We start from the raw sequence: 57671 nt of genomic DNA, 5'->3' as shown, positions 1-57671 counted from the left end.
CCTCGGCAGCCGAAACGGCACGCGGGTCACAGGCTTCCGCGTGGAAGGCGCCTACCTCGGCCCGGGCGCGGTGCTCGGCATCGGCAAATCGACGCTGCGCTTCGATCCGCTGCCGGACGAGATCGTCGAGCCGCTCGCCGACGAGGAGCGTTATGGCCGGATCCTCGGCCAGAGCATGGCGATGCGCAGGCTTTTTGCGGCGCTGCCGCGGATCGCCGCCTCGGATTCGACGGTGCTCATCGAGGGCGAGACCGGCACGGGCAAGGGGCTGCTCGCCGAGGTGATCCATCAAAAGAGCCCACGCGCGCAGGGGCCCTTCGTCGTGATCGATTGCAGCTCGATCCCGCCGACGTTGATCGAGGCCGAGCTCTTCGGCTACATGCGCGGGGCGTTCACGACGGCGCTGCAATCGCGCGCGGGCGCGTTCGAGGCGGCCGCGGGCGGGACGGTGTTTCTGGACGAGCTCGGCGAGCTGCCGATCGACATGCAGCCGAAGCTGCTCCGGGCCCTCGAAGAGCGGGTCGTGCGGCGGATCGGGAGCCTCGACCCGGTCAAGCTCGACGTGCGGGTGATCGCCGCGACGAACCGCGACCTTCGGCAGGAGGTGAACCGCGGGACGTTCCGCTCGGATCTCTACTATCGGTTGAACATCGTGCGGATTCGATTGCCGCCGCTGCGGGAGCGGCGCGAGGACATTCCGCCGCTCGTCGCACATTTCTACGAGCAATTCGCGCGGTCGGGCGATCCGCTGCCGCCGGCCGAGCTCGTGGCGGCATTCACGAAGCAGGATTGGCCGGGGAACGTGCGGGAATTGCGTGCAGCGGTGGAGCGGGCGATCCTGATGGAGGACGAGGCGCTCTGGTTCGAGGCGACGCTCGGCGCGGCGCCCGGATCGGAGCCCAAGACGGCGGCGCCGCCTTCGGCCGATTACGATGAAGATCTCGCGCTCGGCTCGTTCCGGGCAGCGAAGGAGCGGGCCGTCGCGCGGTGGGAGCGCGGGTACATCGAGACGCTGGTGCGGCAGAGCGGGGGCAATCTGTCCCGCGCGGCGCGCTCGGCGCACATGGATCGGAACCACCTGCGGGAGCTCTTGCGGCGGCACGGGATATCGGCCACGGAGGAGTGACGCCGCGCCGGGAAGAATGCAAGACAGAGAGGAGGATGCGGCATGGGGATCAACGTCAACAACGTGCGCGCCACCCCGACGCGGGTGGGGGGATTTAATGGATCCGCGTTCGTGCCCGTGATCAACGGGCAGCATCGGCGGTTCACGTGGGGCACTTGCCGGGTGAACCTGGCCCCGGCCGTGGCGAACGGCGTGAACTGCCTGAGCCCCGCGGGCGCGGCCCTGGGTGACACGATTTTCCTCCCCTACTTGCAGGACGGGATCTGCTCGGTGCGGCTGCCGGACGCGGGCAACGCGACGGCGAACGGGGTCAACTCGTTCCTCACGGCCGATATGTCGGGATGCAAGGTCTTCATCGACCGCGTCACCGGAAGCAACGATCTCATCGTGTATCACGCGAACAACGTGTCGAACTCGCCGCCCGGCAATGCGGGCGCGCTGAACCCCGTCCTGCAGCTCCCGGCCTGCACGATGACCCTGGCGCAACTCCACGCCACGGCCGCGGGCCATTATCCGGCATTAGCCGCACCCCACACCGCGGTCCCCGTGGTGGCGACGGAGATCTCGAAGCCGATCTACAACATCGGCGCGGCGGCCGAGGTACAACGCAAGACGACGCAGGGGCGCACGAACGTGGAGTTTCTCGGGGGGACCGTCGTGTTCGGCGTGGTGGCCGGCGCGAGCTGGGAGTTTTATTACCAGACCTGGGGAAGCACGAGTTACACGCGCCCGAGGACTGCGCCGCTGCGCCTGTTCTCGGGAGCCCAGCACGATCCGATGAACTCCCATAACTGGAAGGTGCTGGGGTTCGCCAGATTTTTCTGAGCGTTATCGTTCCAGAAACAAAAACCGCGGATCGTTCGGGAAAGGCGAGCGCGGGAGATCCTGGCCTTCGAGCGCTTGTTTCGTGGCGACGACGCCTCGCACCGGGCCGGGTGACCACGCGGGGACATCGAGGAGGCCGCCCGGGAGGATCGTGCCGGCCTCGCTCGTGTGGAGGGCGCCGACGTGCGCGACGATGCCGAGGTCGGCAGGTTGTGCAGACAAGGGGCCCGTGAGGACCCGGCGATAGGCCCGGACACACGCTTCGAGCACGCGCCGGGCGAGCGGCGGATCGGGCGGGGTGGGCGAGACGGCGAGCAGGTTTGTCGCGGTCTCCCGGGAGAGCACGAGGCCGGCCGCGGTGAGCTCGGCGGAGACGAGGGGCAGGCTCGTTTCGAGGGCGGTGAGAAGGGCCTCGTCGCCGTCCGCGAGCGCAGCCGGATCGGCGCGGAGCGAGACGGAGACGGCCATGGAGGGGCGGACGGAGGCGGCGTGGGGCGTCGGGGGTTGCGGGCTCGTCGCGGCGCCGCGCGCGGTCCGGAGTGCCCGGACGAACTCCGGTGCGGAGGCGTAGCGGCCCGCGGGATCGCGGCAAAGCGCGCGGAGGAGAGGTTCGTCGAGCGCGGGATCGACGGGCGCACGTTCGCTCGGACGGGGCGGGCGCGCGTGGAGGTGAATCTGCCGGACGACGGCGGTGGCCTGATCGCCGAAGGGCGGTTTTCCCGTGAGCATGGCGAATGCGAGCGCGCCGAGGGCATAGACGTCCGCCCGGGTGTCGAGGGGTTGTCCGAGCACCTGCTCCGGCGCCATGAACGGGAGGGTGCCGAGCGTCGCGCGCGAGGCGGTGAGCGAGGGGCCGGCGCTGTCGAGGAGCTTGGCGACGCCGAAATCGAGGAGGACGACGCGGCCCTCGGCGCGGTCTTCGGCGAGGAAGACGTTCGAGGGCTTGATGTCGCGGTGGACGATGCCACGCGCGTGCGCGGCGGCGAGCGCGTCTGCGAGGGGTTCGAGGATGCCGAGGACCTCGTCGATCGGGAGCCTGCCGGCCGCGGCGAGGCGCGCGTCGAGGCTCTGGCCGGTGAGGAGTTCCATGGCGAAATAGGGGCGCCCGTCGGCGAGGCGACCGAATTCGTGGACACGGACGACGTTCGGGTGCGGGAGCTCGAAGATGATCGCCGCCTCGCGCTCGAAGCGCGGGATCGCCGTGGGATCGGCGAAGAGCTCGGCGTGCATGACCTTCACCGCGGCGGCGCGGCCCGTGGGCGCGTGCGTCGCGCGGGCGACGAACCCGAAGCCGCCGCGGGCGATCACCGATTCGAGCCGATACGGGCCGGCATGAAGCTCGCTGCCAAGATCCGTCGAATCCAATCTACTTCGCACGGTACATCCTAGATCCCGTTCGGGCCTTCGTCGGGCACGGCGACATCGAGGTGCTCCATCGAGACGCCAAGCGATTCGGCCTTTTTCGCCTCGCTCTTCCGCTTCGCCTCGAAGAGCCGGAGGCCCTTTTCGGTCACCATGCCGACGGGCGGCGCGTCCGGCGGGCGCATGTCCTCGGAGGACGCGCGAGGTTTTTCCTCGCCCGACCCACGCGCGGCGGCAAGCCTCACCTCGAAATCCTTTTTCCACGCGGGCAGGTTGCGCAGCGGATAACTCGGGTCGCTCGGGTCGGTGATGATCGTCTCGACGACGGCGTCCATGGAGACGAAGACGGGCGAGAGCTCTTCCGGGTCGTAGGCCGCGCCGCGGTCGAAGAGGCCGCCGCAGATCGGGCGGAGCGTGCAATGGGCGCAGGCCGGCGCGTAGATGTGCTCCCAATCGGTCTGGCGGACGGTCTGCTTGTTGTCGAGGAAATGCACGATGCGCTCCTCGCCCTTGACGATTTTGCGGGTCTCGGTGCTCGCCCAGGCAAACTCGGTCATGTAGCAGAGCGGGACCTTCTCCACGCGGAACGTGCGGCCTGAGGCGTGGAGCTTGCGCATCGCGCGCTGGAGGGAGACCTCGAAATCGGCGAGGCGCGGCGTGAACTGCGCCTGGTTCACCTCGGCCCGACCCATCGATGGGTCGAGGTTGTTCCACACGAAATGGCGCACGTACGGGTGATGCTCGATCCAGTGATCGATGCTCTCGTCGAGGTGATCGGCGTTCAGCTTGTTGATGACGCAGTTGATGTTGATCTCGATCCCATGGTCATGCGCGTTGCGCACGGCCGCGAACGCTTTCTCCAGCGTACCGTCCGTGCCGCGGAGGATCGCCTCCACGTCCGGGCGCACCGAATACACCGAGACGTGCACGAGCCGGACGCCCGCCTCGGCCAGGCTCCGCGCGAATTCAGGGTCCGCGAGGCGCGAGCCGTTCGTGATCATCCGCACGTGGAGGCCTTGCGCGGAGGCATACGCCGCGATGCGCGGCAGCTCCGGGTGCAGCGTGGGCTCGCCGCCCGTGAGGATGACCCCGAAATACCCGCGCTTCACCAGATCGTCGACGAGCACCTTCATCGTGTCGAAGGTGTGCACGTAGGGCGTCGTGGGGTTCGAACAGAACCCGCAAAAATGGTTGCAATGCCGGACGACCTGGATGTAGCCGATGTTCGCCAAGCGAGATCTCCCGGCTGTCGGGATGTAGAAGTTGGCAGGAGCCGGCGCGCCGCGAGGACGAGGGCCGCTCTGCATCGTACGGGAGGCGCTCGGGGGCGGCAACGGAGGGGAGAAGCGACGAGCCTCCGGTCTGCTACGTTCTCCGCCGTGGAGCACGACGTCCCGGTTGCCTTGCTCGCCCAGCTCCGTTCCACCTGGGAAGCCGAGATCCGTCCCTCCGCGCGCCGCGCGCTGGTCGCGCTCGCCGCAGCCCTGTTGATCGGGCTCGCGCACCTCGCCCGCCGAGGGACCCCCGCCGTACGAGCGACCGTGGCCGCGCTGCTCGCCGCGTTCTGCGTGTTCCTCGTGGTCCGCGCGATCGTGCTGCACCGGCGCCGGCAAGATCCGAGGCGCACGATCCAGGAGACGATCGGCCCGACGGACCCGGAGCTCGCCGCGGCGACGGTGCGAGGTCTCGGGCTCGTGGAGCAGACGGCGAAGGACGCGACGCGCGGGTCGGCGTCGCTCGCGCGCTTGCACCTCGCGCGTCTGCTCAGCCGCGCGTCGACGGAGCGCATCGCGGAGCGCGCGTCGGTCGCGGCGCGGAGGTGGTCCGTCGCGGGGCTCGTGTTCGCGCTCGTGGCCGTGTTCGGCGCGGCGATCGAGCAACGCGTGGTCGAAGGGCTCGACGTGCTCGTGGCGCGAAACGGCGAGGCGCCGCTGCCGCTCGCGTACCTCGAGAACGTGGACATCGTCGCGAAGCCGCCCGAGTACCTGCATCAGCACGGCCGGGTGATCGACACGTTCGAGGCGACGTCGTTGCCGCGCGGGACGATGCTCACCGTGCACGGGCATCCGACGTACCCGAGCCGCACGCTCGTGCTGACGGACGGCAAGGTCGAGGTGCCGTTCGCGTTCGACGGCGGGGGCGGCGTGGTGGCGCGGTGGGAGCTCGGCGAGTCGGCGACGCTGCGGATCGCGGCGCGCTTCGGCGACGTGCGCATCGCGCAGGCCGACGAGCAAGAGGTGACGTCGATTCCGGACCTTGCGCCGAAGGTGCTGGTCGAGGAGGCGCCGCGCACGGTGCGGATGCTCGACGAGCCGGAGATCGTCGTGTCGTACGAGGCGACGGACGATCACGGCCTGCGCGAGGTGGATCTCGTGTACCGCTCGGGCGGGCGCGAGGCGCGGCGCGTGCTGTCGCGGCCGCAGGGCGATCCGAAGTCGGATCGAGGTTCGCACCGGATCGTCTTCGGCGGCGACGCGTTCTTCAAGCGCAACTTCCTGCCCGTGGAGATCACGGTCGAGGCGCGCGACAACGATCCGATCGTCGGGCCGAAGTGGGGCAAGAGCGCGGCGATCGTGGTGATCCCGCCGCAGGTCGGCGAGCCGGAGGCGATCCGGTACGAGGCGCTCGTGCGGGCGCGCGACGCGCTGACGGACCTCGTCGCGATGCGGCTTGTGGAGGACACGCCGAAGGGTAAGCAGAACGCCGAGCACGTGAAGAAGGAGCGCGAGGCGCAAGAGAAGGCGCTCGGCGTGGTCGAGGAGGCGCTCTCCGGGACGTACGGCGGTCTGCGGTTCCCGCGCCGCGCGCTCGCGCTCGCGCGGGGGCAGCTCCGCAGGCTTTCGGTCGCGCTCGCGGAGGAGCAGAAGCAGCCGTCGGCCGCGACGCACCAGAAGCTCGTCGAGGAGAGCGAGGAGGTGCTGCTCGCGATCGACGCGGCCGCACGTTCGCTCGGGACGTCGGATACACGCCGCGTGGCGAAGCGGCTCGCGACGGTCGCGGACGAGGCCGCGGAGGCGACGGCTGTCGCCGCAGGGCAACGCGGGAGCGAAGCGGCGAACGGCGTGGCGCGGCTCGACGCGGCGGTGACGGTGCTCGACGGGGGAGGGAAGCAACTGCTGCGGCTCGGGCAGCTCGGGCTGGATCTCGGCGAGATCGTGGCGAACGGGCTGCGGCGGATCGATCGGGCGCGGAAGGCGAACGATCTGTTCCACGCGGAGCTCGCAGCACGCGACCTCGCGGCGCGGCTGCGAAACCCCGATCCATCGTTCGCAGGCGGAGGCGGAAGCGGAAGCGGGAGCGGGAGCGGCACGGAGTCGGCCGCGGGTGGGGGCGGGACGGGGGATGGGGATCCTTCGAGCGCGGACGACGCGGCGGAGGCCGGCGAGCAGGAGCTCGAGGACCTGATCCGCGAGCACTCGAATGAGCTCGAAGACGTGGAGCAGGCGCTCGAACGCGCGTTCTCGCAGGACGAGCTCGACGAGCTGAAGGACGAGGCGAAGAAGCACGCCGAGGCGATCCGCGAGGCGATCAAGAATCTTCCAAGGCGCGCGGGCGAGCCGGGCTCGGCGACGGCCGCGGGCAAACAGGCGCGTGACCTCGCCGAGTCGATGGCCGACGCGCTGGAGCAAGGGCGGCCGCGCGACGCGGTGCAGAGCGGCAAGGAGGCGCTGCGCGCGCTCGAAGACGCGAAGAAGCGCGGGCAAGACGCCGATCAATGGGACATGGGCGAGCAGAGCGCCGGTCGCGAGGCAGAGCGAGCGCGGCCGGGCCTCGGGGAAGAACTCGCGTGGGCAGAACAGGCGCTCGAAAAGCTGCGCAAATCGGCTGCGGAGCGCGCGAAGGGTGATCTGGAGAAGAGCGGCAAGCGCGAGGCGCAGATGGCCGAACGCGCGCGCAAGCTCGGGGAGAAGGGCGCGTCGGGTGACGGTAGCCTGCCCGAGGAGACGCTCGATTTGCTCGACCGCGCCGAGAAGAGCATGCGCGACGCCGAGCGCGCGCTCGCCGAGGGCGACGGCGATGCGGGGCTCGAACATCAGCAGAACGCGCAGCGGCTCCTGGAGATGGCGCGCGGCGAGCGGAACAACGAGGAGAACGAGAGCAACCAGGAGCGGCCCGAGTCGAGCGACGGGCGGTCGATGGCGAAGAAGGCGGACATCCCGGGCAAAGAAGGCCACAAGGGCCCCGACGCGTTCCGCAAGCGCGTGCTCGAAGGGCTCGGCGGCTCGTCGGATCCGCTGTTGAAGGAAGCCGTGAAGCGCTACGCGGAGGGGCTCCTGCGATGAGGTCGGTCGCGATGCGGAAGGTTTTCATGGGCGCGCTCGCGGTCGTGACGTCGATGAGCGTCGCGGTGTCGAGCGAGGCGTACGTGCCGCTGCTCGGTGATCTCGATCGGGCGCGGCGCGCGCGGGAAGCGACGCTGGAGCTCGACGTGGCGGCGGCGCGCAAGATCCTGGACGGCGCGGACACGTCGGACACGGCGCTCGCGCTCGAAACCGCGCGCCTTCGGCTCTACGAGGGCGATTGCGACGGGGCCGTGGCCGTGCTCTCGCGGCCGGACCTGACGAACCGGCCGGAGGCGATGGACCTCGGCGACGTGTCGCGTGGATGCGCGCGCGCGACGGCGGGGACGTTGACGGTGCGCGACGATGAGCGCGGCGTCGTCGTGCGGCTGCAGGACGACGAGGATCGCGCGCTCGTGCCGCTGATCGTCGACGTGGCGCTGCGGGCGCGCGAGAACCTGGCGAAGGACCTCGGCGTGGAGCTGCCCTTGCCGATGCGGATCGATCTCGTGCGAGATCAGTTCACGCTCGCGGCGATGACGGGTTTGCCCGAGGAGGCGGCGCAGACGACGGGCACGGTGGCCGTGGCGAAGTGGGGGCGCGTGACGATGCTCTCGCCGCGCGCCATGTCGAACGGCTACGCGTGGCTCGACACGCTGGCGCACGAGCTGACGCACCTTGCGCTCACGCGCGGCACGCGCGACAAGGCGCCGCTCTGGCTGCAGGAGGGCGTGGCGAAGCGGCAAGAGGTGCGGTGGCGCGAGAAGGAGCCGCTCGACGATTTCCCGCCGGTCGACGTGGTCGCGCGCGTGGGCCTCGACAAGGGGCTCGGCGTGGAGCTCGACAAGATCGGGCCGTCCATCGCGATGCTGCCGTCGGCGGAGCAGGCGCAGGTGGCGTTCGCCGAAGTGGCGAGCTTCGTGCGGTACTGGGCCCGCGAAGCAGGAGACGAGGCGCTGCCGCAGCTCGTGGTGCGGCTCAAGGCGGCCGAGAGCTCGAAGGACTTCGAGCAGGCGATCGCCGAGGTGAGCGCCGCAGACTTCCAGACGTGGGTGAAGCGCTGGCGCGCGCACATCACGGGCCTGCCGAAGGACCTGCCGCAGGAGCTCGAGCCCGGCGCGATGCCGGCGAACGTGAAGGAGATCGCGCGGCGCATTCGTCTCGGCGAGCTTTTGCAGGGGCGCGGGCACGCGCGCGCGGCGTCGATCGAGCGAGCGCGCGCGCACGCGCTCATCCCGCACGAGGCCTCCGTGCGATGCCACCTCGCGGAGTCGCTGCTCGCGATGGGCGACACGCAGAACGCAGCGCCGCTCGTGGAGCGCATCGACGACGTGTTCAACCGCTTCGGGCGGTGGCACTCGCTGAACGGGCTCCTGCACCCGGACACGAGTGATCTCGATCGCCCGTTCCGCTTCGGCATCGCGCTCGATCCGCTCGAGCCTGCGGTGGCGTGCGAAGAGAAGGCCGCGCCGGAGCTCCCGAAGGACGCGATCCGCGCGGCGATCTGCGAGGCCGCGCGCCGCATGCCTCGCTAGGAACGTCCGTCAGTCGTCGTCGCCGCGGCTCTGCGAGCCGCCGAGGAGCGAGTCCGGCCCGCGCGAGGACGGGCCTCCGCCGTGGCGGCGCGAGAGGGCGCGCGCGATCGTGTTTCGACCGACGCCGAGCCTGCGCGCGGCCTCGGTCTTGTTGCCGTCACACGCGGCCACGACCGAGCCGACGTACCGCTCGATCGCGTCGTCGAGCGAGAGGTGGAGCGGCAGGCGGACCTCCTCCTCGCGTCCGTCGGAGATCGTCGTCGGGCGCCTGCGCTGGGGCAGGTGCGAAGGCGTGATGCGTCCGTCGGGCGCGAGGGCGATCGCGCTCTCGATCCAGTGCTCGAGCTCGCGCACGTTGCCCGGCCAGGTGTGGCTGCCGATGGCCAGGAGCGCGGCCGGATCAAACGTGGGGCTCGGCCGACCGTAGCGCTGCGCGTAGACGTCGGCGAAGTGCCGCGTGAGCGCCTCGATCTCCTCACGCCCGCGCGTTCGAAGCGGCGGCAGCTCGATCTCCACGACACGCACGCGGTAGTAGAGGTCCTCGCGGAAGCGGCCCTCGGCGACGGCGGTCTCCAGGTCGCGGTGCGTCGCGCACACGACGCGCACGTCGCCGCGCATCGTGTTCCGCCCGCCGACCCGCTCGAAGGTACGATCTTGAAGGAATCGGAGGAGCTTGCCCTGGATGTCGAGCGGCAGGTCGCCGAGCTCGTCGAGGAACAAGGTGCCGCCTTCGGCGAGCTCGACCTTGCCCGGGACACGCCGATCGGCGCCGGTGAACGCGCCACGCTCGTGGCCGAAGAGCTCGCTCTCGACGAGCTGCGCGGGCAGGGTCGTGCAGTCGACCGTGACGAACGGGCGCGCCTGGCGCCGCGAGTTCACATGGATGGCGCGGGCGAACAGGCCCTTGCCGGTGCCCGTCTCGCCACGCAAGAGCACCGTCGCGTCGGTCTGCGCGGCGAGCTGGATCTTCTCGTAGACGGCCGTGATCGGTGCGCTGCGGCCGACGATGCGGTTGAAGGGCCCTTGCAGCACGAGGCCGGGGTTTCCCCCGTCGGCCGCGCGCAGCGTGGTCATCGTGAACGCGCGGGCGAGCTGGCTCGCGAGCGCGACGAGGTAGCGCTCCTCCTCCTCGTCGAAGCTGCCGCCGCCCTGCTTGTTGAGGAGCTGCACCACGCCGCGCACCGGCGCGCGTGCCTCCTCGCGGATCGGCGCGACCAGCATCGAGCGCGTCGTGTAGCCCGTGGCCCGGTCCGCCGTCGGATCGAAGCGCGCGTCGGTCGAGGCGTCGTCGACGCGCACGACTTCACCCGTGCGGGCCACGTACCCCGCGATGCCGCGGCCGAGCGGGAGCCTCAACGCGGGCAGCTCGGGCAGGAGCGCCACGCGCGTCACGAGGTCGCCTTGCTCGGCGTCGACGAGCCAGATCGTCGCGCGGTCGGCGAACATCGCCTGCGCGAGGCGTTCGCACGCGGTGCCGAGGAGCGCGTCGAGGTCGACCTCGCGCGCGAGGAGCGATGCGAGGTCGACGAGGAGAGAGAGGCGCGACATGGAGCCTGGGGCGAGCTCGAGCATAAGGTGCCACGCCGCCGCCGTCACCATCGATGGCTCGTCCCGGACACGGAGCGCGGGAAGGCCCATCAGGCTGCCCTGGCGACGGAGTCGAGGCCGATGACCATGCCCTCGCGCGCGGCGACGGCGTTCGGGAAGAGCTCGCGCGTCTTCTCTTCGAGGTCCGCGACCCCCGCGTCCGAGCGGCGCGGGTCGTGGTGGAAGAGCACGTACTGCCCGACGCCCGCGGCCTTCGCGAGCTCCACGCCGGCCACGTATGTCGAGTGGCCCCAGCCGACCTTCGAGTTGCCCGGCGCCGTGCCGCGGTACTCGTCGGGCGAGTACTGCGAGTCGTAGATCAGGACGTCGGCGCCCCGCGCGAGCGCGTAGAGCTCGGGGTCGATACACGCGAAGTGCTCGGTGTCCGTCGCGTACACGACGCTCCGGCCGTTCCAGTCGAGGCGGTAGGCGAACGAGCCGCCCGGGTGGTTCTGCCGCGCCACGCGCACGACGACGTCGTTGATCTGGAAGCGCTCGCCGCTGCGGACCTCGCGCCAGTCGATCTTCGCGCCGAGCTGGTCGAGCCGCACGGGGAACACCGGCGCCGTCATCTGGTAGGCGAGCGCGTCGCGCAGCGACATCACGCCGTTCGCGCTGCCGATCACCTGGATCTGCGAGGACGGCACGTATGCCGGGACGAAGAAGGGGATGCCCTGGATGTGGTCCCAGTGGACGTGCGAGAGGAGCAGCGACGCCTCGACCGACCCCTCGCGCAGGAGCTTGTCGCCGAGCGCGCGGATGCCCGTGCCCGCGTCGAGGATGATCTTCGTCGAGCCGCAGCGGACCTCGACGCAGCTCGTGTTGCCGCCGACGCCGATCGTGTCCGGACCCGGAGAAGCAATGCTGCCGCGAACACCCCAGAACGTGATCTCCATGTGATGCCTCCTCGTCGTTGCCTTCGACGCTTCCCCTTTGCGAGAGGCGTGCCGACCCGAAATCCCGCTCTTTTCCAGCGGATCACGAGGAGAGGCCTCCGGCACTGCACCAAGACCGAGCGGCGCCGCGCCAAAACGGATCGCCCCCGCCCGCGGCGCCCATCGACGGGCGCCCGTCCACGTTGACGAGGCGGAGACAGCCCGTCATGTTGGTCCAAACACACGTACGCCTCACGAACCAGACGTCCGAGCGTGCCCAGCCGTGCGTAGGGCAGCAGGGTCGTACGAGTGAAACCCCGTGAAAACCGGTTCGGCGGTCGCGCTCCGCCGTTGACCCTAATCCCGCCCGGTGCCTAAGCTCCGCCAGGCCGACTTTTTCCGATCTCTACGATGATCGCTACGTACGCTGCCGCTCAGATCCTGCGTGTGCTCCCGCGCGAGCGCATTACCAAGGCCGTAGGCCGGCTCTGCGACCTCCCGATGCCCCAAGCGGTCACGTCCGCTGTGGTCGGGATCTACGCCCGCGCCTATCGCGTCGACATGGCCGAAGCCGTGACCCCCGACGGGGGCTTCACGTCCTTCGATGCCTTCTTCACGCGCCCGCTCCGCGATGGCGCGCGTCCCCTCTGCCCCGACGAGGGCGCCCTCGTCAGCCCCGCCGACGGGCGCATCGACTCGTTCGGGCCCGTCGAACGAGACGGCGTCTTCCGGGTGAAGGGCAAGGACTACTCCGCCCTCGACCTCGTCGGCGACGCCGAGGACGCGCGCCGCTACGAGGGCGGCCAGTTCGCGATCGTCTACCTGAGCCCACGCGACTACCACCGCGTGCACGCTCCTGCGGGCGGCACGATCTCGCTCGTGCGCTCGTTCCCCGGCGAGTACTTCCCGGTGAACTCGGTCGGCGAGATGCACGTGCCGAAGCTCTTCTCGGTGAACCGCCGCGTCTCGATCTGCATCGACACGGAGGCGCACGGGCGCGTCACCGTGGTGATGGTCGCCGCGATGATCGTCGGTCGTATCACGGTGAGCGGGATCGAGGCGCGCGACGTTCCGTTCGGCGAGCACCGGCTCGAGCCGGGGTACGCCGTCAAGCGCGGGGACGAGATCGGCATGTTCCATCTCGGCTCGACCGCCGTCATCTTCGTCGAGCAGGGCAAGGCCCGTCCCTGGGGGATCCAGGGCGGCCCGATCCGGATGGGCGAGTCGCTGCACGGAGCAGACAGCCGATGAACGACACACCTCCCCGCGGGATTGAAGATTCCACGGCGACGCAAACCTCGAACGGGATCGACGGGCCCCCTCCCGGCGTCTCGGGCGTCGCCGGTGCCGCGGGGAGCGTGGACGGGGCCTCGCCGCGCCCCCTTCCGCCCCGCCCGGGTGGCAGTGTCCCGGCGCCGCCGCGCCCCTCGCGCGTGCCCGTGAGCGGCTCGTCTCCGCCGCCGCGCCCGAACACCAACGTCCCGCCGCCCCGCGCGTCGAACCCGCCCGCCGCGTCCGCCGTGCCTCCCGCGCCTGCCGTTCCTCAGATCGAGACGCCCACGGAGGCGCCGGCCGCCGCCGCGGAGCCGGAGCGCGCGGCGCCTCCGCCGCTGCCGCGCCGTCGCTCGCGCCGCGCGGTGAAGATCGAGGACGACACGATGCCCGCGTCCGAGGGGCAATTCGCGCTGCCGGACGACACGGCGACGCCGGCGCCGGAGCCCGTGGCCGAAGCCGCGGCGCCCGAGCCGCTCCCTGCGCCGGGGGCGAGCGAAGCGGGCGTCATCCAGCCGATGCGGATCCTCTCGGTCGGCGACGATCTGCCGCCCGTCAAGGTGTATTCGGAGCCGCCGCCCGCGATGCCCGCGGCGGAGGCGACATCGAAGCCGCGGGGCTCGTGGGTCCCGCCGGCCAAGCTCCCGGGGGAGGAGCTCGTCGAGGAGGGCTGGACGCCGCGCCCGCCCGAGGTCGCGGCCATCACCGCGCAGTTCGCGTCCGAGCAGGCGCAGACCGTGGCGTTCGCGCCGCCGCCCGCCGCTCCGCCTCGCCCCGCGATGGATACGCCGGTCACGCCGATCGAGTCGCTCGAAGCGGCCCCGCGGAAAAGGCCGCACGAATCGGCGCCGGAGCTCGTGGTCGAGGTCGCCGAGGAAGAGGCAGACGACGACGTCGTCTCCGCCGTCGCCGAGGAGGCCAGGGCGGACGAGGTCGATGCGTTCGAGGAGATCGAGCCCGAGCGTGTCTCCGAGGCGAAGGGGTCTGTCGCTGCCGCCGACGCACAGCAGGCGTCCGCGCCCAAGAAGCCGCCGCCGCCGCCGCCGCCGCCGAGGCGTCAAGCGGCGACGGTCCCCGACGTCGTGCCGGCCGCCGCGGCGACCTCGCTCCCGCCGCCGAAGGGCCCGCCCCCTCCGCCGGCCGCCGCGCAGGCGACCCCGCCGCCTGCGGCTTCGGCGCCTTCCAAGCCGGTCAGCCTGCCCGAGCCGAGCCGCCGCCGTCAGCGCCCGTGGTGGGAGGACCTCTTCGACGACGACATGATCCGCACGATGGATCGCACCGAGGCCAAGGTGATCCGTCGCGAGGCCGATTTCATCGAATCGTGCCTCGGCCTGGAGAAGGGCGCGACGATCCTCGACCTCGCTTGCGGCACGGGCCAGCACGCCGTGGAGCTTGCGAGCCGTGGGTATGGCGTCGTCGGCTACGACCTCTCGCTCAACATGCTCGCGCTCGCGGCCGACGAGGCGCAGGGCCGCGCCCAGAAGCTCAATTTCCTGCAGGGCGACATGCGGGAGATGGCGTTCGACCAGGTCTTCGACGGCCTGTATTGCTGGTCGACGAGCTTTGGGTATTTCGACGACGAGAAGAACCTCGACGTCCTCCGCCGCATGCACCGCGCCTTGCGCATCGGCGGCATCCTCGTCCTCGACATCATCAACCGTGATTACGTGGCCCCTCGCCAGCCGAGCCTCGTCTGGTTCGAGGGCGACGGCTGCGTGTGCATGGATGAGATGCAGGTCGACTTCTTCACGAGCCGCCTCAAGGTCAAGCGCACGGCCATGTTCGACGACGGCCGCGCGCGTGAAATCGAGTATTCGATCCGCCTCTACGCCTTGCACGAGATCGGCAAGATGATGCACGACGCCGATTTCAAGGTCGTCGAGGTCACGGGCCACCCCGCGCATCCGGGCGTCTTTTTCGGCTCGGAGTCGCCGCGGCTCGTCATCGTGGCCGAGCGCAAGTGAACCTCGAAGCGGCGCTCGGTCAGGCCCTACCGAACCTCACGGTCTCGGCCTCGCCGGTCGATCGCATCGCCTATGCGCGTGACCTCTGGCCGCGCCACCACCTCGCCGTCTCCGAGGGCCGCATCGCCGACCACCGGCCCGGCGTGGTCGTCTGGCCAAACACCACGGAGGACGTCGCCTCCGTCGTCCGTTTCTGCGCCAAGGAGGGCATTCCGCTCGTCCCGTTCGGCGCGGGCTCGGGCGTGTGCGGCGGCGTTTTGCCGGACGAACGCACGGTCGTCCTCGATCTGAAGCGCCTCGATCGCGTCCGGCGGCTCGACGCCGAGGCGGGCGTGCTCGACGTGGAGGCTGGCGCGCTGGGGATCCGGCTGGAAGAGGATCTCAACGCGGCGGGCCATACGCTCGGCCATTTCCCCTCGTCGATCCTCTGCTCGACGGTCGGCGGCTGGGTTGCCGCCCGCAGCGCAGGGCAATGCTCCGGGCTTTACGGCAAGATCGAGGACATGGTCGCCTCGCTCGAATGTGTCGTCGGCGAAGGCGAGATCGTTCGCTTCGATCGCCGCCTCCACGGCCCCGACGCGACGCCGCTCCTCATTGGCAGCGAAGGCGTGCTCGGCGTGATCACCTCTGCGCGGCTCCGGCTGCACGCTGCCCCCGCGGCGCGCGCGTTCGGCGCGTTTTCGTTTCCCTCGGTCGAGGCCGGCTGGGAGGCGATGCGGCAGATGTTCCAGAGCGGGATCCGCCCCGCGGTCGCGCGCCTCTACGACGTGTTCGATTCGTTCATCGCCCGGCTCGGGTCGGTGCGCCGGCGCAAACACGCCGGACCGAAAAAGACGCTTGAAGAGCGGGGCGAAGGCGCCGGGTTTGGCGCGGCCGTCCTGCGGCGGATCCTTCGCCGCCCGGGCGTGCTCAATCGGATCGTCGACGCGGCGCCGTCGGACTGGCTCGGTGGCGCCACGTTGATCCTCGTCTTCGAGGGGCAAGCCGCGCAGAGCGAGGCGGATTTTGCCCGGGCGAAGCAAATCGCGCTCGCGAGCGGCGCGCGTGACCTCGGCGAGGGTCCTGCGCGGCATTGGCTCTCGCATCGGTACAGCGTGAGTTATCGGCAATCGCCGGTCTTCATGGCCGGCGCCTTCAGCGACACGATGGAGGTCGCGGCCCCGTGGTCGCGCCTCGGCGAGCTTTACCGCGCGGTGCGCGAGGCGCTCGGCAAAAACGTGTTCGTCATGGCGCACCTCTCGCACGCCTATCCGGACGGCTGTAGCATCTATTTCACGTTCGCCGGCAGCGCGCCCACGCCCGCGGCGATGCAATCCGTCTACGATTGGACCTGGCGCACCGCGCTCGACGCGGCGATCGGCGCGGGCGGCACGCTCTCGCATCACCACGGCGTCGGGCGCAGCAAGGCGCCGCGCCTCGGGGCCGAGCTCGGCCGCGGCATTGACGTCGTCCACGCCCTGCGGCACGTCCTCGACCCGCGCGGCATCATGAACCCCGGCAACCTCCTGCCGCGGGATCCGCCCGAGCGCCGCCCCGTCCCGCCGCCGCCCCCGAGCCCCACGCTCGACCGCGCTTCGCTCCTCGTCCACGCGAGCGGCGAGGCCACGCTCGCCGATGTGGAGACGCTCCTCGCGCGGTCGGGGCTCACGCTCGGGCTCGGCAAAGGCGCGCCCGACCTCGCCGCGACGACCGTGGATGCATGGCTCTCGCGTGGCGCCCCCGGCGCGCCCGATCCGTGGCTCGATCCGGCCGATCACCTCGTCGCAGGCTTCACCGCGCGCCTGCGCTCCGGCGTCGAGTTCGAGGTGCGCCCCTCTCCGCGCCGCGCCGTCGGCCCCGACCTCTTCGCGCTCTTCTTTGGCATGAACGGCCGCGCCGGCGTGATCCGCTCGGCGCATTTGCGCGCGCATTCCCGCGATCCGCTCACCCGCCCGCGTCCGCTCGACGCGCGCCTCGAACGCAATCCGCCGCTCGGCCAGGCCGAGGCGGCCTGGATCGATCGAATGGCCGAGGCCGCCTCGCGCGTTGATTGACGGGGACGTCCCTCAATACGGGACGATCACGTGGTACACGAAATCGTATTCGACCTTCGGCGGCGGCACGTCCCGGAAGCCGAGGTACATCTCGCCGCTCGCTTGCACGTAGGCGCCCGTGCCGCCCGTGATGGCGAGCTCCGACTCCTCCGTATCGAAGAACGGCCCGGCGACCGTGATCTGGCCGTCGGCGAGGAACATCGTCCATTCGCACTCCCAGGACTTCCCGACCTCGGTGCGGATGCAATACCCCTGGTCCGTGGCGACCTGCTTCGCGTTCGCCTTGTCGAAGACCGGGTTCGCGAACGTGAGGATGTCGCCGACCGAATCCACCTTCTCCGCGTCGGTGTGCGTGACCGTCTCGTTTTCGACGTGCTCGACGAGCTCGATGACCTTCCGGACGTAGTCGGGGGCCGGCTGGCCGTTGCTCTCGTCCCCGCAGCCCACGAGCGTGGTCGACGCGGCCAGGCAAACCATGAAGAATGCTCTACGCATCGTGTTCCTCGCCTCGATCAGCCCGGCGGCCACGCGAGCAGCCGTCCTCCGAGCACGTGCACGTGCACGTGATGCACGGTCTGCCCCGCGTGCTGGCCGTGATTGATGACCACGCGGAACCCCGATTGCAAAAGCCCCGCATCCTCGGCGACGCGACGCGCCGCGACGAGCAGCTTGCCGAGCACCAGCGCGTGCTCGGCGGACACGTCGCCGATCCCCGTGATGTGCTGCTTGGGAATCACGAGGACGTGGATCGGCGCCACGGGGTTGATGTCGTGGAACGCGACGAGGTCATCATCCTCGAGCACGATCTTCGCCGGGATCTCTTTCTTCGCGACCTTGCAGAAGATGCACATCTCGTCCTCCCCGGATGCACGAAGCGTGCGTTATCGCTCGGTCGCTCCCTCGGGTAAAGCAGAAAGACCGGAAGGCGCGCCGGACGCCGAGGTCTCGTCTCGTTCGTCCGGATCACCCGGTTCGTCGAGGTCGTCGGGTTCGTCCGCGGCGAGCGGGCCGCTCGACGTGAGCGCGGCGAGATCGGGCGCGAGCTTGCGCAGCGTGTCCTCGATGCGCGCGCGCACCGGATCGTCCTCGCCGAGCGGCGCGAACGCCTTCTCGTCGGGCGGCGTCGCGGGCGCGATCGAGCCCGCACGGCACGCGAGGGCGTAGCGCACGATCGCGAGTTCGAGCTCGGAGAGCGTCGTCGTGCGGCGCAGGTTCAGCGAGGGGACGACGTACGTGAACGTCGCGCCGCCGTCGTCGCGTTCGTCGATCGCGACGATGTGCCCGCGACGCGCGGGATCGCTCTGCGTGACCTCGGCGATGACGCTGCGGAGGAGCTTCGCGCGGCGGCGGACGCGGGCCGCCTCGGGGTCGGTGTAGAGCGCGAAGAAGCGGTTGCGCGAGTAGGTCCCCGGGACGAGCACGAGCGCGACGAGCAGCGCCTCGAGGTCGGGCCGCGTGATCATTCGAACTCGGCGGGGCGAGCCTCCGCGCCGCCCTGCTTCAAAAGCTCGGCCTGGCGATGCGTGCGCAGCGCGGCGATGAGCTCGTCGATGTCACCGTCCATGATGCGATCGAGCTTGTGCATCGTGAGGCCGATGCGGTGATCGGTGACGCGGTTCTGCGGGTAGTTGTAGGTGCGGATCTTCTGCGATCGCTCGGCCGAGCCGACCATCGTGCGCCGCTCGGCGCTGAGCGCCTCTTCCTGCCGCTTGCGCTCGATGTCGAGCAGCCGGCTCTTCAGCACCTTGAGCGCCTTCGCCTTGTTCTTGAGCTGCGAGCGCTCGTCCTGGCACTTCACGATGATCCCCGTCGGGATGTGGCGGATCTGCACGGCGCTGTTCGTCGTGTTCACGCCCTGACCGCCGGGGCCGCCGGAGGCCGCGATCGAGATGTCGAGGTCCTTGTCGTCGATCTGCACGTCGACGTCGTCGGCCTCGGGGAGCACCGCGACCGTCGCGGTCGACGTGTGGATCCGGCCCTGCGCCTCGGTTGCGGGCACACGCTGCACGCGGTGCACGCCGCCCTCGTACCGCAGGTTCGAATAGACGTCCTGGCCCGTGACGAGCGCGATCACCTCTTTGTACCCGCCGGCCGAGGCCTCGCTCACGCTGAGGATCTCGACCTTCCAGCGCTTCGTCTCGGCGTACCGGACGATCATGCGGAAGACGTCGGCCGCGAAGAGCGCCGCCTCCTCGCCGCCCTCGCCGCTGCGGATCTCGACGATCGTGTTCTTCGCGTCGTTCGGATCCTTCGGCAAGAGGAGCAATTCGAGCTCGTTCGCGATCGTCTCGCGCTCGGCTTCGAGCTCGGGCAGCTCCGCCCGCGCGAGCTCGCCGAGCTCGGGATCGCCGAGCACCTCGCGGTCCTCTGTGATGCGACGCTCGACGTCGTTCAGGCGCGCGAACTGCGCCACGACGGGCTCGAGGTCCGTGCGCTCCTTGTTGAGCTTTTGCAGCTTCGCGTGATCGGCGAGCACCTCGGGCGAGCAGAGCAGGTGCTCGAGCTCCCGGAAGCGCCGCGCCACGGCTTCGAGCTTCACGATCGGCAACATGGGTAGGTTCCGGACTCAGACGCGCGCGCCGACGTAGCCCGGGTCCGCGAGGAGTCGGCCGTAATCGGGGAAGACGCGATCGGGCACCTCGGCCGGCGCGCCCTGGGTCGCGGCTTCGCGCCAGAGCGTCGCGCGGAGCGAGGCGAGCGCCACCTCGAGCTGCGCGGGCTCGGGCTCCGCGGTCGTGATCTTCTGGACGAGGAAGCCCGGCCAGAGCAGCACTTGCAGCGGGCCCACCGTGCAGAAGCGCGCGAAGAAGCGCTGCAGCTCGTAGGTGATGGCCGCGATGAACGGCAGGAAGGGCAGCTTCATGAAGAAGAAGCCCACGCTCTGCGCGAGCCGTCCGCCGGGGATCGTCGGGAGGAACGCGCCGATCGCCGAGAAGACGAGGATCGACACGAGCGCGACCATCACGAGGAACGTGGTGCCGCAACGCGCGTGGAGCGTGGTCTTCTTGGCCGCGTTCTCGACCGTCAGCTCCTCGTGGGCCTCGTAGGTCGAAATCGCCTTGTGTTCGGCGCCGTGGTACTGGAACACGCGGCGGATCTCGGCGACCTGCCGGATGAGCAGCATGTAGCCGACGACGATGAGGAGCTTCGCCGCGCCCGTGAGCGCTTGGAAGCCCGGCGAGCCGATGGGGAGGCCGAGGTCCAGGAGCTTGTTGATGCCCTCGGCGCCGGCCTGTGGTGCCGCGACGAACAGGCCCACGGCGAACAGGATCGAGATGAACCCGAACCCGCCCGCGCCCTTGCTCCCCGTGGACGGGGCCGCCTCTCCGCTCGAGGTGACGAGTGAGAGGATCGGGAGCGAGAGCGCCGTGAGGACGTTGCTCGCCGACGGCGGCGTCTTTTTCGACTTCGGCTTGTCGTCGTCGTCCAGGTCCTGCTCGTAGAGATCGGCCGACCAGCGCAAGGCTTGCGAGCCGAGCTTGAGGGATTCGACGACGGTGACGATGCCGCGTACGAGCGGCCAGGTGCGCGGGCCCTGGGCAAGCGTAGGCGCGGCCCTTTCACGGACCACGAGCTCGCCCGAGCGCCTTCGGCACACGATGGAAAGCGAGCGAGGGGATCTCATCATGACCCCCTCGATCACGGCTTGCCCGCCGATGTACGGGCGCGCGACTTCCTGGCTCATCGGGAAGACTCTAGCGCGGGAAGTACCCGAGTGGGAGGCGCCCCCCCGCAGAGCGGGCGCCCCACGGGGGGAGATACGCGGAATACGAGATTCCGCGTGAAATCAGGTCGCCTTTTGCGTCTGCGCGTACTTCTTGCGGAAGCGGTCGACGCGGCCGGCGACGTCCATGACCTTCGCCTTGCCCGTGTAGAACGGGTGGCACGCGGAGCAGATGTCGGTGGTGAAGCTGCCGCGGGTCGAACGGGTAACGACGACCGAGCCGCAGGCGCAGTTGATCGTCGACATGACGTAGTTGGGATGAATGCCTTGCTTCATGGCGACAGGACCTTCCTCCGAAAAGGGCCGAGCCTCTTAGCACGCACCTCCTGGAGATCGCAAGGGACGGTCATCGAACCGGGCAGGTTCTTCCGGGGCGTCCCGACCCAGGCATGGATTTTTCCGGGTTCTGCCAGCGCTTCCGTTGACGCGCAGGGGGGTGTGGTTACTTTCGACGCCAAAGCGACCCGCGAAGCCGGAGCGACTCGAGAAACAGGAAGAATTTCAGAGGTTTCCGGCTCATTTACGCAGCGTTTCCCGGGCAGGCTCTCCCCGGCCGCTCTGCCTCGCACGCGCCGAATACCGTGCGCGACCGTCTCGGAGGAAAAGGTTTCCATGGGCAAGATCATCGGCATCGATCTCGGCACGACGAACAGCGTTGTCGCGGTGATGGAGGGCAAGGAGCCCAAGGTCATCGTCAACGAGGAGGGCTCACGGATCACTCCGTCGGTCGTCGCGTTCGACGACAAGGGCGAGGTGCTCGTCGGGCAGATCGCCAAGCGCCAGGCCGTCACGAACCCGCTGAACACGATCTACTCGGCGAAGCGCTTCGTGGGCCGCCGCTTCGAGGAGGTGACCGAAGAGGCCAAGCGCGTCCCGTACAAGGTCGTGAAGGGCAAGAACGGCGACGCCATCCTCGAGATCCGCGGCAAGCAGAACTCGCCGCCGGAGGTCTCGGCGAAGGTCCTGCAGAAGCTGAAGAAGGCGGCGGAGGACTACCTCGGCGAGAAGGTGACCGAGGCGGTCATCACGGTCCCCGCGTACTTCAACGACTCGCAGCGCCAGGCGACGAAGGACGCGGGCCGCATCGCGGGCCTCGAGGTCAAGCGCATCGTCAACGAGCCGACCGCGGCCGCGCTCGCGTACGGCCTCGACAAGAAGAACGACGAGGTCATCGCGGTCTACGACTTCGGCGGCGGCACGTTCGACATCTCGATCCTCGAGGTCGGCGACAACGTCGTGCAGGTCATCTCGACGAACGGCGACACGCACCTCGGCGGCGACGACGTCGACCACCTCGTGATGGATTGGCTCATCGCCGAGTTCAAGAAGGACACGGGCATCGACGTCGCGGCCGACAAGATGGTCGTGCAGCGCCTGAAGGACGCGGCCGAGCAGGCGAAGATCGAGCTCTCGAACGTGCAGGAGACGACGATCAACCTGCCCTTCCTCACGGCCGACGCGTCGGGCCCGAAGCACCTGCAGAAGCAGCTCAGCCGCGCGAAGCTCGAGCAGATGATCCGGCCGCTCATCGAGCGGACGATGGAGCCCGTGCGCAAGGCGCTCTCGGACGCGAAGAAGACGCCGCAGCAGATCGACGAGGTCGTGCTCGTCGGCGGCTCGACCCGCATCCCGCTCGTGCAGGAGACGGTGAAGAAGTTCTTCGGCAAAGAGCCGCACAAGGGCGTCAACCCGGACGAGGTCGTGGCCGTCGGCGCCGCGGTGCAGGCGGGCGTGCTCTCCGGCGACGTGAAGGACCTCGTGCTGCTCGACGTCACGCCGCTCTCGCTCGGCGTCGAGACGCTCGGCGGCGTGATGACCCCGATGATCTCGCGCAACACGACGATCCCGACGCAGAAGAAGGAGACGTTCTCGACCGCGACCGACAGCCAGCCCTCCGTCGAGGTGCACGTGCTGCAAGGCGAGCGCACCGAGGCGCGGTACAACCGCACGCTCGGCCGCTTCCACCTGGAAGGCATCATGCCGGCGCCGCGCGGCGTGCCGAAGATCGAGGTGACGTTCGACATCGACGCGAACGGCATCCTGAGCGTGCACGCGAAGGACATGGCGACGGGCAAGGATCAGCGCATCACGATCACGGCCTCCGGTGGTCTCAAGGAGGACGAGATCCAGCGCATGGTCCGCGAGGCCTCCGAGCACGAGGCCGAGGACAAGCGTCGGCGCGAGGAGATCGAGCGGCGCAACAAGCTCGACAACCTCTGCTACCAGATCGAGAAGACCGTCGCCGAGAACAAGGACAAGCTGCCCGAGGGCGACGTGTCCGCGCTGAACGGCATCGTGGCCGAGGCGCGCCAGGCGATCGAGAAGCAGGACGACGCGGCCGTGCAGACCTCGCTCGAGAAGCTCGAGAAGGAGATGCACCGCATCGCGAGCGTGATGTACGAGAAGGCCGGTCCGCAGGCTGGCGCGCCCCCCGGCGCCGGCGGCGCGCCGCCCCCGCCCGCCGGTGGCAAGGGCAAGGACGGCGTCATCGACGCGGAGTTCGAAGAAGGCTCCTGATCCTTCGAAACGAGGACGCCCCGGCGAGAACACGCCGGGGCGTCTGGAAGAGCCCCGCGCCGCGTCCTGCGGCAGCGGGGTTTTTTCTTTTCGATCAGTCCGCGGGAGGGACTTCGCTCGGCGGATCCGGGATGACGATCGTGCCGTCCTCGGGCGGAGGATCCGGCTGCTTGGCCGTCGCCGTCGCGTTTGCCTTGGACGTGTTCACGGGGGACGTCGTCTTCTTCGTGGTCGCCCCCGTCTTGCCCGTGCCCTTCTTCGTGGTCGGCACCGGCGAGCCGAAGCTCGCCGTGGGCGAGGGGACGGCCACCACGACCGGCGGCTCGATGGGCTCGGGCGGAGGCGGCGCCGACGCGGCCGGGACAGGGCCAGGCGGCAACATGTTCGATCGGACCACGACGTACGCGATGCCGCCCGCGGCCAGGACGAACGCCACGCCGACGAACGCGAGCACGCGCTTGCGGCGCGAGCCGTCGATCTCGGGCGGCGCCGAGATCCGATCGCCGCTGTCCACGCCGGGCGCCGTGATCGGCGCGGGATGCCGCGGGAGCTGCGCCTGCACGGGCTCCGGCGCCGGGGCCGAGGGCCGATGCGCGGGGGCATCGAGCAGACCTGCGGGCAGGACGGGCGCGCCGAGGTCGGACAGGAACGGGTTCGCGGCGAGCGGCGGCTGCTGCGACTGCGGCGGCGCGCTCACGCGTTGCGCGGGCTGCGCGGCTTGGGGGGGCTGCGTGACGGGCGACGGCATCGGCGCGCGCACGCCGGAGGCGACCTTCGGCGCGGGCGCGGGCGTCGCCGTGGCGGACACGCGCGCGACGACGGGGGGCGGCGCCGTGGAGATGACGACCGGCGGCTCGTCGTCGAAATCGAACTCGAAGTCGTCGATGTCTTCGGAGACGGGGCCGCGTGTCGTGTGGTCGGCGAGGACCTCGACGTCGGCGGGATCGAGCAGCTCCGTCTTCGCGCGCTCGGCGCGCGGGGGCGGTTTTGCCGGGGACGCTGTCGCGCGTGGGGGCAACGCCGGCGCCTTTGTGCTCTTCGGCTTCGCGCTCGTGGGCGCGGGCGTGCCGGGCGCCGACGTGGGCGCGACGGGCGGCGGTCGGATCGACGCGGGCCGCGGCGGCAGCTCGCCGCGCATCGCTTCGGGCACGGAGGCGACGACGCGGGCGAGGGCCTCGGCGAGCTCACGCGCGCTCTGGAAGCGTTTGTTCGGGTCCTTGTCGCAGGCCTTCGCGAACCACGTGTCGAACTGGTGCGGGACGCCTCTCCAGACCTTCGAGGGGATGGGCGGCTCGGAGACCGAGATCTTGATGAGCAGATCGCCGACGCCTTCGCTGTCGAAGGGCAGCTCGCCGACGACGCACTGGTAGGCGATCACGCCGATCGCCCAGAGATCGGTGCGAGAATCGATCTCCGAGATGCCCTTGACCTGCTCGGGGCTCATGTAGTGCGGCGTGCCGATGAGCGTACCGACGTTGGTGCGCTGCATGGTGGCCTTCGCCGGGTCGGTCACCTTCGCGACGCCGAAGTCGAGCACCTTCACGACCTCGTCGTCCTCGTTGTTGCAGAGGAAGACGTTCTCGGGCTTGAGATCGCGGTGCACGATGCCCGCGGCGTGTGCGCGCGCGAGGGCGCGGCAGACCTGCGTGATGACCTTCGACGTCTCGCGCAGCGAGAGCCGGCCGCGCTTGTTCAGCCGCTCGAACAGGTCCTCGCCGTCGAGCAGCTCCATCACGATGAAGGGTTGTCCTTCGTCGATTCCGTGATCGAGGATCTGGACGACGTGGGCGCTGCGGAGCTGCGCGGCGGCGGTGGCTTCGCGCTTGAAGCGCTCGACCGCGTCTTCGCGCTTGGCGAGATCGGGGTCGATGAGCTTGACCGCGACTTCGGTGTTGAGCGCGAGGTGATCCGCGATCCACACGGCCCCTTGCGAGCCCTGCCCGAGGGGTCGGACCAGCCGGTAGCGGGTGCTGAGGACGCGGCCTGCCTCGAGGCTCATCAGGAACCCACAGAGTACGTGGCGCCCGGGGCCAATGTCGAGAAGAGCGCGGCGTTCACCCCGCGGTCTCCTTCATGAGATCACGCCAGGCTTCGTAGGTGAGCTCGGGGTAGATGTAGTCTCCCTCGAAGTTCGTGTGATGGAGCATGCGACGCGCCACGTCGAAGATGAGCTGGCTCACGTCGTCACCGGGCCTCGCGGCGGCGAGCTTTTCGGCGTCTTCGCGGATCATCGCGTGGTGACGGAGGGCGACTTGCACCTCGGCGCCGAGGCCGCGGCGGTCGAGCTGCGGGAAGACGGCGCGCTCCTCGTACGCCATGTGCCGCTCCATCGGGCCCTTGAGGAAGGCGACGAGGCTCTGGCGCTCCGCGGAGGACGCTTCGCGCGACTCCTGGGAGACCTTCATCAGCTTGCTCGCCATCTCGCGCGCGCGGTCCTCTTCCTCGAAGAGGGTCGCGAGCATGCGGTCGTATTCCATGTCGACTCCCTGGACTAAATCAATTTGCCGCGAGGGTCGAGAGGCGATTCAGAAAGGAGTCGCGTTCTAGTCCTCGGCCTCACGGGCCGCGTTTTTCTTCTTTTCCTCGGCCTCGGCGCGGGAGCGGGCGATCGCGGCCAGGCGGCTCGTGACGCCGTGCGCGACCATCGTGAGGACTTGTTTTTCGAGGGCCTTCGGGTCGTTCGGGTCGCCGCCGAAGGAGATCCGGCTCTTGGCGCTGGCGCCGCCCTCGACGCGGCCGATGACGGTGCAGCGGATGCGCAGGACGTCGCCCTTCTTCTCGACGACGTACTCGGTGATCTTGGCGCGGAGCGCGACCTTGCCGGATTTGCCGAAATCGGCCTTGCGGCTGGCCTCTTTGAGGAGGTTGCGCAGGGTGCGGGCGATCCGGTCGCCCTCTTTTCCTTCCGGGGCGTCGACGCGGGTCCACTCGACGGTGGCCTTGCCACGCGCGAACGCGCTCGAAGCGGGCGCGAGCGAGGCGGTCAAGGCGAGCGCGAGGGCAGCGATCAAACGAGAGACGCGGCGCATGCGCGGGAGGGTAGAGGCGCGCTTCGGGGTGGGCCAAGAACCGGACCGAGGGACTCGCTCCCTCTGAGCGACCGCGCTATGCATCGAGGTACCCATGGAAAGGTCTTCGATCGCGCAGGCCATCGGCGAGGGAACACGACGTCTGCGCGCCGGGGCGTCGTGGAAGTGGGGCATCGCGTGGGTGATCACGCTCGGGCTCGTCTCGGGTACGGCGCTCGCGCAATCACCCGGGAAAAAGGCCGAACCCGCGGCGGCAAAGAAGCCCGCCGCAGGCGTCCAGGACAAGGACAAGGGCGTCCAAGACAAAGCTTCGAGCGCGAAGCCGTCTGCGCCCAAGGCGCCCACGCGATGGACGGCGGCGCAGCCGGATCCGATGGTGGATTTCGCGATCCAGCGCGCCACGGCGGGCGGGCCGGACGCGCTCGCGGGGCTGCTCGTGGCGACGACGCTCGACGAGCGCGCGACGCTCGGGAAGGTGCGCGGGGGGCTGCGCGCGGTGGCCGCGACGAAGTCGCCGGTCTCCGGGGATGCGCGGGCGCTCGCGGCGTGGTTGACGCCGGGCCCGGCGGGAGCTCCGTGGGCCGGATCGAAGTCGATCACGTACGACTTCGCGCCCGACACGGGCGGGCTCGTGCGGTCGATGGCGATCCTCGGTCCGTTCCAGGACAAGGGCGAAGGCATCCGCGACAAGGAAGGGCCGGAGGCGCCGGGGCAGAAGTTCAATGACACGTCGGCGCGGTATTCGTGGGGCGTGTACGACGTCGCGTGGCGGCGCATCCTGCCGCAGTCGTCGACGTGGCGGGGTGTCCCGCTCGACCTCTACGTGCATCCGCGCGCGGAGAGCTGCACGTATCTCGCGTCGAAGGTCGTCTTCCCGAACCCGCCCGCGGGCCAGGCGCAGAAGCCCGTGCTCGTGCACGTGGCGTCGACGGGCAAGGTGCGGCTGCTCTGGGACGGCGCCGATGTCGCGATGAGCGAGGAGGTGCATCCGCGCCTCGTGCTCGATCGGCTGGCGGCGCGGATCGAGCCTGCGCCGGGGCCGCACCTCGTCGCGGTGAAGGTCTGCTCGGGCGCGACCTCGGACGAGGGGCGCGTGCGCTTGCGCTTCACGGATGAAGCGGGCGCGTCGATCACGGTGTCGTCGTCGTCGGACATCACGAGCGTGGTGCTGCCCGCGGCCGCGGAGAAGAAGCCGGGCAAAACCGGGAAAGCGGATCCGGCGAAGGAGGCGCGGGTCGCTGCCGAGATCAAGCCGCCGAAGGGTGTCACGCGTGTCAAAACGCAGCTCGAAGTGGGGCTCGACGTGGGCGCGAATCCGACCCCGGATGCCGCGTTGCGGGCGGCGATCCTGCGGACGCTCGGGGGCGCGGAGGACACGCGTTCGCCGCGCGCGCCGGGGCTGCTCGAAGCGGCGCTCCGCGCGAAGGAGACGCCGCCCGACGTGCTCGCGCTCGCGGGGTACGTCTCGCCGTTCGGCGCGGAGCGGAGCGAGCGGCTGAACCTCGCATTCGAACGCGGCAAGGCCGCGAGTGACGAGGCGACGGCGGCGTTCGCGCAGCGGCGGCTCTTCGAATCGTCGCTTGCGGCGCGTTATCCCGACTGGGCGATCGCGCGTGTCCGCGAGGCGCCGCTCTCCACGGCGACGGACCTCGAAGCGCGGCTGCTCAAGATCGCGGGCCGCTCGCAGATGGGCGCGCAGGGCGCGTACCGGGCGCATCGCGACGAGCTCCTGGCGATGTCGGGCGAGGATCGCGGGCGCGCGCCGACGGCCGTGTGGGCCGAGCTCTCCTCGGTGACGCGGGCCGATCCGCAGACGGCGCTGATCGCGGCGCGCAAGCTCGTGGAGCAACGCGCGGGCGCGCGGGACAGCCGTTACGTGTCGGCGTTCCGGGTGCAGGGCGGCGCCGAGCTCGAGCGCGCCGCGGCCGAGAGCCTCGCGCACCAGCGATCGGCCGACGAACTCGTCGCGATCGGCGGGCAGCTCCTCGAAGCGGGCAGGAACGCCTGGGCGCGCGAAGTGTATTACGTGGCGACCCTCGTCTCGCCGAACAAGGCGTCGGCGTTCGACGGGCTCGCGGCCGCGCGGACCGCGGTGCTGGCGGACGAGGCGCGGCAGGGCAAACCGCCGTCGGAGCCGGCCGAGCGCGTGACCGAGGCGCTCGCCCGCGCGCTCGCGCTCGAACCGACGGACCAGCAACGCAAGGCGGAGATCGCGCTCCGCACGCGCACGCCGCAGGGCAAGACGACGATGCCCGACGAGCAGGCGATCGTGCAGCCGAGCGTCTTCCTCGCGCGGGCCAAGGCGAACCCCGCGAAGAAGGGCGAGGTCTTCGATCGGCAGCTCCACTGGACGCGCGTCGTGACGTACCACGCGGATCGGCGCGTCTCGCAGCTCATGCATTACGCGCGCGAGATCGTCGTCGAGCCGCGCACGGAGATGGACCTCTACGAGCCGGACATCCCGGCCGAGGGCGATCGCACGGAGCTGCTCTTCGCGCGCGTGCACCGCAAGGACGGCTCGATCGCGCTGCCCGAGGAGCAAGGCGGCGGCGGGCGCGGCGCGTACGTGCGCTGGCCGAAGCTCTCGTCGGGCGACGTCGTCGAGATCGCGGTGCGCTCGTGGACGCGGGATCCCGTGGGCCGGCGCGGCGATGCGCCGTTCTACTTCATCGACTACGTCGGCTCGATGGACACGCGGCCGATCCTCTTCAACGAGGTCGTCGTGGACTCGCCCGCCGCCTCGCCGCTCGCCGTCGACGTGATCAACGGCAAGGCCGATCGGGCGGAGACGAAGACCGTCGGCGACCGCGTGATCAAGCGCTTCGTATGGGACAACCCGACGAACGTGCGTGACGAGCCGCTCGCGCCGCCGATCGCGGAGACGGTGCCGGTCGTCGTGGGCTCGACGTTCGCGGGTTGGGGCGATTTCCGCACCTGGTACAAGAGCGCGATCGAGGGTTTTTCCACGCCCGACGAGCGCATCAAGGAGCTCGCGGCCGAGCTCACGAAGGGCAAGAAGACACGCGACGAGAAGATCCGCGCGGTCTTCGACTACGTCGCCGACTCGATCCGCTACGTGAACTACGTCTCGGGCGAGGCGTGGCTGCCGAACCGCCCGCAGATCTCGCTCGCGCGCAAGCAAGGCGACTGCGACGACAAGGCGATGCTGCTCATCACGCTGCTGAAGGCCATCGGCATCGAGGCGACCGAGGTGCTCGTGCAGACGCGGTACACGGGGCAGTCGATGCTCCTCCGCAGCGAGAAGGTCGCGGTGCCGATGTTCGATCACGGCATCGCGTACCTGCCCGCGAAGGACGGCGCGCCCGCGATGTGGCTCGACGCGACGAGCCCGCAGAGCCGCCTCGGCCCGCTGCCGGCGATGGATGCGCGCACGCTCGCGTTCTTCATCGACGACGGCCCCGCGAAGATGATCGAGACGCCCGCGAGCTCGCCCGACGATCACGGCATCGACGCCGAGTGGCGCATCGAGCTCGACACGCAGGGCCGCGGCAAGCTCACGGCGAACGAGCGGCACGTCGGCGATGCGGCCTTCGAGTTGCGCACGAACCTCGTCGAGCCCGACGCGCGCAAGCAATGGGCCGAGACGTACCTCACGGGCAAGTGGGTGCCCGGCGTGGAGCTCAAGGGCGAGGTCGGCTTCGACGGCGCGCTGCCGGGCGGCGCGGCGAAGCTCTCGTACGAGGCGACGAGCCAGGGCATCGCGCGGCGGGAAGGAAACGAGCTCGTGGTGCCGGTGAGCGATACGGCGACGCTCACGTCGCAGCTCGCGCCGCTCTCGTCGCGCACGCTCCCGGTCGTGCTCCCGCCCTTCCTCGCGCCGCGGCACGAGACGCGCGCGATCACGATCGTGCCGCCCGAGGGGTACGTCTTCGCGGAGCTGCCGCCGGGCGGGGAAGAGGCGGGCGGCGAGTTCGGGCGCGCAAAGATTGAGTTCTCGCCGGGGGAAGGCGGCGCGGTCGTCGTGAAGCGCACGCTCGTGTTCGATCTGTCGACGATTTCGGTCGACAAGTACACGAAATGGCGCGCGTGGCTGCAGCGCGTCGACGGCCTGATGCACCGGGTCGTGCGGCTCGTGCCCGGGGACCCGAGCAAGACGGCACCCCAAAAGACGGCGGAGAAGCCCTCGCGTTGAGCTCTTCGTTTTGAGCCCCAACGACCGACGCGCGCTGCCGTAAAGACTTCACAAGATCGTCACCAAAACGTAGAGATATCCATGGAGGTCGGGCGTCCCCCGCCTCGCGAGGAGGTCTCATGCGTTGTCCTTCGCTTGCCGCGCCTTCCTTTCGTGCCCTTCTCTGCGTCCTCGTTCAGGTGCCGCTCGTCGCCGCGTGCAGCGGCCCCGACGAGGAGCCGCCCGGGGCCACCGACTGCTCGGCCCTGAAGTTCGAGGTCGGCGATCCGAACGGGCACAAGGACCCGTTCGGGGCCAAGGCGGCGGGGCAGGCGCGCGCCGGCAAGGTCACCGACCTCGCGGGCATCGCGCAGCCGGGGCATGGCCGGCAGCGGATCGAGCCGGGGGATTTCGTCCTCGCGAACGACAAGATCGTCGTGTTCATCGAGGACAAGGACTTCTCGGACGGGTATGCGCGCTTCGGCGGCGAGATCCTCTCGATCGACAAGGCGAACGCCGAGGGCAAGCCGACGGGCGTCTCGATGTACACCGAGACGTTGACCGGGATCTCGGTCGAGATGATCGATCCGACGAGCGTCACGGTGCTGAAGGACGGCTCGGACGGCGGCGAGGCCGTCGTGCGGGTCGCGGGCAAGCTCTCGAAGATCCCGTTCATGCAGGGGCCGCTCTCGTATCTGTTCCCGCGGACGTACGAGCTCGAAGCCGTCTACGATTACGTGCTCCGGCCGGGGGAGGAGCGCGTCACGATGCGCATGGGCCTCGTCAATGCGACGAACGAGCCGCTCGACCTCGGCGTGGAGCGCCCCGATCCGGACGAGCTGCTCGGCTTCTTCCATAACAGCAACACGCAGCTCGTGACCTCGGAGTTCGGGTTCGCGGAGCCCAAGGGGCGCGTCGCGTGGGCGGGCTTCGACGGCGGCGATTTCGGATTCGCGTTCCGCATTCCGGACCACGAGCTCGCATATGGCCTGACGGTCAGCGGCTTCTCGCTCTTTTATGGTCCCGGCTTCGTCGTCGACGCTTGCTCGGCGAACTCGGTCGATCGGGCGGACATCATCGCGGGCGGCCCCGATTACGATGGCCTCGGCGAGGCGGTGCGACGCGTGACCGGCGAGGCGCCGTGGCGCGAGATCAAGGGGAAGGTCGAAGACGCGCAGGGCAACGGAATCGCTTCGGCGTGGCTGCACGTGGTGGGCGCGGACGGCGCCTATTTGAGCCGCACGCGGACGGACGCGGAGGGCGCGTTCGTGGTGCACGCGCCGCCGGGCGCGTCCGCGACGCTCGTGCCGCAGAAGCAGGGATACGCGCCGCACATGGGCTTCGGGGTCGGCGCGAACGAGGCGACGGCGACGATCCCGCTCGATCCGAACGGCACGATTCACGTCGTCGCGAAGGACACGGCGACGGGCGCGGGGCTGCCGGTGCGCGTGCAGGTCGTGCCGAAGGACGCGCTCATCGCGACGCCCGAGGCGTTCGGCGTGCCCGACGAGGTGAACGGGCGATTGCACCAGGTCTTCGCGATGGACGGGAATGCGACCGTGTCGGTCCCGCCCGGCGAGCATACGGTGATCGTGTCGCGCGGCTACGAATGGGAGCTGCTCTCGACGGACGTGACGGTCGCGGCGGGCCAGACGCTGGAGGTCCCGGCGAACCTCGCGCATTCGGTGGACTCGACGGGCGTGATGTGCGCCGATTTCCACATTCATTCGCAGTTCTCGGCGGACTCGAGCGACCGGATCGAGCAGAAGCTGCGGAGCGCGATCGCGGACGGGCTCGACATCCCGGTGTCGAGCGAGCACGAGTGGGTCGTCGATTTCCAGCCCTTGGTCCAGGAGATGGGCCTTTCGCCATGGGCGTTCGGGATGGCGTCGGAGGAGCTGACGACGTTCACGTGGGGTCATTTCGGCGTGCTGCCGATGACGCCGGACCTGACGAAGGCGAACAACGGCGCGGTCGACTGGATCGGCAAGGACCCGAAGGACGTCTTCGCGCTCGTGCGCGCGCTCCCGGACAACCCCGTGCTCATCGTGAACCACCCGAGCGGCGGCGGATTCGGCGCCTATTTCAGCGCGGCGGGGCTCGACCGGAAGACGGGCAAGGGGCGGGACGGGTTCTGGAGCGACGATTTCGACGCGATCGAGGTCTTCAACGACTCCGATTTCGAGGCGAACCGGAAGGACTCGATCGCCGATTGGTTCGCGCTCCTGGAGGCGGGGATGACGGTGTGGGCCGTGGGCAGCTCCGACAGCCATTATTTGCGGACGAGCCCGGTGGGGTACCCGCGGACGTGTTTGCCCTTCGGGCACGACGATCCGACGAAGCTGACGAAGCTCCTCGTGCGTGACGCGGTCGGCAGTGGCGCGGCGACGATCAGCGGCGGCCTCTTCATGACGGCGACGGGCCCGAACGGGGAAGCGCCCGGGCAGATGGTGAAGACCGGCGCGGGCGGGATGGCGACGTTCACGCTCACGATCGAGTCGGCGAGCTGGGTGGACGCGAGCACGCTGGAGACGATCGTGAATGGGGCGACGGTGTCGACGGAGCCGCTCGTGCCGGTGGATGGGTGGGCCGGCCCGTCGAAGAAATTCGTCAATCAGGTCACGGTGACGCTGGACCCGTCGCGCCCGAGGAACTGGGTGCTGTTCCACGCGAAGGGCGGCGGAGACCTCGCGCCGTTGCACCCTGGGCGAAGGCCGTTCGCGGCTTCGAATCCGTTTTTCCTGACACCCTGAAGCGGCTGCCTGCGCGGCTCGCTTTTGTCCCCGCCCGACGGGCTCGGGCGGGGGACACGAAACCAAGCGTATCGGGAGCCGTACGTCCCCACCTGGGAACTCGGCACCCTATATTGACGCAGCACCCATGCCATCCAATCGCCAACGCGCCGGCAGGCGGCCTGCCCGGCCGAGGCGCTCGACGCCTGCGGCGGGAACTCGCGCAGGGCCGGAAGCCACGTCACACTTGCGGACTGTGCTTGCCCACGCTCCCATCGTGCTCTTCACGCTCGACGAACGCGGTGTCTTCACGCTCCAGGAGGGGCGCGGGCTCGAAGCGGCGAGGCTCCACCCGCAGGAGGAGATCGGCCAGTCGATTTTCCGCCTGTACCAGGACTACCCGTGGGTCACGGACAGCGCGCGGCGAGCGCTCGCCGGCGAGAGCGTGCGTGTGGTCGGGGAGTTTCAGGGCGTCTGGTACGAGGTGGATTTCATGCCCCTCCGGCTCCCGGAGACCAAGAGCGCGGGCGTGCTCGGCGTCGCCACGGACGTCACCGCGCGGAAGCGCGCGCAAGACGCCCTCGAGCAGCAGCAAGCGGTGCTCAAGTACGTCATCGCGAACGTCCCTCACGCCATTTTCTGGAAAGATCGCGAGGGTCGATTTCTGGGCGGCAACCAGAACTTTTTGAATGATACGGGCACGAAGACCCTGGAGAACCTCGTCGGAAAGACCGATTACGACGTTTGGGGTCGGCGCGAGGACGCCGACGCGTTCGTCAAGGCCGACCGCGAGGTCATGGTGGGCGGCGCGTCCATGCTCGACATCGAAGAGCCCGTCCTCCGCACGGATGGAGCGCGGCGCGTGCTGCTCACGAGCAAGGTCCCGATTCGCGACGAGAGCGGCCAGGTGACCGGGCTGCTCGGCATTTACGCCGACATCACCGAGCGCAAGCAGATGGAGATCGACCTCCAACACGCCAAGGAGGCCGCCGACGACGCCGCCCGCGCGAAGGGGCAATTCCTCACGGTCATGAGCCACGAGCTGCGCACGCCGCTCGCGCTGATCCTCGGCCCGCTCGCCTCGTTGCTCTCCGGGGAGGCGAACGAGCGCGCGCCCCTCTCGCCGGGCGCACGCGCGGATCTCGAGCGCATCCAGCGCAATGCGCGCAGGCTCCATCGCCTCGTCGACGACATCCTCGATTACCAGAAAATCGAGGCCGGCAAGCTCACGGTCGACTGGGAGGCCGTCGACGCCGCGGAGCTCTGCGCCGAGCTCGTCGACGCCGCGCGCCCTTCGGCGGTGCGCGGCGGCATCACGCTCTCGCTTCGGGCCTCGGTCCTCGGGCCCGTCCCGCTCGATCGGCGCAAATTCGAGAGGATCGTGCTGAACCTGCTCGGCAATGCCTTGAAGTTCACCCCGCCGGGCGGGAGCGTCGTGGTCCACCTGCGGAAGGTCGAGGACGCGCTCGAATTCGCGGTCGAGGATACGGGGCCGGGCATTCCGGCGGACAAACAACACCTGCTCTTCCGACAGTTTCAGCAAATCGACGCCTCGGCGACGCGCAAGCACGAAGGGACGGGGATCGGGCTCTCGCTCGTCAAGGAGCTCGCGGAGCTGATGGGCGGCGAGGCCTCCGTGGAGAGCACGCTCGGCGTGGGCTCGCGTTTTTTCGTGCGGCTGCCGTGCGTCGCGGACCGCATGGCCGATCCGCGGCCTGCGCCCGCGCCGGCCTCGGCGCCGCTGTCCGCGCCCCGCGCGGGCCATTTCGAGGCGCGCGCGGCGAGCGCCCGTCGCGTCGAGACGAGCGGGCGTGGCCCGCGCGTGCTCGTGGTCGAGGACAACCCCGACATGGGCTCGTATCTGGTGGATCTCCTCTCCGCCGAATACGACGTCGAGCTCGTGACGAACGGCCGGGCGGCGCTGGGAGCCGTGGAGGCGCGGCGCCCCGAGGTCATCGTATCGGACGTGATGATGCCCGAAATGGACGGCTTCGAGCTCGTCCGCCGGCTCAAGCGAGACCCCGCGTCGCGCGCCATTCCGATCCTCCTCTTGACGGCGCGGGCGGGGTCCGCCGCGGCGGTCGGGGGCCTCGATACCGGCGCGGACGATTATCTGAGCAAGCCGTTCGAGCCGGCCGAGCTCGCGGCGCGCGTGCGCGCAGCGGCGCGTCTGCACCGCGCGCACGTCGAGCTGGCCGAGAAAAACCGCGCGCTCACGGCGACCTTGCAGCGGCTCTCCGAGACGCAGGAGGAGCTCGTGCAGGCCGGGAAGATGGCGGCGGTGGGCACGATGCTCGCGGGCCTCTCGCACGAGATCAACAATCCCCTCGCGGTCGTCCTCATGAACGCCCAGCTCCTGCTCCGGCGGCTCGACGCGGCGAAAGGGGCGGCCCTCGACGAGGTCGGGCTCCGCAAGGCGCTGCACACCATCGAATCCCAATCGACGCGTTGCTCGCGCCTCGTGCACACGTTGCTCGACTACGCGCGTGAACATCCGACCGGTCGCGAGCCGTGTGACGTGCGGGCCGCGCTCGACCGGGTGCTCGCGTTCACGGCGCCCCAGGCACGCGCGCGCGAGGTACGCCTCGACGTCTGGCAGGATCCGGAGGCTCCGCAGGCGGTGCTCGCGAATGCCGCGCAGCTCGATGCGGCTTTGCTCAACGTGGTCGGCAATGCGCTCGACGCCGTCTCCGAGGGGGGCGCCGTCTCCGTCGTGGCGCGGTCGCTCGACAAGGGGGAGGACGCCGCCCCCGCCGTGGAGATCGAAGTGCGCGACACCGGATGTGGGATCCCGGCCGAGAACCTCGACCGCATCTTCGAGCCCTTCTTCACGACCAAGCCGCCGGGGCAGGGGACGGGCCTCGGGCTCACGCTCACGCAAAGGTTCGTGGCGGACCATGGCGGGCGTCTCTGCGTCACGAGCCAGCTCGGCGTGGGGACGACGGTCCGCATGTCGCTGCCGGCGGCGCTGGGATGAACCACGCGGGCCCCTGCGCCGACGAGGGGGTCCTCCCCCCTACGACCTGAACCGATACGCGCATCGGTTCGGGTCCTCCCCCCTACGACCTGAACCGATACGCGCATCGGTTTGGGTCCTCCCCCCTACGACCTGAACCGATACGCGTATCGGTTCGGGTCCTCCCCCCTACGACCTTCCCCCGGTGCGCATCGAGCGCCGCCGCGGGGTCGTCACCGCCGCCGGACCAGGCTCCCCTTCTGCCCGGCTTCGAGTGTACCTTCGCCCACCAGGAACAGCTCCGTCGGGCCCTTGCCCCAGATGCCCTGGAGCGCCGCGGCGCCGTGGGGCCAGTTGAGCTCGTCCTTCCAGGTCTTGCCGCCGTCGGTCGTGTGCTGGAACTGCTGGTTGCGGCCGATCACGTAGAGGTCGCCCTTGCCCACCACGCGGATGCCCAGGAGCTCGTCACCGTCGAAGCTCCCGATCGATTTCCACGTCGCCGCGCGGTTGTTCGATTCGTACACCGTGCCCTTCGCGCTCACGGCGTACAGGTAATCGATGCTCGCGCCGTCGATCTGCCGGAGCGGCGCGTCGAGCGTGTCGACCGGCAGCTTCGCCCAGAGATGCCCGCCGATCTTCGATTGCAGCACGATCGGCGCGCCGTCCTTGCTCGCCTGTCCCACGACGTAAATGTCGTCCGCGCCGCTGCCCCACACGTCGTACAACGTGCCGACGACGCCGCTCGTGTCCTTCGTCCACGTCTTGCCGCCGTCCGTCGTGTTCAGGATGTTCCCGTCGCCGCCCACGACGTACACGTCGTCCCGGCCGCTCCCCCACACCGCCATGAAAAAGGTGCCCGTGATCGGGATCTTCTGCGGCGTCCACGTGATGCCGCCGTCCGTCGAGTGCATGATCGCATTGCCGCCGACGACGTAGATGTCGTCCGGGCCGCTGCCCCACACGCAACGCAGCCACGCGTCCTTCGGCGAGGCCTGCCGCGTCCAGTTGATCCCGGCGTCCTCGCTGCGCAGGATCGTCCCGCCGCCGCCGACGGCGATCACGAGCTTGTCGAGGCCCCAGATGCCGCTGAGCGTATCGACGTAGTTGCCGCGCTGCCCCACCCACGCCGAGGCCGCGGCGTCGGGGAGGGTGAGCGTCAGGGGGCCGAGCGCGGGACCCTCGTCCTCGGGCTCGGTGACCTCGGTTTTCGTATTCGTGACGGGTTTCGTCTTGGTCTGCGTTTGCTGACCGCCACACGCAGAGGCGAGGAGGACGACCGCAAGCCCCGCGCACGGGACGGAATGAAGGAATCGAGTGACTCGGCGCGCCATGAGGTGCGCGTAGGGTAGGCCAAGGTGGGCGAGGGCGTAAAGGTTCGCGTGCGCAGGAGGCCCACACGGCCGCGATGGTGATAAGGTTTCGTGGGAGCCGGGAGGCCGCTCGATGAGGCGGCTACGCGGTCACGAACCGATGGCAGGCTGGGGACAGGGAGAACCACCGGGGCCGAAAGCACCGGCGGTCCGCGGCGAAATAGCGTGGGAGTACCTACGCGAGCGCGTCGACAACGTGATCGGGTTCTGGGTCGGCTTCGCGTTCTCACCGGTGCCGGCCGAGCTGCGCATCTTGCGCGGGCGGGTCGAGCGGCACATGACCGGCGCGAATCACGTGATGGTGACGCTCGTGCCGAGCACGCCGGAGGAGCTGCTCGGTTTGCCGACGCGGCTGCTCGAAGATCGTAGCTTCGCGAATGCTTCGCTCGTCTGGATCGAGGCGCTGCACGCCGAGGCGCCCGGCGCGCCCGAGACGCCGTGGACACGCGCCTGGGAGCAGACGGTGATCGAGATCGAGGCGCTCTTCGAGGAGCTGCGCGGCGTGCTGCTCGGAGGCATCGTGCTCGCCGCGCCGCCGGGCGTGGTCGATCCCATGTCGAAGGCCGCGCCGGATCTCTGGCAGGTGAAGGCGATGTCCTTCCTGATCACGCCGCCCAACGCGGGCGCGGTGCGGCCGAGCACGCCGCTGCCGGTGCGTGGCGGATCACGGCCCTCGACGAGCTCGATGCGCGTGGCGACCGCGGATCCGGACGACCTCGTGGCGATCTCGCAAGACCCGGAGCGGCTCAAGGTCTGGCAAGCCGAGAACTCGGCGCGCACGTCGTCGCCGCCGATGCCCGCGGCGTCGTTCGCGCCCGCGACGCTCAACGCGCGGCCGACGCCGCCGCCGCCTCCGCCGCGGGCCGAGGTGGTCCGCGCGCACGCGCTCGTCGACGCCGCCGAAGGGTTCTTGCGGCAAGGCCGGCTGCAGGACGCGAAGGACGCGGCCGACGAGGCGGCGACGCTGCTGCGCGTGCGAGGCGACGCGCTCGACGAGGCGCGGGTCTTCGCGGTGCTCGCGGAGATCGCGACGGAGAACGAAGACCTGTCGCGCGCGGCGGTGCACGTGCAGAAGGCGCTCGCGATGTACGGCGCGCGGATGCCCGGGCAGGTGCCGCCGGCCTGGTATTGCCTGGCGGCGCGGATCGCGCGGGAGCGGCGCGAGCATGTGGCGGCGACGCGCTTCGAGGAGCTCGCGCTCGGGGCGATCCGCGCGATGCGGCAAGGCGACGAGGGGCCGGACGCTTTGTTCGAGTTCTCGGACGCGCTCGAACGGATCGGTGATGCGCGGCTCGCCGCGAACAAGCCGGCGGACGCGGCGGTGGCGTTCTCGGAGTGTCTGCTCCTGCGGCGCCGGGTCCTCGCGGTGATCGGGGAGGGGTCGGAGGCGCTCGGCGAGGTGTCGTATTCGCTGAAGCGGCTGGCCGACGCGTGTGTGCACGCGAGCGACGTGGTCGGCGCGGTCGCGGCGTATCGCGAGGCGGTGGCGATCGATCGGAAGCTCTACGCGGCGAGCGAGAGAAACGCGGAGGTGCGTTACCAGCTCGCCGACTCGCTCTGGCGGCTCGGGGACGCGCTCGCGACGAGCGGCGAGGGGTCCGAGGGCGAGGCGGTGAGCGAGGAGGCGACGCGCCTGCTCGCCGGAGCGGAGCCGCCTTCGGGTCCGCCGTCGCGGATCTTCGGCCCGGCATCACGTCGGGGGCCGCGTCCGGGGCGCGCGTGATAGTCTCTGCGCCCCGACCATGATTTCCCTGAACGCCGAGTGGACCCGCCTTCTCCACAAGTACCAGGACGATCACCAGGATCCGCGCAACCAGGCTTGCCACAAGGTGGGCATCCCCCTCATCGCGCTGAGCTTTCCGGTGGGCGCGACCCTCGTCGGCCTGCCGCTCGCGGGGGCGATGTTCACCGTGGGCTGGGGTTTCCAGTTCGTGGGGCACGCATTCGAAGGGAAAAAGCCTTCGTTCGTGGACGACAAGCGGAGCCTGGTCATCGGGCTGCTCTGGTGCATGGAGAAGTACGGCGTGCGCGTGTACGAAGAATCGCCCGCGGCATGACGACCTCGCCGCGCGTGCCAAGCGCGCGTGAATGAGGCAGCATGGAGCCCGCCGATGCGCCATTTAACGCTTGGGGGCTCCGCTCGGGCGAGTCGAGCTACGCCCCCAAACCCCCAGCAGTATCCCCGTCTTGGGCTCGTGTCCGCGGCGCTCCTCTTCGCCGCTTGTACCAACCCGACGCCCGTCGCGCCGCAGCCGCCGCCGTCCGCCAAGCTCGCGGAGTCGTTTGTCACGGCGCTCGACGCCGAGGCGGCCGATCCACTCGCGTCGGCGAAGTACCTCGACGCGATCGATCGGGCCGTCGCGAACGGGCGTGATCCCGAGGCGCTCGCCACGGTCGTCGCGTCGCTCGACGCGCTCGCGTTCCGGGAGGTCGAGGCGCTCGGGTTGCCCGGAGAACAGGCCGTCGCGTATCGCTCGCGCGAGGTGATGCCCGCCGTCGTGGAGCGGCTGCGCGCGGCGTGGACGGCGGCGGGCGAGCGGCTCGCGCAGGGCGACGATCCGGGCGTGCTGCCGGTGATGCGCGGGATGCTGGCGACGGCGCTGCACGAGCTCGCGATGTACGTGGGGCAAGAGCAGGCGGCGATGGTGTGGGGCGAGCGGCGGGGATGCGCGCGGGAAGCCGCCCTCGTCGCGCCGCTCGATTTCGCCGCGCTGCGAGGCCTCGCGGAGCCCTCGCAGGTCGTGCCGACGGGCGCGTTTGGCGCGACGTACCCGGGCGCGCGGCCGTTCTTCGCCGAGGTGACGCCGCTCGTGGTGCGCGCAGACGCGTGCGCGCTCGACGTGAACGCGACGTTCTCGCTCCCCGGCGTGCGCGCGGTCGTGGTCGACATCGAGAACCCGCGCGAGCAGACGGTGTTCGTGTCGCTCGCGTCGAGGTCGGCGGCGGTCGTCGACGTGGCGGGGGCGCGCGTGATCCGTCGTGGCTTCGAGGCCGGCGATGGAGCCGTGACGCGGCTCGGGCGTGTCTCGCTGCCGGCGGGGCGCGCGCGTGTGGTCGTGCGGGTCGGGCAGATGAGCGACGGCGATCAGATCGAGCTCGACGTGTGGGGCGACGACGGCCTGCCCTTGCCGCTGCGCGCGCCCAAGGCGGGCGACGTGGCCACGGTGAACAAGGCCTCGGGCGCGACGCCGATCGAGATCACGGCGTCGAGGTCCGGGGAGGCGACGCTCGCGCTCACGACGGCCGCGCTGCTCGGGCTCGGGGAGGCGCGTGTGGCCGAGCATCTCCTGGAAGAGCGAGGGTTGCCGGAGACGAGCAGCCCGCGCGCGTTCTTGCTGGCCGCGCGCGCGACGGCGAAGGCCGACGATCTGCCGGACTCGAAGCAGATCGAGCGGCTGCGCGCATATACGGACAAGACGCTCGTGGCCTGGCCGAAGGCCTGGGAGGCGCTCGTGACGCGCGCGGCGCTGACGGAGCGCAGGCGCGTGGTCGAGGGGCTCGCGGACGCGCTCGGTGAGCTTGGCGTGCGTCCGCCGGCGTCGGGGCAGGCCGCGGACAAACCCGCGGCGGAGAAGGCCGTGACGGACCCGATGACGCTCACGTACGTGGCGGCCGCGGCGAAGCGGGGGCAGATGCTCGACGTCGCGGAGGAGGCGTACCGCGCGCTGGAGACGGCCGTGCCGGCATCGCCGCTGCTCGCGCGGGTCGACACGTACCTGCACGGGCGGGTCGGCGCGGACGCGGTGAAGGCGGCGTGCGCGGGAGGGACGAGCCGCGCGGATCTCGCGTGCATGTACGCGCATCAGCAGCGCGGAGACACGCGCGCGGCGCTGGAGGAGCTCGGCCGCGTGCGGCGCCTGCGCTCGGCGCCGGATGCGTTCCGCGATTCGGAGGTCGGGCTCCATGTGCTCGCAGGAGACCTCGACGCGGCGATCGCGGCGTACGACGCGACGCCGCCGGCGCGGAGGCGTTTGCTCGACGCGCTCGGCTTCGCGGCCGGCCGGAACCGGTCGGACCTCGTGCGTCCGCGCCTTGAACGGGATCAACGCGTGGCGGCCGACGCGCCGTATGCGATCCCGATCCTGCGTCGGATCCTCGCGCTCGAACCCGATCAAGCGCGCGACCTGGAGGCCGAAGGGGCGCGCCTCGTGTCGGCGGATCGCGCGGCGAACGTGATGCCCGGCGCGGGCACGGCGGTGCTCCGGCACCTCGAGCGGTACGCCGTGGATGCGGGCGGCGTGCTCCGGTACCTCGTCTACGATCTGCGGCGCGTGTCGGGCACGACGGACGTCGCGGAGGGCGCGGTCTCGTACGGGCCCTCGATCGAGGCGAACGCCGCGCAGCGCTTGCTCCGGCGCCGCATCCACAAGCGCGACGGCCGCGTGGTCGAGCCCGATCAGGTCGCGATGGCCGCGCAGAGCCACAGCGATCTCTCGGAGCTGGAGAAGGGCGACTACGTCGAGCAGATCCTCGAAGGGTTCGTGGTGCCGGACGCGGGCGGGCAGATCGTGGTGGACGGGCCCGACCTCCTGCCGGCCCGCACCGGCGTGCGCGAGGCGGAGATCGAGCTGCGCCGCCCCGCCTCGCTCACGCTCGGCCTCTGGTCGCACCCGCTGCTCGGCAAGCCGCAGGTTCGCACCGACAAGGGCGACGAGGTCCGGGTCTGGCGCATCGAGAACAAGGAGCCGCGCCGCATCGAGGACGGCGTGCCACGGCTCGAACAGGCCGTGACGATCAGCTTCGGCACGCAGACGTGGGCGAACCTCGGGCGTTTGCTCGACGATCACGTCCGCGCGCTCGAAGACAAGGATCCGTACGTCGCGCGGTTCGCGCGCGAGGCCGCGGGCAGCGTCACGGCGCCCTCGCGCGCGCTCGTCGAGCGCGTGGTCACGGCCGTGGGCAAGCGCGTGAAGGTGCCCGGCGGCGGCGAGTTGTCGGACGTGTCGGCGATGTACGGCACGGGGCCGCAGCAGACGACGGCACGTACGGTGCTGGAGCTCGGCCAGGGCAGCCGCGCGCTCGTCGTGTGGCGCGCGCTGCGCGAGCTCGGCGTGGACGCGCGCCTCGCGATTGCCGAGACCGAGCCGTTCAGCGGCGCGGCTGATTTCCCGCCGCACGTGGGTCGCTTCCGGTATCCGCTCGTCGTCGCGCGTTTGCCCGAGGGCGAGTTGTGGATCGACGCGGACGTGGACGGTCCGCCCTTGCCTCCGGGCCGCGTGAGCCCGGAGCTGCGGGGGAGGAACGCGATCCTGCCCGACGGCAGCCTCGTGACGGTGCAGGGCGACGCGAGCGAGAAGGGCGACGAGGTGGAGATCCGGCTCGCGCTCGACGCGTCGGGCGTCGCGCGCGGCACGTTCTCGATCGCGCTGCGCGGGCGCGAGGCGCAGTCGCTCGCGGACTCGCTCGACATGGTCGTCGGCACGGATCGGCGCGAGATGCTGCGCAACGTGGTGCTCACGTGGGTGCCCTGGGCCGACGTCGAGGACGTGGAGCTCGGATCGAGCGAGGGCTCGTGGGAGGTCTCGGTGCGCGCGAAGATCGCGATCTTCGGCTACTCGCAGCCCGAGACCCGCGACGGCAAGACGTGGCTCTTGCCGGGCCTCGAGCCGATGCACCTCGCGCGTGGCTTCTCCAGCACGCTCGCCTCGTTCTACGCGTCGCGCGCGGGCCGCGAGAGCGCGCTGACCATCGACAGGCCGCTCCAGTACCGCGTCCGCCGTCGCATCGAGCTGCCCAAGGGCGCGACGGTCGCGCGCGCGCCGTCGTCGGTGAAGGTCGCGCACGAGGGGTTCTCGGCGTCCCGCGAAGGCTCGTACAAGGAGGGCGTGATCGAGGAGGCGTTCGTGCTCGATCTGCCGACGGGCACGGTGTCGGCGGACGAGTACGACAGCTTCGTCGACCGCGTGCGCGCCGTGGACGACGGCTTCATGGCCGGCACGCGCGTGAAGGTGTCGCCCTGAGCCTGCGTACCATGCGTCCCCAGCCGCCCGAGCCTCCGCGCGCGCCGGAGGGCATGCTCTTGGATGTGCCGCTCGCGCCGCGGACCACGCTCGGCGTCGGCGGACCGGCTGCGCGGTACATCGAGGCGCGCACCGAGGAGGCCGTGCACGAGACGCTCGCGTGGGCGCGCAGCCAGCGCCTCGACGTCACCGTGCTCGGCGGCGGCTCGAACGTGCTCGTCGCGGATCGCGGCGTCGACGGCCTCGTGCTCCGGGTCGCGGTCTCCGGCGTGAACCACGCGATGGAGGGCGATCGGGTCACGCTGACCGCGGGCGCGGGCGAGTCGTGGGATGCGCTCGTGGCGATGACCGTGGAGCAAGGCTGGGCCGGGCTCGAGTGCCTCTCGGGCATCCCGGGCGACGTGGGCGCGGCGCCGATCCAGAACATCGGCGCGTACGGGCAAGAGGCGGGCGACGTGATCACGTTCGTCTACGGGATCGATCGGCGCAGCGGCGCGACCGTGGGCATCGATCGGCTCGGCTGCCGCTTCGGCTACCGCGACAGCGTCTTCAAGCGCCGGGCGAGCGGCAGGTTCGTGATCGTCGGCGTGACGTTCTCCCTTCAGCGCGGCGGCTCGGCGGCCGTGCGGTACGCGGAGCTCGATCGGCACCTGCGCGATACGGGCGCTCCGCCTTCGCCTTCGCTCGCCGAGGTGCGCAAGGCCGTGCTGGAGCTGCGGCGCCGCAAGTCGATGCTCGTCGAGGCGGGGGACGAGAACGCGCGCAGCGCAGGCTCGTTTTTCGTGAACCCGACGCTCGACGAGGCCGCCTTCGCCGAGGCCCGCGCGCGCATCGAGGCCGCGAACGTGCTCGAACCCGGCGAGAACCTCCCGCAGTTCGTGGCGGGCCCGGGTCGCGTGAAGCTTCCGGCCGCGTGGCTCATCGAGCGCGCGGGGTTCAAGAAGGGAGCGGGCGACGGTCCGGTGGGTCTGTCCACGCGCCACGCGCTCGCGATCGTCAACCGCGGCGGCGCGACGGCCGAGGACATCCTCCGCTTCGCGCGTCGCATCCGCGACGGGGTGCTCGCGCGCTTCGGCGTGCGGCTCGTGCCCGAGCCCGTGATGCTCGGCTTCCGGCCGGAAGAGGTCGAGGACCTCGTGGGGCATCCAACGACCTGATTTTGCGGCGTGTTGTGCCGCCGCGAAGGCGGCTACGCGCTACGCTCTCGCCGTGGTCGAACCTCTGGACGAAGGCAAGGCTCCGCAAGAGGCGCGCGACGAACTCCCCGAAGGCGAGGAGAGCGCGGAGCCACGTACCTTCCGCAGCATCCGGCCGCCGAAGCCGCTCGACGAGGACCTGCTCGACGAGCTCGGGGCGCGCCTCGCGACGATGCCCGAGCCCGTCGCCACGCTCGCCGTCGGCGTGGAGATCGCGCGGGCCGAGGGGGACGCGACCGGCGTGCGCAAGCGCCTCTTCGAGCTCGGGATCGGCATCGTTCGGTACGGCTTTTCGCTCGGCATCGCCGCGCTCGTGGCGAAGCTCGGCGGCGCGGCGGCGCCGAGGCCCTTGGCGGAGGCGCTCGCGCGCGCGGCGCGGATCTCGGACGGGATGTGGTGCGAGCTCACGCGCACGGTCGGCAACGCGCTGAAGGCCTACGACCCGGCGCTCGCGCAGATGCTCGCGTTCACGTCGCAGCGCCCGCTGACCGAGCTCATTTCGGCGCGGAACGATTTCATCCATCGCGGCGGCTCCGGCGACAACGCGCTGGAGAAGCTGATGGCGCTGCTCGAAAATACCGAGGCGCTCTTGTCGCTCTCGCTTCGGTGCGTGGTGTCGCTCGATCCGCCGACGTACGAGGCGCGCATGGGCACGCCGCTGCGGGGCGGGGTCTGGCGCAAGACGAAGGGCGCGTTGCCCGCGGGCGTCGAGGCCGGCGTCGCGTACGTGGTGCGCGAGGACGGGACGTGGATGCCCGTGTCGCCGTACCTGCCGCTCGTCGACAAACGGCTCCTTTTCGCGGACGGTCCGCACGCGCCGGGCAAACCGTGGCGCTGCACGGATCCGGAGATCGGCGAGCATCGTGAGCACCCGCCGGTCGACCGCGCGATCCGCAAGCTCGTGGGCGAGGACAAGAACGCGCCGCAGGAGCTGACGGACCGGCCCCGCCTGGTTGGTCGGGACGCGGCGGTGAAGTCGCTCGAGCGCGCCGCGGAGGAGGCCGCGTCGGGCAGCGTGCGCATGGCGCTCGTGACGGGATCGTTCGGCGTGGGTCGGACGCGGGTCGCGGACGAGATCGTCGAGGCGGCCGCGGCGTACGGGTTTGGGCGCGTGATCGACGCGCGATGTTCGGTCGAGCGAAGGACGCCGCTCCGCGCGCTGCGCACCGCGATCGAGGGCGTGAAGGGGCTCGGGCGCATGCGCGACGCGATCGAGCGCGCGCTCTCGGTCGAGGCCGCGATGACGCGCGCCGCGCTGGAGGCGTCGATCGAGGCGATCGAGGAGGCGCTCGTGGAGGCGAGCCTCGAAGAGCCGACGGTGCTCGACATGGACGACGCGCAGTGGGCGGACGAGCACACGCAGGGGCTTTTGCGCATGCTGACGGATCGAGCGATCCGCAAGGGACGCGGGCGGCTCTTCGTGATCGTGACCGTGCGCGACGAGCCAAACCCGAGCGTCGCGCTGCGGCGCTTCGTGGGTCGCGTCGAGCAAGGCATCGGCGCGGGCGCGACGCGCGTCATGCTCGACGCGCTCTCTGCGAAGGACGCCTCGGCGCTCGTGCAGAACGTCGCGCCGATCGCGAAGGACATCGAGCGTGCCGTGGTCGAGGGCGCGGGCGGCGTGCCGTTTTTCCTCGTGCAGCCGCTCCTCGTATGGAACGAGACGGGCGCGCTCGTCTGGCGTGACGCAGCGTGGCGACCGCGCGACGAGTCGATCCTGCGCGCCTCGGTGCCGGGCGTGCGGGACCTTCTGCGCGCGCGGCTCGACTCGTTTTTCGATCCGGGATCGGACGGCGAGCGGGCGGCGCAGCACGTGCTCGCGTGCGTCGCGCTCTACGGCTCGGGTTTGCCGGTGGAGCAGCTCGTCGCGGCGGTGGAGGCCGCGGGGACGTCCGCGCGGAGCGTGGAGCAGGCGCTCGAGCTGCTCGTGGAGTCGGGGCTGCTCATCGTGCGCGGCGAGCGGCAGGAGCACGGGTTCGCCCAGGAGATCGTGCGGCAAGCGGCGCTCGAAGACGTGCGGCAGAAGCCGTGGTTTCGGCGTGTCCACCGGAGCTTGCTCGAAGCCGTGGGGCGGAGCGAGGTCGCCGAGGAGAACGCGGCGTTCCTCGCGGCGGGCCACGAGTCGCTCGGCGATCGCGAGGAGGCCGCGCGCTGGTACGGCAGGGCCGTGGCGAAGGCGCTTGCGGGCGGGGAGTTCGAGCGGGCGATGGAGCTCGCGGAGAAGCTCGCGCAGGTGACCAAGGGCGCCGAGCGTGTGCGCGCCGAGCTGCGCGTGGTCGACGCGTTGTTTCGCGCGGGTCGTGCGGCAGAGGCGAAAGATCGGCTGGAGCGGATCCACCTCGACGGCGCCGTGGACATGGGCGTGCGCCTGGAGGCGCGCACGCTCACCCTCGCGATTGCAGCGATTCTCCGGCATTTGCCAGCGGATCACGACCTGACGCTCGTCGCCGACGCGGATGCCCATGGGAACATGGCTCTGCGTGTCGAGACGCGGCTCGCCGTCGCGAGGCTTTCCCGGGGGCACCGCGGGCTTTCGCTCGCCGAGGAGGCGATCGTGCTCGCGGCGGCAAGCCCCCTCGAGCTTCGGTACCGCGCGTTCGGGATGAGACTCGAACTCCTGGCGGAGGTCGATCCGAGCGACGTGGCGAGGCTGCAACGCGCGACGGAGGTCGTGCGGACCGCGGCGCGAGAGCTCGGGTCTCCGTGGGCCGAGCTCGATGCGGACAACGCATTCGCGTGTGCTCGATCGAACGCGGGGGACTTCGCCACGGCGCTGCCCCTCTTCGAGAGCATCTCGGAGCGCGCGAAGCGGTTCAAGTTTGGCACGCTCGAACGCGAGGTCCTGGTGAACACGGCGACCACGTACCTGCGCTCGGGCAACCCTGCGCGAGCCGCCGCTGCCGCGGCGCTCGCAGCGGACGCGGCGCGAACTGCGGGGAACGCGGACCTGCTCATGGGGGCGCAATCGGTCCGCGCGGACGCCCTCACGCAAGTCGGGGAGCTGGGGGCCGCCAAGGCTGCTGCCGACGAGGCCATCGAGATCGCGATGAGCGGTGGGCAAGATTATTACGCCACCGTCAGCTTGCTGCGTCGCGCCGAGATCCGGTCTCGCCTCGGCGATCCGCGTGCCGAGGAGGATGCGGAGCACGCACGAAAGCGCGCCGCGAGTGTCGGCGACATCGACCTCGTCACGCGCGCGGAGGTCTGGTCGGCGCTGCATCATGCGCGGAGCGGCGGAGAGGGATCGAGCGCGACGCTCGCGGAGGTCGTGCGCTCCGTCGACGCGCGGCAAGCTCCGCTGCGCGCCCCGACGAAGCGGCTCGTCGACGAGGCGCGGCGGCTCGTGACGGCTTCGTCTACTCGATGATGACGACGCCGCGTGTCCGCGCGCGCTCGATGATGACGACGCCCCGCGTCTTCGGCGCCGGCAGCTTCGCGAACTTGTCCGCCGCGTCCTTGTACGCCGCGCCCTCGCCCGTGTGCTGGAACGAGAACACCTTCAGGATGAGCCCATCACCCGGCTCCGTGCGCGCGACGAACGACGCGGGCTTGAACCCCGGCTTGCTCCCCGACGCACCGCCGAGGTCGAGCTCGAGCCCACGGATGCGCGGGCACCGCTCGATCCCCACGTCGCGGCACTTCGCGTCCTTTTTCGCCGCTGCGTCCGCGACCGGCAGACGCTTCATCCCGTCGAGGAGCTTGTCGTCCTTGATGCGCGTGACCTTGCCGTCCCGCACGCGCGCGAGCGCCTCGTCGAGGCTCCGGAGCGGCGTGCGCGACGCCGCGACGTAAATGTCCTCGAAGCCGAGATCCTTGTCGTTCAAACGAAACCGCGCGTCCCCGCTCGGGATGCGTGACTCCTGGCTCCCTTCGAGCGGGTTTTTCGTGCCGATCCGCTCGTCCGGGAAGAGCACCGTGAGGCCGCTGCTCGCGTTGTTCTGGAAGATGTAGACGTACGCCCGCGGCTTGACGTCGACCTTGAAGAACACGCGCGCGTTCGTCGGCAGCGGCTCGTCCGGTTTGACCGTGCGTGTCCCGCCGCCCGCGCTCTCCGGCAGCTCCGCCTCCATCGACAACGTGAGCGTCAGCTCTTCCTTGCGCTCCGCCTCCGGCACCGTGTGCTGGTAGAGCGTGTCGAGCGCGGCTTGCCGCTCCTCGTCCGAGGACGCCTGTTTCACCGCGGCGACCATCGAGCTGACGGGGCTCAGGAGCCCGAGCAGCGCCTTCTTCTCCGTGTCGTACGTCTTCTTGTCGATCGCGCACGCGTTGTAGTCCCGGCAGAGCCGCGTGTGCGCCGCGACGTACTTCTCGGTCTCCGCCGAGATGCGGCGGATCGCCACGTCCTCGAACGTCGCCGTGTCCGAGGCGAGGTTCAGGACGCCGATGTCGCCCGCGGCGAGATCACTCGAGCAATCGATGGAGCGACGCTCTTCCTCGCCGCAAGCGACGCTGCCTGGGCTCTTCACCACGCACGACGCGCTGAGGAGGGCGATGCCGGCCACGGCGAGCGCACCGAGGCCGAGATGCACGAAGCTTCGGCGTTGGGACATGGCTGCCGAGGGTACGGGGAAGGGCCCGCGTTTGCGAGCCCAGCCCGTCAATTGATCGTGAAGGACTTGGTGACGCTGACGGGCGCGCCGTCGAAGGGCGGGACGCGCGCGCCGCGGAAGACGCCGGCCACGCAGCCGCCGACCGAGGTGCCCGCGAAGGGCGGTCCTTGCACCTGCGCCGAGGTCACGTTGCCGCTCGGCGCGAACGTCACCTTCACCTTGCCCGTGCCCGTCGGGCCGTCCGCCGTCTTGCAGCTCTTCGCCGCGCCGGCCGCCGAGCCGAGCGCCGAAGAGGCCGCGCCGCGGTTGAACTCCTTGCCACCCTCCGCAGGCGGGGGCTCCGCCGTGGGCGCAGCCGTCGTCGTGGGCGCCGCCGTCGTCGCCGTGGGCGCCGCCGTGTTCGTCGGCCTCGGGCCCGTTCCGCCGCCCGAGCCCACGACCGGACCACCGCCGGCCTTCGCCGTATCCGTCGTCGCGGGCGTCGCACTGCTCGCGGTCGGGAGCGCCGCCGCGATCGTGTCCGTGGGCGTCGGGGTGGGCGTCGTGGGCGCGGCGGACGCCGTGGGCGTCGCCGACGTCGTCGTGTTCTCCGTCGTCGTCGTGTTCTGCGGCTGCCCGCGCAGCAGGAAGAACGCGGCCGCGCCTGCGACCACGATGCCGAGCGCGATGCCGACGACGAGGCCCGCCGAGCTCTTCTTCTGCTCGGGCACCTGCACCATCACGACCTGCGGGATCTGCGTGCCGGTCAGCGGGAGCTGCGTGCCGGTCAGCGGGATCTGCGTGCCCGTCATCGGGATCTGCGTGCCCGTCATCATGCCCGGCATCGCGGCCATCATCGGCTGCGGAGGCGGCTCCACGACGGGCGCCATGAGCGGAGGCGGCGCGAGCATCGGACCGCCGAGGCCGCCGCCGCCGAGGTTCATGATGTCGTCGAGCCCGCCGCGGCCGTCTTTTTTCTTCGGCTCGTCCTTCGTCGCGGCCTTCTCGGCCGCGGTGAGCGCCGAGAGCGAGAAGAGCACCGAGTTCTCGTTGCGCTCGCCGACCTGGTTGCCCTTCGGCCCCGCAGGCGGCACCGAGGCGCGCGCGGGCTCCGGCTCGCCCTTCTGCGATCCGAAGAGATCTTGACGACCGCCCGTCTTGCGCGCCGCCGTTTGGTTGCGCGCGGCTGCGGGCGCGGCGCCCGCGCCCTCGGGCATCATCAGCGTCGCGTTCATGTCGTCTGCGGGCGGCGCTGCGGCGGCTGCGGATGCGCCGCTGCTGCGACCCACGGCCGACATGAGCTCCGCGACCTGCGACACCGGCAGCCAGTCCGACATGCCGTCTTTCCAGACGTACGTGTCGTTCGTGACCGTGCCTGTCGCGTACGCGGCTGCGATCGCGGCGGTCGACATCGTGCGTTGGTCGTCGTCGCCGACGTTGACCGTCCAGTCGCCGCCGCCTGCTGCGGCTGCGCTCGGATCACCTGAGAAGACGCGGGTCGCGCCGTCGTCTTCTTCTTCGTAGCCACCCTGGCCGTGTGCATCGGGCGCGGCTTCGTTCGCGTTGACGACGATGGCCGAGCCGCACTTCTTGCACTTGATCTTGACGGTCTTACCGACGACTTTTTCGTCGGCGATCGTGTACTTCGCCTGGCACGACTGACACGTAATCTTCATGGGGAAAGCTGCCCTTCCGGGTCTCGCGCACGTGCACGAACGATCGTCTTGCTCTCTCGCCGAGGACCTGCGGTCCGGTCGTTACCGGCTTCTCCGTACGCCGTCACAAAGCATAACGGTTTCGCACGAGCGCGATCAAGCAACCTACAGGTGCTCGTTCGACGTGCGAGCAAGCCACCCGGATCTACCCGGCCCAGGCGTCAGCGGTTCAGGGGTACGAGCGTCGTGCCGTCTGCCCCACAGAACTGCGCCTCGGCGCCGTAGCGCTCCCCGCACGTCGGGCAGACCTTCCCCGCCGGACCCCCCGCGCGGGTAGGGGAAGATCGTGCCGGGGCTTGGGCCTTCGGGGCCTCCACGAAGGCTTCCGCGTTCGCCTCGTCCTCCGCGTCGGCCTCGGCTTCCGCTTCTGCCTGCGCTTCCTCGTTCCGCTCGGCGTCCGTCTCCGCGTCCGTCTCCGCGTCCGTCTCCGCCGGCCTCCGCCCGCGCCGCATCAGCACGAGCCCCGCGAAGCCGAGCGCGAAGGCGAGGCCGATCACGATCGCCACAAACGTCTGCTTGCGCTCCCGGCCCACGTCGTCCGCGACGCCCTTGCGCCCGCCGACCGCGCCCGTGGCGATCACGACCACCGCGCCCTGCTCCCCCTGCGGATCGAGCGTGCCTGCCGAGAGGAGCGCGTCGTACTTCGTCGGGCTCGTGATCTCCACGGCGACCGGCACGCCCTTGCCGGACACCGTCGCCACGAGCTCGACGCGCCCCTCCTCGGCGCCCTCCGCCACCGTGACCGTCCCGGTCCCGTCGACGGTCACCTTCGCCGCGAGGGGACCGGGCGTCACCGTCCACGTCGGCTTGACCCAGACAGCACAGCCTTCGCTGTCCGTGACCACGGTTCGGAAGGAAAAACGATCCCCCGGCCGGAGCGTCTTTTTCGCCGGAACCACCTCCAGCCGCGCCGGATCTCCCGCCACCTTGCACCCGTTCAGTGGGGCTTTGGGCGCGGGCGCCGCGGCGCTCGCGGCGGCGCTCGGGGGCGGGCTCGCGGAGGGGCTCGGAGGCGCGGCGCTCGCGGAGGCGCTCGCGGAGGCGCTCGGCGCGGCTTCTTCGCCGTCGCGCTTCACGAGCCCGAACGATCGCGACCGGCTCGCCGTCGCCGTGCAGGTCACGCCCTCGGCCGTGACCTTGTGCTCCGACGTCTCCTGCATCGCGATCGACGTGTCCGTCGCCGACACCGTCGTCGTGACCGTGATGCGCTCCTTCTCGTTCGAGAGGCTGCACCGCGTCCGCCAGAACCGCCCGCCGCCCGACTGCGAGTGACTCACGCGCCCGAGCCCCGGCGCCTGCTCCCAGCACTCGGCCGTGCTCCACGCGCGCCCTGCGCCCACGATCGACAGCTCGCCGCCCTGCTCGCGGATCTGCACCGACCCGCCGCCCCCGCCTTGACCCCGCGGCTTTGGCCCGCATGCGTCCACCCAGCCATCGAACGACCAGCTCTCCGATACGGAGCTTGCCGACCACGAGCCGCTCAGCGTCGGTTTACCCTGGGCGCTCGCGTTCGCGGAGCAGGCCGTCGTCGTGGCGAGCGCGAGGGCCACGAGCGAGCGACGTGCGAAGGAACGTGTGCAGCGCACGGTCGTGCACCCTAGCAGATCGACGGAGAACGTGGACGGAGAGGGCCGCGTGATCCTTGCGATCCTTTTGCAGTTGTATTGCGCTGGTGATACGGGTTTTTCAGGCTTCTTCGAAACCGCGCCTGCACGATTCGCCTGACGAGGTCCGAGACATGACGACCCTTGGCTTGCTCACCGGCCTGCGTCGCCGCCCTGTCGCGACGCTCGTGGCGCTCACCGCGCTCTTCACCACCACCACCCTCGCCGCGCCCGCGCGCGCGCAGAGCACCGATCGCATCCCCGCGTCGAACGGCGAAGGCGCCGACCTGCACCTCTTCCGACCCGCGGTCGACTCGCGTGGCTTCTTTACGGTCAACGGCGCGAGCGTCTTGCCCGGCGGCGCCATCAGCTTCGGCCTCGTCCTCGACTACGGCAGGAACCTCCTCGAGCTCGCGCCCGGCCACGGCGCCGACTATCTCGTCGACCACGCCCTGCAGGGCACGTTGAGCTTCAACTACGGCATCGCCGATCGGCTCGTCCTCGGCCTCAGCGCGCCCGTCGTCCTCAACTACGGCACGAGCGTCACCGACATCGGCCCTGGCGGCACCGGCAACTACGACGACGACGGCCTCACCGCGGAGGCCCTCGGCCACATCGCCGTCCACGGAAAGCTCCGCCTGCTCTCGCCCGACGGCCCCATCGGCCTCGCCCTGCTCGTGCAAGGCGGCTACGGCATCGGCGGGCAGCGCAACTTCGGCGCCGATGCCGGTTTCTTCTACTGGCCTCAGCTCATCGTCGAGAAGCAGTTCGGCAAGACGAACGTCGTGCGCCTCGGCCTGAACGCCGGCTACCGCGGCCACACCGGCGAGAACGCCACGTTCGGCCTCGATCGAGCGGGCGCGCCGCAGCTCGCCTCGGGCGTGTTTCAGTACAACAATCTCGGCACCGGCGGCTTCGCGGCGAGCATCCGCATCGGCGACAAGTTCGACATCACGGCCGAGACCTACGCGAGTTATCTCCTCGCCGGCAACTCCGACGCGAAGCAACGCTTGAGCGCCGAGGTCCTCGGCGGCTTCAAGGTCTTCATCCAGAAGAACTCGTACCTCTCGCTCGCGGGCGGCGTCGGCTATCTGCCCGGCTTTCAGTCCGCCTCGCAGCGCGGCATGCTCGCGTTCGTCTTCGAGCCGTTCGAGGAGGACCGCGACAAGGACGGCATCCCCGACGACGTCGACCAGTGCCCCGACGAACCCGAGGATCGCGACGGCGACGAGGACACCGACGGTTGCCCCGAGCAGGATCCGGTCGACGAGCCCGTCCAGGTTCGCAGCGGCGATCGCGACGGCGACGGGATCCTCGACGCGGAGGACGGCTGCCCGGACAACGCCGAGGACAAGGACGGCTTCGAGGACACCGACGGTTGCCCCGAGGAGGACAACGACAAGGACGGCATCCCCGACGTGCGCGACAAGTGCATCAACACGCCGGAAGACAAGGACGGCTTCAAGGACGACGACGGCTGCCCCGAGGACGACAACGACGCCGACGGCATCCTCGACGGCGTGGACAAGTGCCCGGACGAACCCGAGACCTTCAACGGCAAGGACGACGAGGACGGCTGTCCGGACAAGGGCAGCGTCATCGTGCAGGACAACAACGTCCTCATCCTCGACAAGATCCTCTTCAAGACGGGCAGCGCCGAGATCCTCGCGCAGTCGTTCCCGATCGTGGACGCGGTCGCCGCGACGCTGAAGGGCAACCCGAGCTTGAAGCTCCTCGAAGTGCAGGGCCACGCCGACGTGCGCGGCGCCGAGTTCGCCAACGTGAAGCTCACGCAGGCCCGCGCCGAGTCCGTGGTGAAGGCGCTCATCGAGCGTGGCGTCGACGCGAGCCGCCTGCGCGCCATAGGCTACGGCCCGTTCTGCCCCATCGATCCCGCGAGCAACGCGGTCGCGTGGGAGAAGAACCGCCGCGTCGAGTTCAAGATCGTCCGGACTGACGCGGGCCCGACGGGCGTCGAGCTCGGCTGCGAGAAGGCGCGCTCGAAGGGGATCAACTCGCCGGCGCCCTGAACGGGATTTCTCTCGGAGAATCGAGCCCGCCTCCCATTGCGCTTCGCATGGGCGAGATCGAGCGCCCTCGCAATGCGTGTCATCGACGCGCCGCGAGGTGCCTCGTTGCTTTATCGTCTCGTCATGAAGAACCTGCGCGCCCTTCCTGCTCTCCTCCTCGGGCTGTCCTCGCTCCTCGCGGGGTGCATCGGCGAGAACGAGGACGTCGTCTTCGTCGAGCCGCGCATCGAGGCGCCGACCGTCGACGTCAAGGTCGGCGTGCTCGGCGCCACGTTGACCGGCTCGTTCAAGCTCACGCTCGTGCTCGGTCCGCGCGCGAGTGGGCCGAGCACCGTGCAGGTCGGCGCCGTCGCGATCACCGACGCGCCGAACCAGCAGTCCCTCGTGTCGGGTCTCTCGCTCGTCTCCACGACGCCGTTCCCCGTCACCGTGCAGCCGGACAGCGAGGTCATGATCGACTTCGAGCTCGACAAGATCATCCCGGAGGGGACCGTGGACGCGCTTTGCCTGCCCGCGGGCATCCGGATCGCGGGCACCCTCCAGGACAGCCTCCAGGTCGGCGCCACGTCCGTCGCCTCCGACGTGTTCAATCCGACCGGCTGCTTGTAGGGCCAAGGGCCCCGAACCCGAAAGATCCCACCGGGGAAGAAAAGCCTTGCCCCCAGCGAGCATTCACACGTAAACTAAGAACACTGCCGGCCTGTCGTCCCACCTCGAATTGGGCGATGGAGTCATCGTCGATTCAGAGCCGCACGACACTCGGAGCCTCCCATGGAAGCTTCTCTTGGTCGGTTTTTGGCCGATATGGCCCTCGATCCGTCCCATTTGGCCGCGTTCCTCCAGGATCCCGAGGCGATGATGAAGCGGGTGAACCTGGGGGAGGAAGAGCGCCTCGTCGTTCAGAGCGCGAACCCCGCGTTGATGTCCGACTGGCTTTGCACGGAGCGTGGAGGACCCGCCTCGGCCCCGTGGAACTGCCCGGTGCTCGCCGTCTTGTTTTGAGCCACGCCGGCGAGGGCCCCCGTTCGTCCCGGAGGGCCCTCGGGCGTCACGCCATAATCAGGTACGCCCGCAGGTGAGCTTGCGCGCGCTGCTGCCTGTCGAAAAATTGCCGCTCAGCATGTTCTTAGCGAACCCGGCCGCACCGGGTTAGCATGACGCCATGCGCCTGCGCCCGGGCGATACCTTCGACCGGTACGTGATCGAAGCGCTCCTCGGCGAGGGGGGCATGGGCGAGGTGTATCAAGCGCGCGACGTCCGCTTGCAGCGCCGCGTCGCGCTGAAGGTCCTGCGCAAGGACGCCGCGGCCGATCCCGAGGGCTGGCAACGCGCCCTCGTCCGCATGCTCCGCGAGGCACGGGCCGCCGCAGCGCTGAACCACCCGAACACGGTCTCCATCTACGACATCGGCGAGGCCGAGAACCTGCCCTACCTCGCGATGGAGCTCATCGAGGGCCTCTCACTCCGGCGCTTGATCGGCGGCGGCGCCTCGATCTCCACGCGCCTCGGATGGCTGCTCGACGTGGCCCGCGCCCTCTCCGCCGCCCACCGCGCAGGCCTCGTCCACCGCGACGTGAAGCCGGAAAACGTGATGCTGCGCGAGGACGGCGCCATCAAGGTCCTCGACTTCGGCATCGCGCGGCGTGTGCACCTCGACGCCGACGAGGCCGCCTCCACCCAGCGCGGCACGGGGATCGCGAACAAGATCGGGTCGCTACGCAGCGCGGACACGGTCACGAGCGAGGGCGTCATGGTCGGAACCCCGGCGTACATGTCGCCCGAGCAGCTCACGGGGGATCCGGTCGACGCGCGGACGGATCAGTTCGGTTGGGGCGTGCTCGCGTACGAGCTCATCACGGGCCGCGTGCCGTTCGGCGCGAACCTCGAAGGCATCAAGCTGCTCTCGGCCATCCTGCAGGACGAGCCGCCTTCGCTCGACGGCCTCGTGCCGCCGGTGATCGAGCGGGTCCTCAAGCGCACGGTCGCGAAGCGCAAAGTCGACCGCTTCTCCTCGATGGATCTCGTGGTCGACGCGCTCGCGCCTTATGTCGCGTCCGAGCACGCGGGCGGCCTGCACGACGTCGTGATCCCCGGGCCCGACTCCACGGAGCCGGAGACGCTGGCGCCCGAGGACGTGGCGCCGAACGCGCGCGTGATGCCGCCCGGGCCGAGGATGTCCAGGGTCTCGATCGCGACGAAGTCGGAGTCCGCGCCGCCGCCCGCGCGCGCCACGCCCGCCACGCACACGATGCGCTCGCCGGACCTCGACAGGGCCGGGCGCCCCACGCCGGCGCCGATCACGCCCGTCGTGCGCGTGGAAATGCCCGGCAATACGGGGAAGACCACGACGGCGGCGATGACCACGCTCGAATCGCCGGCCCTGGCGACGGCGGCTCCGCCGAAGCTCGGGCGGCGATGGTCGCGCTGGCCGATGTTGGGCCTCGGCGCGATATGGGTCGTGGCCGCGGCGGTGTGGGGGACCTTCTGGTATCGGAAGAAAATCGCGCCTCCGCCCGTGGCCACGATCACGCCCGCGCCCGCGCCCACGCCGATCACGGAGCTGCCCATTTCGGGATCGTCGAACCCCGCGGCGATCGCCGCGTTCCGGGAGGGCTTGCAGGCCTTGCGGGACGCGTCCTGGGAGTTCGCGCGGGGGGCGTTCGAGCGCGCGACGAAGGCCGACAATGGGTTTGGCGCGGCGTATCTGCGCCTCGCGCTCATCGAGCGGTTCCTCACCGACACGGAGAGCACGCGGCTCGCCTTCCAGCGCGCCGTGCAGCTCCGGAGCACGATGACGGAGCGGGATCAGGTCCTCCTCGACGCGCTCGAGCCCCTGCTCCAGCGGGATCCTCCGGACGTGAACGAGACGGTCAAGCGAATCGAGGACGCCTCGAATCGGTATCCGCGGGACGCCGAGTTCGTCAATTTGCTGGTGGCGCTGCAGATGCGCGCCGAGCCCTCGCGGCTCCTCTCGTTGACCGACCGGTGCCTCGAGCTCGATCCGAAATATGCCGATTGCTGGCATGTGCGGTCGTTTTCGCTCTTCCGGACCGGCCAGGAGCGGGAGGCGCTCGCGGCGCTCGATCGTTGCGTCGAGCTCGTGCCGGCGGCGGTGGATTGCCTGCGTGAGCGGGTCCTCGCGCGGAAGTACCTCGGCCAGTGTGATTTGCTCGAAGCGGACGTGCGGCAATGGATCACGAAGGATCCGAGCTCGGCGAGCGCCCACAACGAGCTCGCCGTGGCCCTGCAGGCCGGCGGGCAGCAGGGCCCCGCCGTGAAGGCGGCCGTCGAGCAGGCGGCGAGGAAATTCCGGGATCA

The 57671-nt window shown here is 70.3% G+C and carries 37 protein-coding genes (2 of these 37 cut by a window edge); 20 read left to right on the top strand and 17 right to left on the bottom strand.

Annotation, left to right across the window (positions count from 1 at the left end; translation table 11 throughout):
• Window positions 1-1126, top strand: the 3' portion of a protein-coding gene (locus QHF89_RS26230) for a sigma 54-interacting transcriptional regulator (protein WP_136927270.1). Its footprint begins 242 nt before the window's first position; only the last 1126 of its 1368 coding nucleotides appear in the window; its start codon lies off the left edge, out of view; it ends in the stop codon at window positions 1124-1126.
• A 42-nt stretch (window positions 1127-1168) separates the two neighbouring features.
• Entirely contained in the window at window positions 1169-1951 is a 783-nt protein-coding gene (locus tag QHF89_RS26225; RefSeq protein WP_136927269.1) for a hypothetical protein, read from the top strand.
• 3 nt (window positions 1952-1954) lie between these two features.
• On the opposite strand, the gene QHF89_RS26220 is transcribed toward QHF89_RS26225, so the two are convergent.
• Both QHF89_RS26220 and QHF89_RS26215 read right to left on the bottom strand, forming a co-directional pair.
• On the bottom strand, window positions 1955-3328 hold the full coding sequence (locus QHF89_RS26220; protein WP_284720948.1) for a serine/threonine-protein kinase: 1374 nt from the start codon (window positions 3326-3328) through the stop codon (window positions 1955-1957).
• Between the two features lie 8 nt (window positions 3329-3336).
• A complete protein-coding gene (locus QHF89_RS26215) occupies window positions 3337-4545 on the bottom strand; it encodes a radical SAM protein (protein WP_284720947.1) in 1209 nt (402 codons plus the stop codon).
• Between the two features lie 147 nt (window positions 4546-4692).
• On the opposite strand from QHF89_RS26215, the gene QHF89_RS26210 reads away from it, so the two are divergent.
• Together QHF89_RS26210 and QHF89_RS26205 are read left to right on the top strand one after the other, a co-directional pair.
• Complete coding sequence (locus QHF89_RS26210; protein ID WP_136970160.1) at window positions 4693-7596, top strand: DUF4175 family protein; 2904 nt, start codon at window positions 4693-4695, stop codon at window positions 7594-7596.
• Between the two features lie 11 nt (window positions 7597-7607).
• Window positions 7608-9128 carry a hypothetical protein gene (locus QHF89_RS26205; RefSeq protein WP_136970159.1) on the top strand — a complete coding sequence of 507 codons (1521 nt, stop codon included), beginning with the start codon at window positions 7608-7610 and terminating at the stop codon, window positions 9126-9128.
• Between the two features lie 9 nt (window positions 9129-9137).
• Here QHF89_RS26205 and QHF89_RS26200 read toward each other — a convergent pair whose 3' ends face one another.
• Together QHF89_RS26200 and QHF89_RS26195 are read right to left on the bottom strand one after the other, a co-directional pair.
• Window positions 9138-10676 carry a sigma-54-dependent Fis family transcriptional regulator gene (locus tag QHF89_RS26200; protein WP_136927264.1) on the bottom strand — a complete coding sequence of 513 codons (1539 nt, stop codon included), beginning with the start codon at window positions 10674-10676 and terminating at the stop codon, window positions 9138-9140.
• Between the two features lie 89 nt (window positions 10677-10765).
• Window positions 10766-11611, bottom strand: coding sequence for an MBL fold metallo-hydrolase (locus QHF89_RS26195; protein ID WP_136927263.1), 846 nt, complete (start codon window positions 11609-11611; stop codon window positions 10766-10768).
• A 390-nt stretch (window positions 11612-12001) separates the two neighbouring features.
• Here QHF89_RS26195 and asd point away from each other — a divergent pair, with 390 nt between their 5' ends.
• Genes asd through QHF89_RS26180 form a run of 3 tightly spaced genes read left to right on the top strand, consistent with a single transcriptional unit; the run spans window position 12002 to window position 16859 of the window.
• Window positions 12002-12841 (top strand): archaetidylserine decarboxylase, encoded by an 840-nt coding sequence (asd, locus tag QHF89_RS26190; protein ID WP_136970158.1) that lies wholly within the window; start codon window positions 12002-12004, stop codon window positions 12839-12841.
• The gene (locus tag QHF89_RS26185; protein WP_136970157.1) at window positions 12838-14826 is read left to right on the top strand and encodes a class I SAM-dependent methyltransferase; all 1989 of its coding nucleotides are present in this window, start codon (window positions 12838-12840) and stop codon (window positions 14824-14826) included. The genes asd and QHF89_RS26185 overlap by 4 nt, the downstream gene beginning before the upstream one ends.
• Window positions 14823-16859, top strand: coding sequence for an FAD-binding oxidoreductase (locus QHF89_RS26180; protein ID WP_136970156.1), 2037 nt, complete (start codon window positions 14823-14825; stop codon window positions 16857-16859). Before QHF89_RS26185 ends, QHF89_RS26180 begins: the two co-directional genes overlap by 4 nt.
• Window positions 16860-16871: 12 nt before the next feature.
• On the opposite strand, the gene QHF89_RS26175 is transcribed toward QHF89_RS26180, so the two are convergent.
• From QHF89_RS26175 to rpmE, 6 genes are all read right to left on the bottom strand, one after another.
• The gene (locus QHF89_RS26175) at window positions 16872-17354 is read right to left on the bottom strand and encodes a dirigent protein (RefSeq protein WP_284720946.1); all 483 of its coding nucleotides are present in this window, start codon (window positions 17352-17354) and stop codon (window positions 16872-16874) included.
• Window positions 17355-17371: 17 nt separating this feature from the next.
• Complete coding sequence (locus QHF89_RS26170) at window positions 17372-17710, bottom strand: histidine triad nucleotide-binding protein (RefSeq protein WP_136927259.1); 339 nt, start codon at window positions 17708-17710, stop codon at window positions 17372-17374.
• A 30-nt stretch (window positions 17711-17740) separates the two neighbouring features.
• Complete coding sequence (locus tag QHF89_RS26165) at window positions 17741-18322, bottom strand: hypothetical protein (protein WP_136970155.1); 582 nt, start codon at window positions 18320-18322, stop codon at window positions 17741-17743.
• Window positions 18319-19410, bottom strand: a complete 1092-nt coding sequence (gene prfA, locus QHF89_RS26160) for a peptide chain release factor 1 (protein WP_136970154.1) — start codon at window positions 19408-19410, stop codon at window positions 18319-18321. Before prfA ends, QHF89_RS26165 begins: the two co-directional genes overlap by 4 nt.
• Window positions 19411-19425: 15 nt before the next feature.
• The gene (locus tag QHF89_RS26155) at window positions 19426-20544 is read right to left on the bottom strand and encodes a DUF1385 domain-containing protein (protein WP_136970153.1); all 1119 of its coding nucleotides are present in this window, start codon (window positions 20542-20544) and stop codon (window positions 19426-19428) included.
• A gap of 102 nt (window positions 20545-20646) precedes the next feature.
• Entirely contained in the window at window positions 20647-20859 is a 213-nt protein-coding gene (gene rpmE, locus QHF89_RS26150) for a 50S ribosomal protein L31 (RefSeq protein WP_136927255.1), read from the bottom strand.
• Between the two features lie 336 nt (window positions 20860-21195).
• On the opposite strand from rpmE, the gene dnaK reads away from it, so the two are divergent.
• Window positions 21196-23100 (top strand): molecular chaperone DnaK, encoded by a 1905-nt coding sequence (gene dnaK, locus QHF89_RS26145; RefSeq protein WP_136970152.1) that lies wholly within the window; start codon window positions 21196-21198, stop codon window positions 23098-23100.
• 94 nt (window positions 23101-23194) lie between these two features.
• Here dnaK and QHF89_RS26140 read toward each other — a convergent pair whose 3' ends face one another.
• From QHF89_RS26140 to QHF89_RS26130, 3 genes are all read right to left on the bottom strand, one after another.
• A complete protein-coding gene (locus QHF89_RS26140) occupies window positions 23195-25099 on the bottom strand; it encodes a serine/threonine-protein kinase (RefSeq protein WP_136970151.1) in 1905 nt (634 codons plus the stop codon).
• A 55-nt stretch (window positions 25100-25154) separates the two neighbouring features.
• Window positions 25155-25577, bottom strand: coding sequence for a hemerythrin domain-containing protein (locus QHF89_RS26135; protein WP_136927252.1), 423 nt, complete (start codon window positions 25575-25577; stop codon window positions 25155-25157).
• Between the two features lie 66 nt (window positions 25578-25643).
• Window positions 25644-26129: a hypothetical protein gene (locus QHF89_RS26130; protein ID WP_136970150.1), complete on the bottom strand. Its 486-nt coding sequence runs from the start codon at window positions 26127-26129 to the stop codon at window positions 25644-25646.
• Between the two features lie 94 nt (window positions 26130-26223).
• On the opposite strand from QHF89_RS26130, the gene QHF89_RS26125 reads away from it, so the two are divergent.
• From QHF89_RS26125 to QHF89_RS26115, 3 genes are all read left to right on the top strand, one after another.
• Complete coding sequence (locus QHF89_RS26125) at window positions 26224-30282, top strand: transglutaminase domain-containing protein (protein ID WP_136970149.1); 4059 nt, start codon at window positions 26224-26226, stop codon at window positions 30280-30282.
• A gap of 119 nt (window positions 30283-30401) precedes the next feature.
• Window positions 30402-33014: a CehA/McbA family metallohydrolase gene (locus tag QHF89_RS26120; protein WP_136970148.1), complete on the top strand. Its 2613-nt coding sequence runs from the start codon at window positions 30402-30404 to the stop codon at window positions 33012-33014.
• Window positions 33015-33141: 127 nt separating this feature from the next.
• Window positions 33142-35970: an ATP-binding protein gene (locus QHF89_RS26115; RefSeq protein WP_136970147.1), complete on the top strand. Its 2829-nt coding sequence runs from the start codon at window positions 33142-33144 to the stop codon at window positions 35968-35970.
• A gap of 212 nt (window positions 35971-36182) precedes the next feature.
• Here the strand turns inward: QHF89_RS26115 and QHF89_RS26110 are convergent, their stop codons facing one another.
• Window positions 36183-37280 (bottom strand): WD40/YVTN/BNR-like repeat-containing protein, encoded by a 1098-nt coding sequence (locus tag QHF89_RS26110; protein ID WP_136970146.1) that lies wholly within the window; start codon window positions 37278-37280, stop codon window positions 36183-36185.
• Between the two features lie 139 nt (window positions 37281-37419).
• Here QHF89_RS26110 and QHF89_RS26105 point away from each other — a divergent pair, with 139 nt between their 5' ends.
• The 5 genes from QHF89_RS26105 to QHF89_RS26085 all read left to right on the top strand — a co-directional run bounded on the left by QHF89_RS26105 (window position 37420) and on the right by QHF89_RS26085 (window position 47842).
• Window positions 37420-39042, top strand: coding sequence for a tetratricopeptide repeat protein (locus QHF89_RS26105; RefSeq protein WP_136970145.1), 1623 nt, complete (start codon window positions 37420-37422; stop codon window positions 39040-39042).
• Between the two features lie 19 nt (window positions 39043-39061).
• On the top strand, window positions 39062-39376 hold the full coding sequence (locus QHF89_RS26100) for an Mpo1-like protein (RefSeq protein ID WP_136970144.1): 315 nt from the start codon (window positions 39062-39064) through the stop codon (window positions 39374-39376).
• A gap of 138 nt (window positions 39377-39514) precedes the next feature.
• Window positions 39515-43279: a hypothetical protein gene (locus QHF89_RS26095; RefSeq protein WP_136970143.1), complete on the top strand. Its 3765-nt coding sequence runs from the start codon at window positions 39515-39517 to the stop codon at window positions 43277-43279.
• An 11-nt stretch (window positions 43280-43290) separates the two neighbouring features.
• Window positions 43291-44436: a UDP-N-acetylmuramate dehydrogenase gene (locus QHF89_RS26090; RefSeq protein ID WP_232379333.1), complete on the top strand. Its 1146-nt coding sequence runs from the start codon at window positions 43291-43293 to the stop codon at window positions 44434-44436.
• A gap of 52 nt (window positions 44437-44488) precedes the next feature.
• Window positions 44489-47842 (top strand): ATP-binding protein, encoded by a 3354-nt coding sequence (locus QHF89_RS26085; protein WP_136970142.1) that lies wholly within the window; start codon window positions 44489-44491, stop codon window positions 47840-47842.
• Here QHF89_RS26085 and QHF89_RS26080 read toward each other — a convergent pair.
• The 3 genes from QHF89_RS26080 to QHF89_RS26070 all read right to left on the bottom strand — a co-directional run bounded on the left by QHF89_RS26080 (window position 47832) and on the right by QHF89_RS26070 (window position 52305).
• On the bottom strand, window positions 47832-49025 hold the full coding sequence (locus QHF89_RS26080; protein ID WP_136970141.1) for a DUF4384 domain-containing protein: 1194 nt from the start codon (window positions 49023-49025) through the stop codon (window positions 47832-47834). The genes QHF89_RS26085 and QHF89_RS26080 overlap by 11 nt on opposite strands.
• Before the next feature lie 47 nt (window positions 49026-49072).
• Entirely contained in the window at window positions 49073-50680 is a 1608-nt protein-coding gene (locus QHF89_RS26075; protein WP_136970140.1) for a zinc-ribbon domain-containing protein, read from the bottom strand.
• Between the two features lie 200 nt (window positions 50681-50880).
• Window positions 50881-52305 (bottom strand): hypothetical protein, encoded by a 1425-nt coding sequence (locus QHF89_RS26070; RefSeq protein WP_136970139.1) that lies wholly within the window; start codon window positions 52303-52305, stop codon window positions 50881-50883.
• A gap of 152 nt (window positions 52306-52457) precedes the next feature.
• On the opposite strand from QHF89_RS26070, the gene QHF89_RS26065 reads away from it, so the two are divergent.
• The 4 genes from QHF89_RS26065 to QHF89_RS26050 form a co-directional block, all read left to right on the top strand.
• Window positions 52458-54353 carry an OmpA family protein gene (locus QHF89_RS26065; RefSeq protein WP_136970138.1) on the top strand — a complete coding sequence of 632 codons (1896 nt, stop codon included), beginning with the start codon at window positions 52458-52460 and terminating at the stop codon, window positions 54351-54353.
• A 123-nt stretch (window positions 54354-54476) separates the two neighbouring features.
• The gene (locus QHF89_RS26060) at window positions 54477-54962 is read left to right on the top strand and encodes a hypothetical protein (protein ID WP_284720945.1); all 486 of its coding nucleotides are present in this window, start codon (window positions 54477-54479) and stop codon (window positions 54960-54962) included.
• Window positions 54963-55124: 162 nt separating this feature from the next.
• Window positions 55125-55355 carry a hypothetical protein gene (locus tag QHF89_RS26055; RefSeq protein WP_136970136.1) on the top strand — a complete coding sequence of 77 codons (231 nt, stop codon included), beginning with the start codon at window positions 55125-55127 and terminating at the stop codon, window positions 55353-55355.
• A 160-nt stretch (window positions 55356-55515) separates the two neighbouring features.
• Window positions 55516-57671: the 5' portion of a protein kinase domain-containing protein gene (locus QHF89_RS26050; RefSeq protein ID WP_136927237.1), read on the top strand. It continues 784 nt past the right edge of the window; 2156 of the gene's 2940 nt are visible here — the first part of the coding sequence; the start codon lies at window positions 55516-55518; its stop codon lies off the right edge, out of view.

The sequence above is a fragment of the Polyangium sorediatum genome, assembly GCF_029946465.1.
GTDB lineage: Bacteria > Myxococcota_A > Polyangia > Polyangiales > Polyangiaceae > Polyangium > Polyangium fumosum.
This window is presented reverse-complemented; position numbering and strand designations above follow the sequence as displayed.

Bases quoted from the DNA above. Each gene is read 5' to 3' on its own strand.
- QHF89_RS26225 (WP_136927269.1), top strand. From the start codon at position 1,169: ATGGGGATCAACGTCAACAACGTGCGCGCCACCCCGACGCGGGTGGGG.
- QHF89_RS26205 (WP_136970159.1), top strand. From the start codon at position 7,608: ATGCGGAAGGTTTTCATGGGCGCGCTCGCGGTCGTGACGTCGATGAGC.
- QHF89_RS26200 (WP_136927264.1), bottom strand. From the start codon at position 10,676: ATGTCGCGCCTCTCTCTCCTCGTCGACCTCGCATCGCTCCTCGCGCGC.
- QHF89_RS26195 (WP_136927263.1), bottom strand. From the start codon at position 11,611: ATGGAGATCACGTTCTGGGGTGTTCGCGGCAGCATTGCTTCTCCGGGT.
- asd (WP_136970158.1), top strand. From the start codon at position 12,002: ATGATCGCTACGTACGCTGCCGCTCAGATCCTGCGTGTGCTCCCGCGC.
- QHF89_RS26185 (WP_136970157.1), top strand. From the start codon at position 12,838: ATGAACGACACACCTCCCCGCGGGATTGAAGATTCCACGGCGACGCAA.
- QHF89_RS26175 (WP_284720946.1), bottom strand. From the start codon at position 17,354: ATGCGTAGAGCATTCTTCATGGTTTGCCTGGCCGCGTCGACCACGCTC.
- QHF89_RS26170 (WP_136927259.1), bottom strand. From the start codon at position 17,710: ATGTGCATCTTCTGCAAGGTCGCGAAGAAAGAGATCCCGGCGAAGATC.
- QHF89_RS26165 (WP_136970155.1), bottom strand. From the start codon at position 18,322: ATGATCACGCGGCCCGACCTCGAGGCGCTGCTCGTCGCGCTCGTGCTC.
- prfA (WP_136970154.1), bottom strand. From the start codon at position 19,410: ATGTTGCCGATCGTGAAGCTCGAAGCCGTGGCGCGGCGCTTCCGGGAG.
- QHF89_RS26155 (WP_136970153.1), bottom strand. From the start codon at position 20,544: ATGAGCCAGGAAGTCGCGCGCCCGTACATCGGCGGGCAAGCCGTGATC.
- rpmE (WP_136927255.1), bottom strand. From the start codon at position 20,859: ATGAAGCAAGGCATTCATCCCAACTACGTCATGTCGACGATCAACTGC.
- dnaK (WP_136970152.1), top strand. From the start codon at position 21,196: ATGGGCAAGATCATCGGCATCGATCTCGGCACGACGAACAGCGTTGTC.
- QHF89_RS26140 (WP_136970151.1), bottom strand. From the start codon at position 25,099: ATGAGCCTCGAGGCAGGCCGCGTCCTCAGCACCCGCTACCGGCTGGTC.
- QHF89_RS26135 (WP_136927252.1), bottom strand. From the start codon at position 25,577: ATGGAATACGACCGCATGCTCGCGACCCTCTTCGAGGAAGAGGACCGC.
- QHF89_RS26130 (WP_136970150.1), bottom strand. From the start codon at position 26,129: ATGCGCCGCGTCTCTCGTTTGATCGCTGCCCTCGCGCTCGCCTTGACC.
- QHF89_RS26125 (WP_136970149.1), top strand. From the start codon at position 26,224: ATGGAAAGGTCTTCGATCGCGCAGGCCATCGGCGAGGGAACACGACGT.
- QHF89_RS26120 (WP_136970148.1), top strand. From the start codon at position 30,402: ATGCGTTGTCCTTCGCTTGCCGCGCCTTCCTTTCGTGCCCTTCTCTGC.
- QHF89_RS26115 (WP_136970147.1), top strand. From the start codon at position 33,142: ATGCCATCCAATCGCCAACGCGCCGGCAGGCGGCCTGCCCGGCCGAGG.
- QHF89_RS26110 (WP_136970146.1), bottom strand. From the start codon at position 37,280: ATGGCGCGCCGAGTCACTCGATTCCTTCATTCCGTCCCGTGCGCGGGG.
- QHF89_RS26105 (WP_136970145.1), top strand. From the start codon at position 37,420: ATGGCAGGCTGGGGACAGGGAGAACCACCGGGGCCGAAAGCACCGGCG.
- QHF89_RS26100 (WP_136970144.1), top strand. From the start codon at position 39,062: ATGATTTCCCTGAACGCCGAGTGGACCCGCCTTCTCCACAAGTACCAG.
- QHF89_RS26090 (WP_232379333.1), top strand. From the start codon at position 43,291: ATGCGTCCCCAGCCGCCCGAGCCTCCGCGCGCGCCGGAGGGCATGCTC.
- QHF89_RS26080 (WP_136970141.1), bottom strand. From the start codon at position 49,025: ATGTCCCAACGCCGAAGCTTCGTGCATCTCGGCCTCGGTGCGCTCGCC.
- QHF89_RS26075 (WP_136970140.1), bottom strand. From the start codon at position 50,680: ATGAAGATTACGTGTCAGTCGTGCCAGGCGAAGTACACGATCGCCGAC.
- QHF89_RS26065 (WP_136970138.1), top strand. From the start codon at position 52,458: ATGACGACCCTTGGCTTGCTCACCGGCCTGCGTCGCCGCCCTGTCGCG.
- QHF89_RS26060 (WP_284720945.1), top strand. From the start codon at position 54,477: ATGAAGAACCTGCGCGCCCTTCCTGCTCTCCTCCTCGGGCTGTCCTCG.
- QHF89_RS26055 (WP_136970136.1), top strand. From the start codon at position 55,125: ATGGAAGCTTCTCTTGGTCGGTTTTTGGCCGATATGGCCCTCGATCCG.